The sequence below is a fragment of the Camelimonas sp. ID_303_24 genome, assembly GCF_053543495.1.
In genome coordinates this window covers 1-56,033 of record NZ_JBLLJM010000005.1, presented here as the reverse complement: position 1 = coordinate 56,033, position 56,033 = coordinate 1, and the positions used below count along the sequence as shown (strand labels likewise).

Annotated in this window: 51 protein-coding genes, 3 tRNA genes and 1 CRISPR repeat array (1 of these 55 running past the window's edge); of the genes, 29 read left to right on the top strand and 25 right to left on the bottom strand. The window is 65.1% G+C overall.

What is annotated here, in order from left to right; translation table 11 throughout:
- Positions 1-194, top strand: partial view of a CBS domain-containing protein gene (locus ACERNI_RS06015; RefSeq protein WP_448832373.1) — the final stretch only. The gene continues 238 nt to the left of window position 1, outside the view; the window shows 194 of its 432 coding nt (coding positions 239-432); the start codon falls outside the window, past its left edge; the stop codon is at positions 192-194.
- A 180-nt stretch (positions 195-374) separates the two neighbouring features.
- Here the strand turns inward: ACERNI_RS06015 and ACERNI_RS06010 are convergent, their stop codons facing one another.
- From ACERNI_RS06010 to folE, 3 genes are all read right to left on the bottom strand, one after another.
- On the bottom strand, positions 375-1,496 hold the full coding sequence (locus ACERNI_RS06010) for a patatin-like phospholipase family protein (protein WP_448832372.1): 1,122 nt from the start codon (positions 1,494-1,496) through the stop codon (positions 375-377).
- Positions 1,497-1,881: 385 nt separating this feature from the next.
- Positions 1,882-2,307, bottom strand: a complete 426-nt coding sequence (gene hisI, locus ACERNI_RS06005; protein WP_448832371.1) for a phosphoribosyl-AMP cyclohydrolase — start codon at positions 2,305-2,307, stop codon at positions 1,882-1,884.
- A 167-nt stretch (positions 2,308-2,474) separates the two neighbouring features.
- Positions 2,475-3,125: a GTP cyclohydrolase I FolE gene (gene folE, locus ACERNI_RS06000; RefSeq protein WP_448832370.1), complete on the bottom strand. Its 651-nt coding sequence runs from the start codon at positions 3,123-3,125 to the stop codon at positions 2,475-2,477.
- A 436-nt stretch (positions 3,126-3,561) separates the two neighbouring features.
- On the opposite strand from folE, the gene ACERNI_RS05995 reads away from it, so the two are divergent.
- Positions 3,562-3,993 carry an iron-sulfur cluster assembly scaffold protein gene (locus tag ACERNI_RS05995; RefSeq protein WP_448832369.1) on the top strand — a complete coding sequence of 144 codons (432 nt, stop codon included), beginning with the start codon at positions 3,562-3,564 and terminating at the stop codon, positions 3,991-3,993.
- 211 nt (positions 3,994-4,204) lie between these two features.
- Here the strand turns inward: ACERNI_RS05995 and ACERNI_RS05990 are convergent, their stop codons facing one another.
- Complete coding sequence (locus ACERNI_RS05990; RefSeq protein WP_448832368.1) at positions 4,205-5,068, bottom strand: MipA/OmpV family protein; 864 nt, start codon at positions 5,066-5,068, stop codon at positions 4,205-4,207.
- 372 nt (positions 5,069-5,440) lie between these two features.
- Here ACERNI_RS05990 and yidD point away from each other — a divergent pair, with 372 nt between their 5' ends.
- Positions 5,441-5,815 carry a membrane protein insertion efficiency factor YidD gene (gene yidD / locus ACERNI_RS05985; RefSeq protein WP_448832825.1) on the top strand — a complete coding sequence of 125 codons (375 nt, stop codon included), beginning with the start codon at positions 5,441-5,443 and terminating at the stop codon, positions 5,813-5,815.
- A gap of 288 nt (positions 5,816-6,103) precedes the next feature.
- Positions 6,104-8,131, top strand: a complete 2,028-nt coding sequence (thrS, locus tag ACERNI_RS05980) for a threonine--tRNA ligase (RefSeq protein ID WP_448832367.1) — start codon at positions 6,104-6,106, stop codon at positions 8,129-8,131.
- 90 nt (positions 8,132-8,221) lie between these two features.
- Here thrS and ACERNI_RS05975 read toward each other — a convergent pair whose 3' ends face one another.
- The 3 genes from ACERNI_RS05975 to ACERNI_RS05965 all read right to left on the bottom strand — a co-directional run bounded on the left by ACERNI_RS05975 (position 8,222) and on the right by ACERNI_RS05965 (position 11,726).
- Complete coding sequence (locus tag ACERNI_RS05975) at positions 8,222-10,324, bottom strand: AI-2E family transporter (protein ID WP_448832366.1); 2,103 nt, start codon at positions 10,322-10,324, stop codon at positions 8,222-8,224.
- A gap of 76 nt (positions 10,325-10,400) precedes the next feature.
- Entirely contained in the window at positions 10,401-11,432 is a 1,032-nt protein-coding gene (locus ACERNI_RS05970) for a hypothetical protein (protein WP_448832365.1), read from the bottom strand.
- A gap of 57 nt (positions 11,433-11,489) precedes the next feature.
- The gene (locus ACERNI_RS05965) at positions 11,490-11,726 is read right to left on the bottom strand and encodes a hypothetical protein (protein WP_448832364.1); all 237 of its coding nucleotides are present in this window, start codon (positions 11,724-11,726) and stop codon (positions 11,490-11,492) included.
- A 131-nt stretch (positions 11,727-11,857) separates the two neighbouring features.
- On the opposite strand from ACERNI_RS05965, the gene ACERNI_RS05960 reads away from it, so the two are divergent.
- Entirely contained in the window at positions 11,858-12,421 is a 564-nt protein-coding gene (locus ACERNI_RS05960) for a nitroreductase family protein (RefSeq protein ID WP_448832824.1), read from the top strand.
- A complete protein-coding gene (locus tag ACERNI_RS05955) occupies positions 12,421-13,032 on the top strand; it encodes a flavin reductase family protein (RefSeq protein ID WP_448832363.1) in 612 nt (203 codons plus the stop codon). Before ACERNI_RS05960 ends, ACERNI_RS05955 begins: the two co-directional genes overlap by 1 nt.
- Before the next feature lie 129 nt (positions 13,033-13,161).
- Here the strand turns inward: ACERNI_RS05955 and ACERNI_RS05950 are convergent, their stop codons facing one another.
- The 4 genes from ACERNI_RS05950 to mbfA form a co-directional block, all read right to left on the bottom strand.
- Positions 13,162-14,034, bottom strand: a complete 873-nt coding sequence (locus tag ACERNI_RS05950; RefSeq protein ID WP_448832362.1) for an HpcH/HpaI aldolase/citrate lyase family protein — start codon at positions 14,032-14,034, stop codon at positions 13,162-13,164.
- A 124-nt stretch (positions 14,035-14,158) separates the two neighbouring features.
- Positions 14,159-14,665 carry a MaoC family dehydratase gene (locus ACERNI_RS05945; protein ID WP_448832361.1) on the bottom strand — a complete coding sequence of 169 codons (507 nt, stop codon included), beginning with the start codon at positions 14,663-14,665 and terminating at the stop codon, positions 14,159-14,161.
- Between the two features lie 422 nt (positions 14,666-15,087).
- On the bottom strand, positions 15,088-15,861 hold the full coding sequence (locus ACERNI_RS05940; RefSeq protein ID WP_448832360.1) for an NAD kinase: 774 nt from the start codon (positions 15,859-15,861) through the stop codon (positions 15,088-15,090).
- A gap of 177 nt (positions 15,862-16,038) precedes the next feature.
- Positions 16,039-17,022 carry an iron exporter MbfA gene (gene mbfA, locus ACERNI_RS05935; RefSeq protein ID WP_448832359.1) on the bottom strand — a complete coding sequence of 328 codons (984 nt, stop codon included), beginning with the start codon at positions 17,020-17,022 and terminating at the stop codon, positions 16,039-16,041.
- A 228-nt stretch (positions 17,023-17,250) separates the two neighbouring features.
- On the opposite strand from mbfA, the gene cutA reads away from it, so the two are divergent.
- Together cutA and ACERNI_RS05925 are read left to right on the top strand one after the other, a co-directional pair.
- Positions 17,251-17,565 carry a divalent-cation tolerance protein CutA gene (gene cutA, locus ACERNI_RS05930; RefSeq protein ID WP_448832358.1) on the top strand — a complete coding sequence of 105 codons (315 nt, stop codon included), beginning with the start codon at positions 17,251-17,253 and terminating at the stop codon, positions 17,563-17,565.
- A 432-nt stretch (positions 17,566-17,997) separates the two neighbouring features.
- The gene (locus tag ACERNI_RS05925) at positions 17,998-18,282 is read left to right on the top strand and encodes a putative quinol monooxygenase (protein ID WP_448832357.1); all 285 of its coding nucleotides are present in this window, start codon (positions 17,998-18,000) and stop codon (positions 18,280-18,282) included.
- 130 nt (positions 18,283-18,412) lie between these two features.
- Here the strand turns inward: ACERNI_RS05925 and ACERNI_RS05920 are convergent, their stop codons facing one another.
- A complete protein-coding gene (locus ACERNI_RS05920; protein WP_448832356.1) occupies positions 18,413-19,390 on the bottom strand; it encodes a PaaI family thioesterase in 978 nt (325 codons plus the stop codon).
- 510 nt (positions 19,391-19,900) lie between these two features.
- Here ACERNI_RS05920 and ACERNI_RS05915 point away from each other — a divergent pair.
- The 3 genes from ACERNI_RS05915 (at position 19,901) to cas3 (ending at position 24,295) form a co-directional block, all read left to right on the top strand.
- On the top strand, positions 19,901-20,158 hold the full coding sequence (locus ACERNI_RS05915) for a hypothetical protein (protein WP_448832355.1): 258 nt from the start codon (positions 19,901-19,903) through the stop codon (positions 20,156-20,158).
- A gap of 258 nt (positions 20,159-20,416) precedes the next feature.
- Positions 20,417-21,556 carry an epoxide hydrolase family protein gene (locus ACERNI_RS05910; protein WP_448832354.1) on the top strand — a complete coding sequence of 380 codons (1,140 nt, stop codon included), beginning with the start codon at positions 20,417-20,419 and terminating at the stop codon, positions 21,554-21,556.
- A gap of 207 nt (positions 21,557-21,763) precedes the next feature.
- Positions 21,764-22,131: a CRISPR direct-repeat array (repeat unit 32 nt; unit sequence GTCGCCCCCCGTGCGGGGGCGTGGATCGAAAC).
- A 313-nt stretch (positions 22,132-22,444) separates the two neighbouring features.
- Positions 22,445-24,295 carry a CRISPR-associated helicase Cas3' gene (gene cas3 / locus ACERNI_RS05905; protein ID WP_448832353.1) on the top strand — a complete coding sequence of 617 codons (1,851 nt, stop codon included), beginning with the start codon at positions 22,445-22,447 and terminating at the stop codon, positions 24,293-24,295.
- A 129-nt stretch (positions 24,296-24,424) separates the two neighbouring features.
- Here the strand turns inward: cas3 and ACERNI_RS05900 are convergent, their stop codons facing one another.
- On the bottom strand, positions 24,425-25,075 hold the full coding sequence (locus tag ACERNI_RS05900; RefSeq protein WP_448832352.1) for a hypothetical protein: 651 nt from the start codon (positions 25,073-25,075) through the stop codon (positions 24,425-24,427).
- Positions 25,076-25,083: 8 nt separating this feature from the next.
- Entirely contained in the window at positions 25,084-26,031 is a 948-nt protein-coding gene (locus tag ACERNI_RS05895) for a hypothetical protein (protein WP_448832351.1), read from the bottom strand.
- Between the two features lie 137 nt (positions 26,032-26,168).
- Here ACERNI_RS05895 and cas8c point away from each other — a divergent pair, with 137 nt between their 5' ends.
- The 5 genes from cas8c (at position 26,169) to cas2 (ending at position 30,450) form a co-directional block, all read left to right on the top strand.
- On the top strand, positions 26,169-27,272 hold the full coding sequence (cas8c, locus tag ACERNI_RS05890) for a type I-C CRISPR-associated protein Cas8c/Csd1 (RefSeq protein WP_448832350.1): 1,104 nt from the start codon (positions 26,169-26,171) through the stop codon (positions 27,270-27,272).
- Positions 27,272-28,222 carry a type I-C CRISPR-associated protein Cas7/Csd2 gene (gene cas7c / locus ACERNI_RS05885; protein WP_448832349.1) on the top strand — a complete coding sequence of 317 codons (951 nt, stop codon included), beginning with the start codon at positions 27,272-27,274 and terminating at the stop codon, positions 28,220-28,222. The genes cas8c and cas7c overlap by 1 nt, the downstream gene beginning before the upstream one ends.
- 62 nt (positions 28,223-28,284) lie before the next feature.
- Entirely contained in the window at positions 28,285-28,965 is a 681-nt protein-coding gene (gene cas4, locus ACERNI_RS05880; protein WP_448832348.1) for a CRISPR-associated protein Cas4, read from the top strand.
- 156 nt (positions 28,966-29,121) lie between these two features.
- Positions 29,122-30,156 (top strand): type I-C CRISPR-associated endonuclease Cas1c, encoded by a 1,035-nt coding sequence (gene cas1c, locus ACERNI_RS05875; RefSeq protein WP_448832347.1) that lies wholly within the window; start codon positions 29,122-29,124, stop codon positions 30,154-30,156.
- 3 nt (positions 30,157-30,159) lie between these two features.
- Positions 30,160-30,450 carry a CRISPR-associated endonuclease Cas2 gene (gene cas2, locus ACERNI_RS05870; protein ID WP_448832346.1) on the top strand — a complete coding sequence of 97 codons (291 nt, stop codon included), beginning with the start codon at positions 30,160-30,162 and terminating at the stop codon, positions 30,448-30,450.
- A 226-nt stretch (positions 30,451-30,676) separates the two neighbouring features.
- On the opposite strand, the gene ACERNI_RS05865 is transcribed toward cas2, so the two are convergent.
- A complete protein-coding gene (locus ACERNI_RS05865) occupies positions 30,677-31,915 on the bottom strand; it encodes an ABC transporter substrate-binding protein (protein WP_448832345.1) in 1,239 nt (412 codons plus the stop codon).
- A 362-nt stretch (positions 31,916-32,277) separates the two neighbouring features.
- Between ACERNI_RS05865 and ACERNI_RS05860 the strand changes: the two genes are divergently transcribed.
- On the top strand, positions 32,278-32,778 hold the full coding sequence (locus tag ACERNI_RS05860) for a pyridoxamine 5'-phosphate oxidase family protein (RefSeq protein WP_448832344.1): 501 nt from the start codon (positions 32,278-32,280) through the stop codon (positions 32,776-32,778).
- Positions 32,779-32,887: 109 nt separating this feature from the next.
- Here ACERNI_RS05860 and ACERNI_RS05855 read toward each other — a convergent pair whose 3' ends face one another.
- Entirely contained in the window at positions 32,888-33,067 is a 180-nt protein-coding gene (locus tag ACERNI_RS05855; protein WP_448832343.1) for a cysteine rich repeat-containing protein, read from the bottom strand.
- A 377-nt stretch (positions 33,068-33,444) separates the two neighbouring features.
- Here ACERNI_RS05855 and ACERNI_RS05850 point away from each other — a divergent pair, with 377 nt between their 5' ends.
- Positions 33,445-34,080, top strand: coding sequence for a trimeric intracellular cation channel family protein (locus tag ACERNI_RS05850; RefSeq protein ID WP_448832342.1), 636 nt, complete (start codon positions 33,445-33,447; stop codon positions 34,078-34,080).
- 128 nt (positions 34,081-34,208) lie between these two features.
- Here the strand turns inward: ACERNI_RS05850 and ACERNI_RS05845 are convergent, their stop codons facing one another.
- Positions 34,209-35,162 carry an NAD(P)H-dependent flavin oxidoreductase gene (locus ACERNI_RS05845; protein ID WP_448832341.1) on the bottom strand — a complete coding sequence of 318 codons (954 nt, stop codon included), beginning with the start codon at positions 35,160-35,162 and terminating at the stop codon, positions 34,209-34,211.
- 261 nt (positions 35,163-35,423) lie between these two features.
- Between ACERNI_RS05845 and ACERNI_RS05840 the strand changes: the two genes are divergently transcribed.
- From ACERNI_RS05840 to ACERNI_RS05830, 3 genes are all read left to right on the top strand, one after another.
- Positions 35,424-35,498, top strand: a tRNA-Thr gene (locus ACERNI_RS05840).
- 273 nt (positions 35,499-35,771) lie between these two features.
- Positions 35,772-36,170 (top strand): PaaI family thioesterase, encoded by a 399-nt coding sequence (locus tag ACERNI_RS05835; protein WP_448832340.1) that lies wholly within the window; start codon positions 35,772-35,774, stop codon positions 36,168-36,170.
- 409 nt (positions 36,171-36,579) lie between these two features.
- A complete protein-coding gene (locus tag ACERNI_RS05830) occupies positions 36,580-37,389 on the top strand; it encodes an enoyl-CoA hydratase/isomerase family protein (RefSeq protein ID WP_448832339.1) in 810 nt (269 codons plus the stop codon).
- A 162-nt stretch (positions 37,390-37,551) separates the two neighbouring features.
- Here ACERNI_RS05830 and ACERNI_RS05825 read toward each other — a convergent pair whose 3' ends face one another.
- Positions 37,552-39,207, bottom strand: a complete 1,656-nt coding sequence (locus ACERNI_RS05825; protein ID WP_448832338.1) for an FAD-binding dehydrogenase — start codon at positions 39,205-39,207, stop codon at positions 37,552-37,554.
- Positions 39,208-39,754: 547 nt separating this feature from the next.
- Here ACERNI_RS05825 and ACERNI_RS05820 point away from each other — a divergent pair.
- Positions 39,755-40,081, top strand: coding sequence for a hypothetical protein (locus ACERNI_RS05820; RefSeq protein ID WP_448832337.1), 327 nt, complete (start codon positions 39,755-39,757; stop codon positions 40,079-40,081).
- Between the two features lie 149 nt (positions 40,082-40,230).
- Here ACERNI_RS05820 and ACERNI_RS05815 read toward each other — a convergent pair whose 3' ends face one another.
- From ACERNI_RS05815 to ACERNI_RS05795, 5 genes are all read right to left on the bottom strand, one after another.
- Positions 40,231-41,067 carry an LOG family protein gene (locus tag ACERNI_RS05815; protein ID WP_448832336.1) on the bottom strand — a complete coding sequence of 279 codons (837 nt, stop codon included), beginning with the start codon at positions 41,065-41,067 and terminating at the stop codon, positions 40,231-40,233.
- A 376-nt stretch (positions 41,068-41,443) separates the two neighbouring features.
- Entirely contained in the window at positions 41,444-42,526 is a 1,083-nt protein-coding gene (locus ACERNI_RS05810; protein WP_448832335.1) for a helix-turn-helix transcriptional regulator, read from the bottom strand.
- 44 nt (positions 42,527-42,570) lie between these two features.
- Positions 42,571-43,002 carry a LuxR C-terminal-related transcriptional regulator gene (locus ACERNI_RS05805; RefSeq protein WP_448832334.1) on the bottom strand — a complete coding sequence of 144 codons (432 nt, stop codon included), beginning with the start codon at positions 43,000-43,002 and terminating at the stop codon, positions 42,571-42,573.
- A gap of 863 nt (positions 43,003-43,865) precedes the next feature.
- Entirely contained in the window at positions 43,866-45,107 is a 1,242-nt protein-coding gene (locus tag ACERNI_RS05800; protein WP_448832333.1) for an ABC transporter substrate-binding protein, read from the bottom strand.
- Positions 45,108-45,366: 259 nt separating this feature from the next.
- A complete protein-coding gene (locus ACERNI_RS05795; RefSeq protein ID WP_448832332.1) occupies positions 45,367-46,008 on the bottom strand; it encodes a TetR family transcriptional regulator in 642 nt (213 codons plus the stop codon).
- Positions 46,009-46,289: 281 nt separating this feature from the next.
- On the opposite strand from ACERNI_RS05795, the gene ACERNI_RS05790 reads away from it, so the two are divergent.
- From ACERNI_RS05790 to ACERNI_RS05770, 5 genes are all read left to right on the top strand, one after another.
- Positions 46,290-47,072: an SDR family NAD(P)-dependent oxidoreductase gene (locus ACERNI_RS05790; protein ID WP_448832331.1), complete on the top strand. Its 783-nt coding sequence runs from the start codon at positions 46,290-46,292 to the stop codon at positions 47,070-47,072.
- A 112-nt stretch (positions 47,073-47,184) separates the two neighbouring features.
- Entirely contained in the window at positions 47,185-48,423 is a 1,239-nt protein-coding gene (locus ACERNI_RS05785) for an ABC transporter substrate-binding protein (RefSeq protein ID WP_448832330.1), read from the top strand.
- 337 nt (positions 48,424-48,760) lie between these two features.
- Positions 48,761-50,536 (top strand): SLC13 family permease, encoded by a 1,776-nt coding sequence (locus ACERNI_RS05780; RefSeq protein WP_448832329.1) that lies wholly within the window; start codon positions 48,761-48,763, stop codon positions 50,534-50,536.
- Between the two features lie 360 nt (positions 50,537-50,896).
- Positions 50,897-51,271: a hypothetical protein gene (locus tag ACERNI_RS05775; RefSeq protein ID WP_448832328.1), complete on the top strand. Its 375-nt coding sequence runs from the start codon at positions 50,897-50,899 to the stop codon at positions 51,269-51,271.
- 454 nt (positions 51,272-51,725) lie between these two features.
- Entirely contained in the window at positions 51,726-52,058 is a 333-nt protein-coding gene (locus tag ACERNI_RS05770) for a hypothetical protein (protein WP_448832327.1), read from the top strand.
- 147 nt (positions 52,059-52,205) lie between these two features.
- On the opposite strand, the gene ACERNI_RS05765 is transcribed toward ACERNI_RS05770, so the two are convergent.
- Complete coding sequence (locus tag ACERNI_RS05765) at positions 52,206-53,885, bottom strand: MFS transporter (protein WP_448832326.1); 1,680 nt, start codon at positions 53,883-53,885, stop codon at positions 52,206-52,208.
- 367 nt (positions 53,886-54,252) lie between these two features.
- Positions 54,253-55,098 (bottom strand): 23S rRNA (guanosine(2251)-2'-O)-methyltransferase RlmB, encoded by an 846-nt coding sequence (gene rlmB / locus ACERNI_RS05760; protein WP_448832325.1) that lies wholly within the window; start codon positions 55,096-55,098, stop codon positions 54,253-54,255.
- 322 nt (positions 55,099-55,420) lie between these two features.
- Between rlmB and ACERNI_RS05755 the strand changes: the two genes are divergently transcribed.
- Both ACERNI_RS05755 and ACERNI_RS05750 read left to right on the top strand, forming a co-directional pair.
- Positions 55,421-55,505 (top strand) — tRNA-Tyr (locus tag ACERNI_RS05755).
- Positions 55,506-55,593: 88 nt separating this feature from the next.
- A tRNA-Gly gene (locus tag ACERNI_RS05750) sits at positions 55,594-55,667 on the top strand.
- Positions 55,668-56,033: the final 366 nt, after the last annotated feature.

Genomic DNA, 56,033 nt, shown 5'->3' with positions numbered 1-56,033 from the left:
TTACCAGTTGCACGACGACCGCCGCGGTCAATGAACTGATGGCGCTGATGACGGCCAGCAAGTTTCGCCATGTGCCCGTGGTGGAGAACGGCAAGGTTCTTGGCGTCATTTCAATCGGCGACGTGGTCAAGTTCCGGCTGGCCGAAATCGAAAACGAGCATCAGGCCTTGCGCGAATATATCGCCACCGCGTGAAGACGAGGCGCGCCTGGCGCGTCCCCGGCCCGGGCGTTGATGGGCCATGGGCGTTTTGTGGACGGTAGGGGAGACGATCAGCGCGAGCCATCAAAAGCCTGCCCGATCGCGTTGCCGGGCCGGCTGGCCTTTGCCTTTTGCCTGGCGGGGCCGTTGCTTTCCGCCTGGCGGGGGGCTTGCTCAGCCCGAGATATCCGCCAGCTCCAGCATCTCTTCCAGCTCTGGCAGGCAGCGCTCCGCCGCTTCCGCCCCCAGTTGCATGGCTTCCGTCGCCCGGTGGAAGTCGAACAGGCCGATCTGGCCGAGACGCGGGCTGATCATCAGATTGGGCGGATCGCCGGCCAGCCGCGAGCGTGAGATGCGGTCCTGGGTGATGTTGAAGGCGTCCATCATCACCGTGCCGATGCCAGGGGCGCCGTCCGGACGGCGGGCGAAACGGCCGATGCGCCGGGCGGCGCCGAAAGCGCCGAGGATGCCGCCTGGTTTTTCAGTGGCCTCTTGCGGCGTCGCGCCGGCCACGTCTTCCTCCAGCGGTCCGTGGGAGGGGATGGTGCTGGCCCGGTTGGAGCGCAGGTCGCCATTCAGGTTGATGGCCAGGACAAATTCGGCGCCGAGGGCTCTGGCCACCGTGACGGGGATGGGGTTGACCAGCGCGCCGTCCATCAGCCAGCGCCCGCCGATGCAGACAGGGTCAAAAATGCCAGGCAGGGCGTAGGAGGCGCGCATTGCGTCCACCACCGGGCCGCGCGTCAGCCAGACCTCGTGGCCGCTGCCCAGCTCCGTCGCCACGGTGGCGAAACGGTTTGGCAGGTCCTCCATGCGCAGGCGGCCAATATCCTGCTCCAGCAACTGACGCAGCCGGTTGCCGCTGATCAGGCCGGAGCCGCCCATGGAAAAATCCATGAGGCCCATGACGCGACGGCGGGTGAGCGAGGTCGCGAACTCCTCCAGAATATCGAGGGAGCCGATGGCGAAGCAGCCGCCAACCACCGCGCCAATGGAGGTGCCGACCACGACGTCGGGCGCAAATCCAGCCTTGTCCAGCACGCGCAGGGCGCCGATATGGGCCCAGCCGCGCGCCGCGCCGCCGCCAAGCGCCAGGCCAAGCCTGGCCGGCCGTCGCGGCTGGGGCGGGTTGCGGGGGCGCTGCCGGGGGGGCGGCGTTTGCGAGGTTTCCGGCGGTTCAGCGGATTGCGATGCCTGGGCATGGTTGCCGGTTTCCACAGGAGCCTCATCGGCCGGCGACGCGGCGGCCGTTTCCTCCTGGGCGCCGCCAGAGGCGCCGCTCCGGCGAAAATGCATGAATGTTCTTCCATCAAACATGCTGATACCTGTTCGTGACCACGCGCGGCCCGTCGGAAACACATACGGATGGAAGGGCGCGCGGATCCTGCGCGAACCCTCTTCCGGCTGGCCGGAGCTTCAGATTTCCCGTGCACAGGCGACGACGCCCGCTGATCGTGGGTCATTTGCCGCCGGTATGGAAATCAATATGACTGACAAAATGTTACATGCGTGTGGAATGCGGCTATTTCCAGTGCATGGAGGCCAGGCGCGAGCCCCTGACGGGTCCGGGCAACGAGGTTCTGGCAACGAGGTTCGGGCAACGATGCCCTGGCGCGGGCCGCCAGGGGGATCCGGCGGCGGGCCGCCTCAGGGGTAGGCTGTCGTCATAAGCCGGACGGCGTTATTCCACGAACCGCAGGGTCTGGTCGGCGCGGGCGCCGTCGCCAGTCGCGACAGTCCGGTAGAAGCAACTGGCCCTGCCAGTGTGACAGCAACCGCCGTCGCCGCCGACCCGCACCCGGATCCATACGGCGTCCTGATCGCAGTCGACGCGCATTTCGACGATGCGCAGCACCTGGCCGGAGGTGTCGCCCTTGCGCCACAGGGTCTGGCGCGACCGCGACCAGAACCAGCCTTCGCCAGTTTCGATGGTTTTTTGCAGGGCTTCCGCGTTCATGTGCGCCACCATCAGCACGTCGCCGGTATCCGCATGGGTGGCGACACAGGTGACCAGTCCGCTGGCGTCGAAGGCGGGCGTCAGTTGCGCGCCTTCCTCAACGTCATGGGTGGCGCCGCGCGGCGGGAAGGCGTCGTGGTGGTTGCACAAGGCTCGGCTCCCGATGAGGGCGGCTCTAAAAGCGCATGAAAGCACATGGCGACGCGCCGGCGGCGGGCGCCATCAGTAATGCGGCCGGGCGCCGTTTCGTCAGGGCGGGCGGCGTGCGGGCGAAGGGGGCATGCCGGCGGCAGGGAGGCGCCGCCGGTTTTCGGGAATCAGGCGCCGGCCCGGACCAGGGTCATGAAGCGGGCCTGCTCGGCCGGGTCTTCCCGGAACACGCCGCTAAACCGCGAGGTGATCGTCATGGAGCCCTGTTTCTGGATGCCGCGCATCGACATGCACATGTGGGCCGCCTCAACCATCACCGCCGCGCCGCGCGGACGCAGGCGCGCGTCGATGGTGTCGAGGATCTGCGCCGTCATGGTTTCCTGGGTTTGCAGGCGGTTGGCGAAGATATCGACCACCCGCGCCAGCTTGGACAGGCCGACAACGCCGCCATTGGGATAATAGGCGATGTGGACCCGGCCAGTGAACGGCACCATGTGATGCTCGCAATGCGAGAAAAACTGGATGTCGCGAAGCAGGACCATGTCGTCATAGCCGCCGACTTCCGCGAAAACCCGGTCCAGCTGGGCGGCCGGATCCTGCCGGTAGCCGCCATAGAGCTCTTCATAGGCTTTCACGACCCGGCGGGGCGTGTCCACCAATCCCTCGCGATCGGGATTGTCGCCAGCCCAGGCGATGAGCGTGCGCACGGCCGCCTCGGCTTCTTCCCGCGTCGGGCGCTCCGGGTCTGGCCCGATAACCTGCTTGTCGGCGTTGGCCGGGGCCAACCGCGCGGACAAGGACTTAACCACACCATCCATGTGGGGCCTCCCGCTGTCGATCATTACATTCCACTCTTCAAGACGCCGCTGGCGCGTGAACGCAAACGGCGCGCCAGTCATCATGTGACCGGCAGCAAGCGACGCCGTCTCAACACAAGGCCAGTCGTCATCGCGGTGATCCGGAAGGTCGGCTCCGGCAAGCCAGCAGAGCCATGCCTGGATCAGCCGACCTCTTCTATATAGGAGAGGCGGCGGATGATCCTAGCCCTGAATTCCCGCTCTCCGGCGATTGTTGCATGCAACACTATCTGGCGCCAGCGTCTGACCGGGCCGGCGCAGCGCGGGATGGCCGCCCAGGCCTGGCGGCGGGGGCTTTGCCCATGCCTGCATTGCGCCTATCTAACGGTCTGGGCCCCCCGCGCCCATGAGGACGAACAGGAAATGTTTCCGCAGGTTGTCTTGTTAAGGATGCGTCATGCTCGATGATGTGTACAACCGGCGCATCCTGACGCTGGCCGCCAACATCCCGCGCATCGGCCGGCTGGACGCGCCGGACGGCACGGCCGAGGCGCACGCGCGCCTGTGCGGCTCCCGGGTTACCGTCGATGTTCGTGTGACCGATGGCCGCATCGTCGACTTCGCCCATGACGTCAGGGCCTGTGCGCTGGGGCAGGCGTCCTCGGCGATCATGGCCAGCCACGTCATCGGCGCCGATCTCGCCGAACTCGAAGCAGTGCGTGAGCAGGTGTGGCGCATGCTGGACGCGGAGGGCGCGCCGCCGGACGGCAAATGGGCCGAGTGCGCCCTGCTTGAGCCGATCCGCGCTTACCGGAACCGCCACGCTTCGACCCTGCTGACGTTTGACGCGACGCTCGCTGCTCTGAAGCAGGCGCTGGGGAGGGGCTGATCTTCCCTGAAGATGGGCGCCTGAGTTCCGCCGCCGTTCGCTTGCGGACAAGCCTGGCCCCGCGCGCGCCCGGCTGGAGCGGGGCTGCCTTTCAGGTTTGACGCGCGTTCCTGAACGGCGCGTCCTGTGACTGGGCGTCCCGCAACTGGGCGACAAGAAAAAAGGCAGCCCGTGGGCTGCCTTTGTCATGTTGACCAGCGTGGGCGCCGGCTCACCAGAGCGCGCGCATGTTGAACGAATAGGCGGCGCTGAGGCCAGCCGTATACTGGTTGCGCGAGCCCACGCGCTGGACGATCGGGCTGTCGCCGGCGTCGCCCATCAGACGGTCGTAGCCGCCGAACACGGTGGTGGTCAGTTCGTCGGACCAGGTGTAGGAGGCCGAGGCGACGAAGCCCAGGGAGTTGATGCCGCCCCTGGCCTTGTAAGGCGTGACGAAGCCGGCGGTCATCAGGGCGTCCTCGAAGCGGACGCCGAACACGTTGTCGTTGTAGCGGTCGCTGCCCCACTTCAGGCGCGGACCAACCGCCAGGGTCAGGCGGTCGAAGCTTTTGACGAAGTCGAGGCCGACCGATCCGACGAAGCCGTGCACGTTGCCCACGGCGTAGCGCGCCTCAATGCGGGCGCGCAGGAATTCCGTCGGCCAAAGGTCGAGGAAGACGCCAGGCTGCACCGACCAGCCAGCATCATGAATGCCCCGCAGGTTGCGCTCGGAGCCGGAATAGCGGCCGGCGCCGTAACCGGCGACGACGCCGGCGCGCAGCCAGGAGGTATCGTAGAGTGCCAGGCTGGCGCTGTCGTCAGGCGAGGTGAACTTCGGGCGCTCTCCAACGTGACGGTAGCTGATCGACGGGTAGCCGAAGAACGTCATCCGGTCGGAGCCGGGCCAGGCTGGCGAAACGCCAATGGTGCCCTTGACCGTCACGATCCACTGGTCGGCCGACACCGGCGTGTTGTTGAACATGATGTCCGAGCGTCCGCCATAATTGGCGGACTGGGCCTGAACGCCTCCGGCGAATACGGCCGGGATCACAACAGCGGCGAGGGCGGCGGAGAATTTGGACAGGCGGCTGGGCACGGCTCGGGATGCTTTCGTTGCTGCGTTTGGCGTTCAGTATACGAAAAAGATTCTTAACAGGCCGCAAGCGCCAGTCTGAATCGGCGGTAAGGTTAATGCTCTGCTAACGGAACCGCCAGCCCGGTCTGGGGCGGCAATGTGGCGGCATCGGGGCGAATCCACTGGGGCTGGGGATATGTCGCAGGCTGGACGTCCGTCCGCCGGCGCCTGGTCACGCGGTCGCACCAGACGCCGCGCCTGAAAGGAGCCGGCCGTGCGCGCCGTAGCGCTGGCGTTGCGGCCCTCCAGGCCTCATATCGGTGGGTAATGACGATGGGTCGCTCACATCTCCGCTTCAGTTTCCTGCGCTTGCCGGCATACGCCGGCGTGGTCCTGCGCTTGCCGGCATACGCCGGGATGGCGTTGATCCGCGCCTATCAACTGACGCTGTCGGGGCTGATCGGCCGCCAGTGCCGCCATTTGCCGTCATGCTCGGCCTATACGTCGGAGAGCATCGGCCGGTTCGGCCTGTGGGCCGGCGGCTGGATGGGCCTCGCCCGCATCTGCCGTTGCAACCCATGGGGCACGCACGGCCTCGATTTTCCACCATCGCAACCATCAGCCCGCGCCCGCTGGTGGGCGCCCTGGCGTTATGGCCGCTGGCGCGGCGTGCAAGACGGCGTCGGGCAGCATGGCGCAGACACGGATCGCGCAGACATGGGGCGGAGCGGCGGCGAGGGGAAGCGGTCCGGCTTTCGCTGTGACTGAACAGCCGCGGCCGCGCCCCGCCAACCCGCGGGGCGGCGCTTCAACATTGCCTGTCAGGCGCTTGCGGAGTAAATGCTGCCGCATGTCATGACGCATATGCCATTGGGCATATGCCATGGCGCGCCAGGTCATCGCCGGATGCGGCGGGCCGTCATGACGCAGACGGAGGGACGCGCGCGTCCGCCCTGTCATTCACCTTTCGCAATTCTGGAGATGGCGGCCGCCGCTTTCCCCGTTATTGCGCCAACCGCTTACCTGCCCAGTTCGCAGGAGTGAGCCGAGGACATCATGATCAACGTGACCTTTCCCGATGGCGCCGCGCGCCAGTTTCCCGAGGGCATTTCCGGTTTCGAAATCGCGAAGGGCATTTCCCCTTCGCTGGCGAAGCGCACCGTAGCCATGACGCTGGATGGCGTGCTCGCCGATCTGGCCGATCCAATCACCCGCGACGCCAGGATCGAGTTCGTCAACCGGGATGATCCGCGCGCCCTGGAGCTGATCCGCCACGACGCCGCCCACGTGCTGGCGGAGGCGGTGCAGAGCCTGTGGCCGGAAACCCAGGTCACGATCGGGCCGGTCATCGAGAACGGCTTCTATTACGACTTCGCCCGCGACGAGCCGTTCAGCCTCGAGGATTTTCCCGCCATCGAGAAGAAGATGCGCGAGATCATCGCCCGCGACGCCGCCTTCACCAAGGAAGTGTGGACGCGCGAGCAGGCGAAGGAATTCTTCGCGGCGAAGGGCGAGAACTACAAGGTGGAGCTGATCGACGCCATTCCTGTGGGCGACGACCTGCGCATCTACCGCCAGGGCGACTGGCTCGACCTGTGCCGTGGTCCGCACATGACCTCCACCGGCAAGATCGGCAACGCCTTCAAGCTGATGAAGGTGGCGGGCGCCTACTGGCGCGGCGACAGCAACAATCCGATGCTGACCCGCATCTACGCCACCGCCTTCGCGAAGCAGGAAGACCTCGACCTGTACCTGAAGCAGCTTGAGGAAGCCGAAAAGCGCGACCACCGTCGCCTCGGCCGCGAGATGGACCTGTTCCATTTCCAGGAGGAGGGGCCGGGCACCGTCTTCTGGCATCCGAAGGGCTGGACGCTGTTCCAGGGCATCATCTCTTACATGCGCCGCCGCCTTGCCGGCGACTATGACGAGGTGAACGCGCCGCAGATCCTCGACAAGAGCCTGTGGGAGACCTCCGGTCACTGGGACTGGTACCGCGAGAACATGTTCGCGGCCCAGTCCGCCGGCGACGAGGCCGAGGACAAGCGCTGGTTCGTGCTGAAGCCGATGAACTGTCCAGGCCACGTGCAGATCTTCAAGCACGGCCTGAAGTCGTATCGCGACCTGCCGCTGCGCATGGCCGAGTTTGGCGTCGTGCACCGCTACGAAGCCTCCGGCGCCATGCATGGCCTGATGCGCGTGCGCGGCTTCACCCAGGACGACGCCCATGTGTTCTGCACCGAGGACCAGCTGGCGGAAGAGTGCCTGAAGATCAACGACCTGATCCTCTCGACCTATTCCGACTTTGGCTTCGACAAGATCGTGGTGAAGCTGTCGACCCGCCCGGAAAAGCGCGTCGGCTCGGACGCCCTGTGGGATCACGCCGAAGAGGTGATGGGCCGGGTGCTGAAGCAGATCGAGGCGCAGTCGGGCGGCCGCATCCAGACGGAGGTCAATGAGGGCGAGGGCGCGTTCTACGGGCCGAAGTTCGAATATGTGCTGCGCGACGCCATCGGCCGCGACTGGCAGTGCGGCACCACCCAGGTGGACTTCAACCTGCCGGAACGTTTTGGCGCGTTCTACATCGACGCCGACGGCCAGAAGAAGACCCCGGTGATGGTGCACCGCGCCATCTGCGGCTCGATCGAGCGCTTCACCGGCATCCTGATCGAGCACTTCGCTGGCCACTTCCCGCTCTGGCTGGCGCCGGAGCAGGTGAAGGTGCTGACCATCACCCAGGATGGCGACGCCTATGCCCGCGAGGTCGCGGAAGCGGCGAAGCGGGCCGGCCTGCGCGTCGGCATCGACCTGCGCAACGAGAAGATCACCTACAAGGTGCGCGAGCATTCGCTGGCCAAGGCGCCGGTGCTGCTGGTGGTGGGCAAGAAGGAGGCGGCGGAGCGCACCGTGTCGATCCGCCGGCTGGGCTCGCAGGAGCAGCGCTCCATGGGCCTGGACGAGGCGCTGGCCATGCTGCGGCTGGAAGCCTTGCCGCCGGACGAGAAGCGTCTGCGCGCCCCGGACGTCGTGGCCGACGGGGCGGCGGTGGAACTGGACGGCAAGCGCGTGGTTGCTGGCCAGCTCTGATCCAGACGGTCATGTGAGACGTAACGGCCCCGGAGCTTCTGGCTCCGGGGCCGTTGCTTTTGGTCGACCGGGTGAGGTTGCGGGCGCGCGCTACCCTTCCGCAACGGTGGCCGGCTGGCGGGGAGCGCGCAGCGGACGGGCGACGCGACGGGTGAACAGCCGGCGGTCGAGGCTGGCGTCGGGGGCTGCGTCGGCGAGGGCGAGGCGCACGGCGTCGCGCAGCCGGGTGGCGACGAAGTCGGCGTAAATCGCCGGAGCGTCGAAGGGCAGCGGCGGATCGGCCTCATCCAGCGGCGTGAACACGCCAACCCGCAAGGCTGGTCGCGCCCGCTTCAGCCGGCGCACCGTCTGGCGGGCATGGGCGGCTGAAGCGGCGTTGAGATAGGCGATAATTACCGTATCGGTCTCATCCAGCGGCAGCTCCAGCCGGCCGAAGCCGGCGATATCAGAGAACGCCGCCACGCGGGCTTCGGCGCCCTGCGCCTCAAGCGTCTGGGCCAGCATCGCCGCCGCCACGTCATCCAGTTCGCTGCGGCCGCCGATCAGCAGCAGATGGCGACCTTCGCCGTCTGGCAGCACCAGCGCCGGCGCTTCGGGTTCCGCCGGCTTCGCCGCGTCGGCGGCATCCGCGCCCGCCTCCTTGCCGATGCGCAGCCTGGCCAACACGCCGCGTTGCAACCTGGCGGCCGTCCCGGCGGCGACCTCTCCGGCGTTTTCCGCCCCCTCACGCCCGTTCGCCTCCTCCGCTTCTTCCTCCAGGGCGATGCTGGTCAGGTTGGCGACCAGCGCCTGGGCGGTGGCGGCGAAGCGGGCGCGCTGCGCTTCGTCCAGCACGCCGCGCTGGCGGTCGCTCTCGCCCATGCGCAAGGCGGGGAGGCCGATGTTGCCGTAATAGTCGACCAGGTATCCGGTCTCCAGATAGTCTTCGGCGTTGTCGGTGGCCTCGAGGGGATCCCCGGCCAGCAGCCGCTGGTAGAGCCGCTGGTGTGGCTCCAGCACCGGCTTGTTGCCCAGCAGGACTTCGAGAAAGGCGAACTGGGGCACGTGCCTGCCAAGCACCATCAGGCAGACGGTGATCGGCGTGGAGAGCACGAGGCCGACCGGCCCCCACAGGGATGTCCAGACAATGGCCGCGATGATGATCGCCGTGGCGGAGAGGCCGGTGCGTGAGCCGTAGAGCCATGGCTCGATGACATTGTTGCTGATGAGTTCAACAACGATGAACAGCGCCGCGGTCCACAACAGCAGGGTCCAGCCGGGAGAAACGGCGACCGCGAGAAACAGCGGGATCATCATGCCGATGGCCGGGCCGATATAGGGCGCGAAGCGCAGCGCCAGGGTCAGCAGCCCCCACAGCATGGCGTTGGGAATGCCGAGCAGCCACAGGCCAAGAGCGATGGGAATGGCGTAGAGAGCGTTCACCACCAGTTGCATCAGCAGATAGTGGCCAACGCGGGCGCCGGCGTCCTGCAGCGCCTCGGTGGTGCGGTAAAGGTCGCCAGCGCCGACGAGACGGATGAAGCGGTCGCGCAAATCCTCCCGCTCCAGCAGCATGAAGATCACCACGACGACAATCAGGCCGGCTGTTGCGAGAGGGCTGATGAGCGGGGCGATGACATTGCGGAGGATCTCCACCGGACCTTCGCGGGTGACGATCTCCACCGGCGCTGGCCTGGGTTTCTGCTGCGCCGCCGCCGCGCCGGCCGGAGCGGGCGCGTTTTCCAGGCGCGCCGCAGACGCGGGCTCCTCGATCTCGGCGCTGATGCGGGCGACGGCGCGGCTGATGCGGTCGATGATTCCGCCGCCGGCGCCCATCTCTTTCAGCGACTGCACCTTGTGCACGATATTCGCCTGATAGGTCGGAATGTTTCCGGCGAGACTGGTGAGCTGGGAGGCGACGATGAAGCTGAACAGGCCAATGATGGCGAAGGCCACCGTGACGGTGAAAATCACCGCCGGTACCTTCGGCATGGACCATTTGCGCAGGAAGTGGACGATCGGCGCCAGGGTGAAGGTCAGCAGGATCGCCACCGCCAGCGGCATGAAGACGTCTCGCCCCACATAGAGCACGCCGGCCAGCACGATGAGGGTGAGCAGTGTGGCGGCAGTCGGGCGAACGATGTCGGCGGGGGGCTGGGGCGCGGCGATGACGGGAGGAGCTGGTGGGCTGGCGGGGTCGTGAACTGGCGCCATGGATCGTCTTCTCCGTTCCGCGCCCCGCCATGCGGCGCATCACAGAACGAACGCAACAGCCCGGAAGTCGTTCCGCTTACTGGCTGACCAGCACCTCCACGTCGCGGTTGGCGCCGGATTCAACCTTGAACTCGCGGGTGTGCACCTTGCCGTCATAGCGGGCAATGACGACGTAATCGCCCTCCGCCAGCACCAGGGAGGGGAAGGCGCCGATCTCCTCGCGGATGACGTCGCCGCCAGGGGTGAGCACGCTGAAGGCGGTGCCGGCGAACGCTTCGCCGCCAGGCGTCTGGACCAGCTTCAGGGTCATCGTGGCGGCGCGGTGGTGCAGGGTGGCCTCGGTGATCTTGCCAGGCTCCACCTTCAGGTCAGAGCGCATGACGGCGTTGGAATCGCCGTAGGTGGAGACCACGTGGTAGACGCCTTCCGGCAGCCGGATGACGACGCCGGGCGGGGCGTTCTCAACCACGCGGCGGCCTTCCAGATCCTGTCCCACCGGCACGAAAACCGAGACGCGCATCTGCGATGATGGAATCGGCGTGTCGCCGATGGCGCCCAGCACCTTCAGCCCACCGGCATTGATGGCCAGCCTGACATGGCTGTCCGAGGACAGGTCGATCCGCTGCATGGCGCTGGCGTAGCCATAGGCGGCGTGCACCATGTAGACGCCGGGTTTGAGCTGCAGGGTCGGCGTCGCCTCGGTCAGTTCGGCGACCGGCCGGGCAATTTCACCGGACGGGTCCGGCGCATCGGCGTAAATCCGCCAGACGAGGCCGCTGCGCAGGGGCAGGCCCTGACCCGGCGTGGAGCCCAGGGTGGCGCTGAGCGAAAGGCGCAGCTGTTTTTCCGCCTGCTCCGGCTCGGGCAATGGCGCCGTCAGCGAACCAGCCGCGCCATGGGCGGGCGGCGTCGCCAGCGTTGGGGCAGGGGCTTTGCTGGCAGGCGCCTGGGGAGCCGGCGCTTGCGGGGCGGACTGGACGGGCGCCGTCGGGGCCAGTTCCTGGTTCTTCAGCGCAGCCGGCGCGCCCGTCTGGGCCGGGGCGGGAAGGACCGGAACAAAGAGGCCCGTCGCCAGGGCGGCCAGGGCGGCAACCGTCTGCTTCCTCACGTTTCGCATTCCCGCTACCCTGGAGCGCTTTCCGGTCAGCCGGAAGCGGCTGATCGATCAGAATTCGCTCAAAACAAGAAGAATTAGAGCAGCTTGCGATCCAGATTGATCGAATGCCGTTCTAGCCGCATCAATGAAGCGTTTCCAGCAAGGCTGACGCCGCCTTGTATCAGGAAGCCACATCAAATCAGATGGATAGAGCGAAATGCCGTCTTCGCGTGAACGGCGCCCGCCCTGTCCTGACCAGCCTGTGTGCAGGCCGATCGCGCCGATTTTCAGGCGCCAGGCTGTCATGCCCTGTCTGCCGGTAGCGGCGCAAGCCTTGCGGGCGCTATAAGGCGGGCGATGCGAGGTTCGGTTATGCGGGGATCTGAGTTTCGCCGGACATCGCGCGGCCCCGCCAGAACAGGTGATCCGTGACAGAGATGCTCAAGCTGATGGCCACCCGCCGTTCGGTTCCGCCCGCCGGCCTGAAGGCGCCAGGCCCCTCGCGGCCGCAGATTGAAGAATTGCTGCGGCTGGCCAGCCGCGTGCCCGATCACGGCAAACTGGTTCCGTGGCGATTCATCGTGATTGCCGGCGAGGGGCGGGAACGGATCGGCGAGGTCATCGCCGCCGCCGTGCGCGCCGACCAGCCGGGTGCGCGGCCAGAGCAGGTTGAAGCCGAGCGCGCCCGCATGACCACCGCGCCGGTGATTGTCGCGGTGGTGTCGACAGCGCGTCCCCATTTCAAAATTCCGCTGTGGGAACAGGAGCTGTCCGCGGGCGCCGTGTGCATGGCGCTGACCCAGGCCGCCTGCGCCATGGGTTTCGCCACCTCATGGCTCACCGGCTGGCTGGCGTTCGACCGGCGGGTGTTGGGCGCGCTTGGGGTTCGTCCCGATGAGCGGATCGCCGGCTATATCCATATGGGCTCCGCCGCCGCGCCGCCGCCGGATCGTGAGCGGCCGGACCTGGCCAAAATCGTTTCGTGGTATGGGGAAAGCTGATGTTCTACGAAGCAGAGCGGCGCCGCGAGTTTCTGGCGCATGACCCGTTCAAGGCGCTGGTGGCGCCGCGCCCCATTGGCTGGATCAGCTCGATGAGCGCGGCGGGGGCGATCAATCTGGCGCCCTACAGTTTCTTCAACGGCTTCTCCACCGATCCGGCGATCGTCGGTTTCTCGACAGGCGGCTATAAGGACTCCATCGCCTTTGTCGAGGAGACGAAGGAGTTCACCTGCAGCATCGCGACCTGGGACCAGCGTTTCGCCATGAGCGAAACCTCGGCGCCGCTGGCGCGCGGCGTCAACGAGTTCGACCACGCCAGGCTGGAGATGGAGCCGTCGGTGCTGGTGAAGCCGCCGCGGGTGCGGGGCGCGCCGGCGGCGCTGGAATGCCGCTACCTGCAAACCGTGCGCCTCGACGATCTGGAAGGTCGCGACACTGACTGGAAGCTGGTGCTCGGCCAGGTCGTCGGCGTTTATATCGACGACCGCTTCATTCGCGACGGCATGGTCGATACGGCGGCGATGCGGCCGATCGCCCGCCTCGGCTTCCGGGACTATTCGGTGGTCAACGAGGTGTTTTCCATCAAGCGTCCCGAAGGCGGCGGCGACTGATGCCAGAATGCGAAGATGCTGACGCATCCGCATTCTGAATTGCTCAAACGCCGCACGGGCTTCACCAGGGCCCGGTGAGGCAGGCTCACCGGGCCCTGGTATGAGCGCCGCCGTTACCCGGCAGCCGCCTTATGTCAGGCCAGCGCGCGCCAGGGTGCGTTGGGCGCGCAGCAGGTGCGGCCGGTCGATCATCTGCCCGTCAATATTGACCACGCCCAGCGTGTCATTGGCGGCGAAGGCGTCGACAATGGCGCGGGCTTCGGCGATGGCGGCGGCGGAAGGGGTGAAACGCTCGTGGATCACCGGAATTTGGGCCGGATGAATGGCGAGCTTGCCGGAGAAGCCATCGCGCAGGGCGTTGGCGCACTCCCGGTCCAGCCCGTCCAGATCCTTCAGGCTGGTGAACACGGTGTCGATGGCGGCGACGCCGGCGGCGCTCGCTCCAAACAGCAGCAATGAGCGGGCAAGGCGGAATGGTTCCGTGAACTGGCCGGCGGCGTCCCGGTTGGCCTGGGCGCCGATATCGGCGGAAAGGTCTTCCGCCCCCCATGACAGGGCGATGAGACGCCGGCTGGAGCCGCCATAGCTGCCGAGCCCGAAAATGCTGGCGCCGGTTTCGGTGGCGACCGGCATGATGACCGTGCCGCCGTCGGGCAGGTCGAACTCGGCTTCACGCACCGCGATCTTGGCGGCCAGATGTGAGATGTCAGCGCCGCCGGAGGATTTGGGCAGCACGATGCCATCGGGCCCCGCCGCCATCACCACGTCGAGGTCGGCGTCGGTCAGGCCGGAATCGAGCGCGTTGACCCGGACGAACAGGCGCGGACGCTCCGCTGCGTGTCGCGCCTCGCGGATGAAGTCGCGGGCGGTCACGCGGGCCTGGTCCTTCTGACTGATGGCGACCGAATCCTCCAGGTCGAGGATCAGCGCGTCGGCGCCGGAATCCAGCGCCTTGGTCATTTTTTTCAGGCTGTCGCCAGGTGTGAAGAGGAAGGAGCGCATCGGGGGTGTCCGCTGGAGCATTCCCGGGAAAGGCGGAGCGCCGCGCTTCGCGAGAAAAAGACTTCAAATCAAAATCGTACGGTGAAATCCGCCCGGGGATGGCCGGACGTCGCGCCGGAGCGGGTCAGGCGGGCCGGCGGCGCATGAAGGCCTGGCGACGGCATTCGGCCACCAGGGTTCCATCCTGCTTGTATGCGCGGTGGATGAAATCGACCACGCCGGCGTCCGGGCGGGATTTCGATACGCGCGCCGCGGCCACCTCGGTGGCGACGCGCACCGTGTCGCCCTCGAACAGGGGGGCCGGGAAGCGCACGTCGGTCATGCCGAGATTGCCGATGGTGGTGCCCATGGTGGTGTCGTTCACCGAAATGCCGATCATCAGGCCCAGGGTGAACAGCGAATTGACCAGCGGCCGGCCCCATTCTGTTTCGGTGGCGCAGAAATGCGCGTCGATGTGCAGGGGCTGCGGGTTCAGCGTCATGTTGGAGAACAGCATGTTGTCCGCCTGGGTCACCGTCCGCGTCAGGCGGTGGGCGAAGGTGCGGCCAACGGTGAAATCCTCGAACCACAGGCCGCCGCGCGGATGGCGTCCGTCGGCGTCCAGCCGGGAAATGTCGTTCATGTCCATCATGTTCACTCCCTGATATCCCGCGCCTGCTCCGGACGCTGTGTTCCCGGCGGCGTCCGGGCCGAATTCATTGGCGGCGAAACGGAATTGTTCCCTGTCGCCCGCAATGGCGCGTTTGCCTGATGCGAAAGCGGCGTCTGGCTTCGCCAGAGCGCGCGCCAGGCGCAGTTTCCGATCGATATGGGGCGGAAATTGCGCCTGTTTGATTGCCTTTGAGCGAATTCTTGCCGACCAGGTGAACCCGTCTGGCCAAAAACGCTCCATTGGTTTGCTCCCGACATTCGCATCCCTGATTAAAGGGCGGTTGAGCGAATGCCGGCAACAGAAGAATTCTGTTAGCTTGTTGATTTTATAATGGAATTTATAAACTCAACATTCACGCGCCGCATGGCGTCAAGCTGCATGCAAATGTCAAACCTGTTCCGCTAATAGCCGAACTGTTCGCGCAGGATGCGTTCGTCAAGGCTGTGGCCAGGGTCGTGCAGCAGCACCAGTTGCAGGGAGGGATCCTTGCGCACCTCGACCCGGTGGACGCGGCGAACCTCATGGCCGTCGGCGACGGCGGCGACCGGCCGCTTTTCCGGCTCCAGCACCTCAATGGCGATCCTGGCGTGATTGGGCAGCAGGGCGCCGCGCCAGCGCCGGGGACGGAACGGGGCCAGCGGCGTCAGGGCCAGCAACGGCGCGTTCAGGGGCAGGATCGGGCCGTTCGCCGAAAGATTGTAGGCGGTGGAGCCCGCCGGCGTCGCCACCAGAATGCCGTCGGCGGTGAGCTCTTCCATGCGCACCTTGTCATCGACGGAAATCCGCAGTTTCGCCGCCTGATGGGTCTGGCGCAGCATGCTGACTTCATTGATGGCGTGGGCGGTGGTTTCGGCCCCGTTATGATCGATGGCGCGCATGAGCAGGGGGTGGACGATGGACCGCTGCGCCGCCTCCAGCCGCTCGATCAGATTATCCTCGCAATAATCGTTCATGAGGAAGCCGACGGAGCCGCGATGCATGCCGTAGATCGGCTTGTCGCGCCCCATGAAGCGGTGCAGCGTCTGCAGCATCAACCCGTCGCCGCCCAGGGCGACAACGACCGAGGCCTGTTTGGGATCAACGCCGCCGTAACGCTCCTCCAGCCTGACCCTGGAATCCTGCGCTTCCGGGTTGTCGCTGGCGACAAAGCCGATCGACGAATAACTGCGTGGCATGTTCCGCCTGAATGTTCCGCTCAAGATACGACGCTGGCGCCCGCTTTGCCGAACGTGGTCCGGGAGCATGGCGCCGGGATATGAATGCCACGTCCGGCGGACCAAGGGAACCGGGCCGGGCCCCGGCGGCGGGGAGCCAGGCCAGAAGACGGACCTGTTATTGCCCTGGCCCGGATGTCAGGCGTTGCCGATCAGGATGCCGGCCGCGAGCACAAGGGCGCCGCCCAGCACCACCTGGAGGGCGGCGCGAAAGAAAGGCGTCTCCATGAACCGGTTCTGGATCCAGGCGATGGCCCACAGTTCGCAGAACACCAGAACGACGGCGACGGCGGTCGCGGTCCAGAAATCGCGGATGAGGTAGGGCAGGGCGTGGCCAAGGCCGCCAAGCGTGGTCATCAGGCCGCAGGCGAGGCCGCGTTTGATGGGCGAGCCCCGGCCCGAGAGCTTGCCGTCGTCATGCACCGCCTCGGTGAAGCCCATGGAGATGCCGGCGCCGACCGAGGCGGAGAGGCCCACGAGAAAGGTCTGCCAGGTGTCCTGGGTGGCGAAGGCCGCGGCGAAGATCGGAGCCAGCGTCGACACCGAGCCATCCATCAGGCCGGCGAGACCTGGCTGGATATAGGTGAGGATCATTTGCCGGCGTTCGGCGGCGCGCTCGTCGTCCTGGACTTCCTTTGGCGTCAGCCGCTGCTCCAGCGTGGCGGCCAGCGCCTCGTGCTGCTTCTCCTGCAAGGCGAGATCGCCAAGCAGCTTGCGGGTTGCGGCGTCGGTGACCCGCTCCGCCGCCGTGGCGTAGAACCGCCAGGCCTGCTCCTCCATTGCCGCCGCGGCGGCGCGAACCTTGTCGATGCCGAGCGGGCGCACCAGCCAGTCTGGCCGGCGGGTGAAATAACCGCTGACGTGCTCGCGACGGATGAGGGGAATGACATCGCCAAAGCGGGCCTGGTGCAGGGCGATCAGGGCGTCGCGATGGGCGTGCTCCTCGGCCGCCATCCGCGTGAATATCTGCGCGGTATCGGGAAAACTGTCGCGCAGGCCGTCGGCATAGGCCAGGTAGATTCGCGCGTCGTCCTCCTCGGAAGAAATGGCGAGGGCGAGAATTTCCTGCTCGGACAGGGAATCAAATGGCCTGCGGCCGCCGTTGAAGATGCGCGTGAGCATGGATGGCACACTATCTGGAATGATTATAAATTAGAATTATTCCAGATTTGTGCGGACGGCAAGGCGCACCGCGCTTCACGCGTCGCTGCCCCGCGCCCATGATGCGGGGGCGGGCATCGCAAGGCGCGGGAGCGGTCTTGGGGCCAAGACCTTGGGGCCAAAACCTTGGAGCAACGACCATTGGGGGAGAGGTCTTTCGGGGAGACCTGGAGGAAACTGGAGGCGGATGTGAGCGCGTTTATCTTCCTGTACACGACCTTTCCCGATGAGGCGGCGGCCGCGCGGGTGGCCCGGGAACTGGTGGAGGCCCGCCTGGCGGCGTGCGCCAACATCATTCCTGGCATGCGGTCGATCTACCGATATGGGGCCGCCGTCGACGAGAGCCAGGAGGTCGTGGCGATCTTCAAACTGCCGGAGGAACTGGGCGAGCAGGCCGCCGCGCGGCTGCGGGAGCGCCATCCGTATGAAACGCCAGTCGTGGCGACCTTCGCCGTCGCGCCAGACGCCGCGACCGCCGCATGGCTGCGCGAGGTCACCGGCTGAACGGGCCCGGGCGCGGGGCGTTCTGGCTGCGCAAAGATTCAGCTTTTACAGGGCGGCGATTTGTGTTAAGTATTTGTTAATTACCGGCATATGCGGGGTTGACCGCGCCGGAACTCACTCCTTGAGACCAGCCCCCTCTGACCCCCTCGGAGGGGGCTTTTTTATGCTCGGGGCGTGGTGCTCTGATCGCGGGCTGGCCTGGTCTGCTCCCCCGCCGCGTTCTCCACACGCAAGGGGCCCCCGCGATCAGCCGTTTCCATATCGGCCCAACTTGTTCTATGCCTGAACAACCCGATTGATGGTGACGCCGCCTGGCAACCATGCTGGCGACGTTTTTCTGTCCGACGGCCAAAACGGAAAAAGACGCCCCCGTCATCCGCAAGATCTGCATCCGCACGATCGGCCGGCGGGCCGTCGACTGGAGGAAAACGCATGGTTTCGATCGTCGCGAGGATCAAGGTCAAGGAAGGCGAGGGCGCTTCTTTCGAGAGGGTCGCGAAGGAATTGCAGGCGAAGGTAGCCGCCAACGAGCCGGGCTGCGAGTATTACGCGCTGCACAAGACGGATGATCCGACCCTGTATGTGTTCATTGAGCGCTACAAGGATCAGGCCGCTATCGAAGCGCACCGCAAGTCCGATCACTTCCGCGCGCTCGGCAAGGAAATGGGTCAGTTCATGGCCGGCCCGCCGTCGGTGGAAGTGCTGCAGGAAGCCTGAGAGCCCGCAGCATCAGCGCATAATGCGAGGGCCGCCCTTTTGGGGCGGCCCTTTTGTCTTGCGTCGCGGGGCTTCCGGATGAGCGCCCCGCATGCCGCGCCAGCTATGCCTGGCGCGGCAGGAGTTCCGGTTAGTCCTGGCGCAGCAGGAAATGGCCGTAGGCGGTGGCGATCGGCTTGTCCTGGGATTCCTGCCAGGCCTCGACCATCACCGCGACGACGCGGCGACCTTCCTTGGTGATGCGGCAGCGGGCGTAGGTGTCGACCGGCCGGCCAGAGCGCAGGTAATTGATCGTGAGGCCAATCGGCTTCGGCGGCCGCTCCTGGCCAAACTGGGCGCTGAGTTGCAGCAGCGCTGCGCTTTCCAGAAAGGCGCCGATGGAGCCGCCGTGCAGGGCCGGCAGCGAAGGATTGCCAATCAGCTTGGGCTCAAAGCGCATGATGGCGGTGACCTCGTCGCCGCGCTGCTCGCACTCCACCCCAAGGAACTTGGAGTAGCTCATCCGCTCCAGCATCTTCTGGGCCGGGCTGTCCGGGCTCCTCGGCGGCGACGGCGGCCGCACCGGCAACTCCGCCAGTTTCTCCCGGTCCGGGCGCACGCCCAGGCTGGTCTTGTTGGCGGCGAGCATGAAGGTGGCCACGGCGTTGGCGATGAGGTCGCTTTCGCCCTGATAGGCCTCGGCGCGGACGAAGGCGATATTCTTCGTCATCTTGTAGCAATGGGCGCGGCAGTGGACGGTTTCGCCGCTGGCCGCCGGCTTCATGTAGTCAATGCGCAGGTCGAGGGTGGCGATGGCCTGGCGCATGGCCTTCTTGAGCTGCACCGAGGCGCCGGCGGTGTGATCGATCAGGGTCGTGATGACGCCGCCATGCAGAACGCCGGTTTCGGAATCGCCGGCGAACTGCTTCTGGTAGGGCAGGGCGAGGGTCGCCTGGCCCACCCGCGCGGCTTCAAAGCGCAGCCCCAGGGCGTGGGCATGCGGCGTGCCGCCCGCCATGCGCGCTTCAATGAACCTCAGCAGATCGGGATCAATTTCGGAGCCGTCGGCCAGGTCCCCTGCGGCAAGGGCTTTGGCGACGAGGGCCTCGGCGGCTTCATTTGTGGTCATTGCCTGGTTCGTCTCCGTGGGGTCGCCGTCTCGGGAGCGTGTTCCGGCGAGGCAGCCAGGCTGCGCCTGATGAAGCCTTCCGCGTGACGGAAGCCGGCGTTGCGGCCTGCCCGTCAGCGCTGCGTCTCCCGCATGTCGCCCGTATCAAAACATTGGCCGCGCCCGCAGGGGGCATGGCTTCTCCAGGCTTTAGTGGCTCATTTTTCCGTTGGCGGCAACATGAGACATCGGGCGGCCTGGCCGCCATGCGTCATGGGCCGGATCGCTCGCCGAAACGCTGCGCCGTCGCCGGCATCATTGCCGCCTGCTGCAATTGTGATTGGGGTCAGGCGGCTGAATCGCACACACAGGGTCTGGCGCGGCTCTTCGGTCTGGGTGGCTTTTGCTCTGGCCGCGCCGCCGCGCCGGAGGTCGCCACATTGCATGGGGCTTCCGCCATATTAACCGAAAGGATGCCCTGCCGCTGGCGGTTTTGGCCGCACCAGCGGGGCGCACTGGAGGACAGATAAAGTGAAAATGCTGAGGATTTTCGTCGTCGTCGCGGCTCTCGCGCCGGTTTCCGCCTTTGCCTGCACGACGGAGGACATCACCGCCAAGGCGACTGAACTGTCGACGTCATTGCAGGCGCTGGCGGCGAAGGACCAGAAAAAGGCGATGGAAGTCACACAACGCATGCAGCAAATTCAGGCCAAACAGCAGGCCCCCGGTTCGATGGCCGATGCCTGCAAGATGTATGACGAACTGATCGCTGAAGCTAAAGGCAAATAATACGCCATAACAGGTAACGCGCGGAAACAGATCCGTTCATGCCGGATTGCAAAAGCACTTTGGCATGGACAGTTAAATCGCCTCCAGCCGTTGCGCGGGGTGGCGCGCGGTTTGCGCCAGCGCGCCACCCCGCCTGCCTTCGCGCCCGTCAAGGGCTCGCGCGCGCCAGCGCAGCATCAGACTTCCCCGGGCGGCTGTGAATGCTATCTGTTGTCTGCCAACAAGATCAGACATGCGGACATGTCGGGGGGGGGAATCATGGCGGAAGCTGTCAGGCCGTTTCAACTGACCGTGCCAGAGGCGGCGCTGGATGATTTGCGCCAGCGCCTGGCCCGCACGCGCTGGCCCGAAAAGGAAACCGTTGACGATTTGCGCCAGGGCGCGCCGTTGGCCGCCGTGCAGGATCTTTGCGACTACTGGCTGCAGGCCTACGACTGGCGCCGCTGCGAAGCGATGCTCAATGGCTTTGGCCAGCACATGACGCGGATCGATGGCGTCGACATCCATTTCATTCACCGGCGCTCGCCCAATCCGCACGCCCTGCCGCTGGTCATCACCCACGGCTGGCCGGGTTCCGTCATCGAATTTCACAAAATCATTGGACCGTTGACCGACCCCGCCGCCCATGGCGGCGATCCCGCCGACGCCTTCCACGTGGTGGCGCCCTCCATTCCCGGCTACGGGTTCTCCGGCAAACCCGCGGAGACAGGCTGGACGACGCAGCGCATCGCCGCGGCCTGGGCCGAACTGATGCGGCGGCTGGGCTACCAGCATTATGTGGCGCAGGGCGGCGACTGGGGTTCGGCCATCAGCATCGCCATGGGCGAGGCCGCGCCGCCTGGTCTCGCGGCCATCCACCTGAACATGGTGACGGCTCCACCAGCGCGCGACCAGCGCGATGACATGGACGATCGTGAAAAGGCCCTGCTGGCCAGGGCGCGCTACTACCGCGACCAGGGCAATGGCTATGCGGTGCAGCAAAGCACCCGCCCACAGACCCTGGCCTATGGCCTGACGGATTCACCCGCCGGCCAGGCGGCGTGGATTTTCGAGAAGTTCTTTGAGTGGATGGATTGCAACGGCGATCCGCTCAGCGTGCTGACCCGCGATGAACTTCTCGACAACATCATGCTGTACTGGCTGCCGGCAACAGCCGGCTCGTCGGGCCGGCTGTACTGGGAGAGCTTCAGGCAGTTCTCTGGCGGCGAGGTGCGGGTTCCGGTGGCGGCGAGCATTTTTCCAAAGGACATTTCTCCACCAGCGCGCCGCTGGGCCGACCGGCGTTTCAGCAATATCGTCTACTGGAACGAGCTTGATCGCGGCGGCCATTTCGCCGCCTTCGAGCAGCCGGAGCTGTTCGTCAGTGAATTGCGCGCCGCGCTGCGCCCGTTCCGCTGAAGCCGCGACCTGAGCGAAAAAAGCCCGCGCGCGAACCCCAGGCTGGCCCGGAAAACCCGGCCGGTTCGCGCCTGGCGCAAATCCTTGCCAAACCCGCGCTTCCCGCCACCGCCAACCACCGCCCAGGCCCTCCAAGCCCCACCCGGCCCACACTTCGCGCTGCCCGCCGATTTCACGCCGCAGAATCTACAGGTTAAAGAATAGGGCGTCGCCCCCCGTGCGGGGGCGTGGATCGAAACTGGAAAACAGACTGGGAGCATATGGCGCAGATTGCCTGGTCGCCCCCCGTGCGGGGGCGTGGATCGAAACGTGGCGGAGAGTCAATGCGACGGCGTGGCCCCGCGTCGCCCCCCGTGCGGGGGCGTGGATCGAAACCCACGCCGGGGAACCACCCTCAAGTGTGACCGTAAGTCGCCCCCCGTGCGGGGGCGTGGATCGAAACCCCTGCGCCGTTGATTTAGTTATATACGGTTTCAGGTCGCCCCCCGTGCGGGGGCGTGGATCGAAACGATATGGCAGCGGGTTAGGAACGCTGACCGTATTGTCGCCCCCCGTGCGGGGGCGTGGATCGAAACAGGTGGACATGTCGGCTTCAGACGTTTGCCTGGGCGTCCCCGCACGCGGGGGCGCGCAACGAACCCGCGCGGCCTATTGCGCAGCACCCTGTTCACGCGCCCCGACATGCGCGCACCCGCATGCTCCGGGCCCAAAGACGCGCCAGAAAGTAGTGGATATTGTCGGGTGAGCGCTTTTGACGGGTGAGGTAATCGTCCAGTCTTGGTTCCGGATGATCCACGTACGTTGGGGGGCGGCATGGATCTGGAGGCGTATTTCGCGCATTCGTCGCCAAATCCGGACATGACGGATTGGGAGACGTGTCCGGTTCATATGCGCGCGGTTGGCGACAGGGCCGGCGCGTTTGCTGGCAAGTTTGGCGTCAGCCGTCTGGCGATGCTGACCGGGCAGATGCACGATCTTGGAAAATACACCAGCGAATTCCAGCAATACATCCGGGGGCAGCGGGCGAAGGGGCCGGATCACTCTACGGCTGGCGCGCGCGAGATTATCGGTCTTGCCGCCACGCGTGAGGACAGGCTGTTCGCGCATGTCGCGGCCTATGGCATCGCGGGTCATCACGCGGGCTTGCCGGATCATGGCCTTGAGGATGGTTGCCTGGAGGGCCGGCTGGCGCGCACGGACCTGCCGGCGCTGTTTTCCGGCTGGCGCGGAGCGCTGACGGCCGGGACGGCGCAGCTGGCGCCGGAGGGGTTCAATCTCTACCGGGGGCCGGACAAGACGCGGCCGGCGTTTCAGCTGGCGTTTCTCGGGCGCATGCTGTTTTCCTGCCTGGTCGACGCGGATCGTCTGTGCACCGAGGCCTATTGCGCCAGCGTGGACGGGCGGGGGGCGGTTGACCGGGCGTGGCCGCGCCTGCCGGAGATCGCTGGCGATCTGGTCGCGGCTTTCGACGGCTATATGGATGAAAAGGCGGCCGCGATGCCGGAGGCGGCGCGCGCTTCGCCGCTGAACATGCTGCGCAATGACATTCTGGCCCAGGTGCGGGGCAAGGCGAGTTTGCCGAAAGGCGTTTTTACGCTCGATGTGCCCACCGGCGGCGGCAAGACCCTGTCATCGCTGGCCTTTGCGCTGGAACACGCGCGTCATCATGGCATGGATCGCATCGTTTACGGTATCCCGTTTACCTCCATCGTCGAGCAGACGGCCGGCATCATGCGAGAGGTGTTTGGCGATGACGACAACCGGCTGGTGGTGCTGGAGCACCATTCCGGGTTTGATGCGGCCTCGGCTCCCGAGGAAGGCGTCCAGGCGGTTGGCTTCGAGGGCATCCAGAAGCTGCGCCTAGCCATGGAAAACTGGGCGGCGCCTCTGGTCGTGACCACCAATGTGCAATTGTTCGAGAGTCTGTTCTCGGCCCGGCCGGCGCGGTGCCGCAAGCTGCACAATCTGTGCAATGCGGTGATCGTGCTGGATGAGGCGCAAAGTATTCCGCTCAACCTGCTGCGCCCCTGCGTGGCGGCGCTGGACGAACTGGTGCGCAACTATGGCTGCACGGTGGTGCTGTGCACCGCGACGCAGCCGGCGTTGCTGGCGCCGGATTTTCTGGGCGGCTTTGAACAGGTGACGGAACTGGCGCCCGAGCCAGACGCGCTTCACAGGGAGCTCCGGCGGGTGACGCCGCGGTTGCGTGGCGTGCTGACGGACGCGGAACTGGTTCAGGAACTGGGCGAGAGCCAGCAGGGGCTGGTCATCGTCAACAACCGGGTGCATGCGCGGGCGCTGTACCTGGCGGCAAAAGAGGCCGGGTTTGAGGGCGTGGTGCATCTCACCACGCGGCAGACGGCGGCGGACCGGCGGGCGATCCTGGCCGACGTGCGCCGGCGGCTGAAAGCTGGCGAGCCGTGCCGGGTGATCGCCACCAGCCTGATAGAGGCCGGCGTCGACGTGTCGTTTCCGCGCGTCTGGCGGGCGGAAACCGGCCTGGACAGCATTGTTCAGGCGGCGGGGCGCTGCAATCGCGAGGGCGAGCGCCCGGCCAGTGAGAGCTTCGTCGATGTGTTCACGCCGGCTGAGGTGAAATCGCCGCCGGCGATCCAGCAACTGGCGGCGGCCTTCGGGCGCACTTATAGCGCGCCGGAGCCTTTGGCACCGATCGCCGCGCCCTTTGGCACCGGCGCGCCGCGTAACCATGGGTTAAAAGCCCCCTGTGTCGGGGCGTGATAGCCTGCTTTCATGGCATTATAAATGATACGGAAACGCTCCTTTACCGGCGTGTGCAGCGCAGGTGTGCTCAAGCACGAGTGTGACGACGCTATTGGCGAAACGACCAGGACTCAGGTTGGCGTGAGTTCAATTTCTCGGTGGGGATCTTTTTGATACCAGCGTTGGCTTCTTCGCATAAAGGCGGTCGATTAGGTAATAAAGCCCATGACATGTGGTCACCAATAAGTGCGCAAGCATGAGATTGAAGGCGACTATTGTGGCTATGCGCAGTGAGCACAAAACCCAAGGGGGAGGCTGACCAGTGAACCAAGATGCGGCAATGTCAATGACGGTTCTTGCCGAGGCTGCTCCGACGACTAACAGGATTGCGCCCACCGAGAGTAAAAGCGACACGAATGCGAGATAGCCGAACATTGAGCAGACATACTGTCGTCTGGTGAGGTCTTCGGAGGAAGCTTGCCCGTGATCTCGATCGAATGTAACCCGGCTGATCTTTCCTACCTCGATTTCCTCATCAAGGTCGCCGACCGACGAGGAAAAACTTGCGACGCCAACTAGGGCAGCGATGTAGAAGCCGGTAAGAACGGCTGCAAAGCTTCCAAATCGATCAAGAAAACCTTTATCGCCAAAATAATTTGCACCAAAAAGAACAAAAGGTGCACTCATCACAGCTACGACGATCAGGACGGATATCCAATTTCGTCTAAAGAGCTTCCTCCCTCCCTCATCTTTGAGGGACAGATAGCCAAGTGGGTATGTCAGGACGCTGTTGCGCACATTGCACCTCATCCTGTACGTATCAATTTCAGCGCCTTCGCCGTGACCTCATCTACAAAGGATGCCGAGCACACGGCTAGCTCAGTCTCGAAAGTCAACTCGTCAGACCGGATGAACAACACCTCCTTGGCTTCATCCTGCCTATCAAGCTTGACCGTTCTGCGGCGTTTGTCGGCTAGTGCAAGATCAACGCTGAAATCTGTCCAGCCAGCCGCCTTCGCTCTCTTGAACATTCTAGGCAGGTGGTCGCGCCAATTCCCGCTATTGACCTCGCCTTCAACCCGGATCTTCATAGTTTCACTTTGAGGGTGAAATAGCCCATCCGAGTCCACAAAATCAGCTTTTGCCGGGCGGGTCAAAGTAACGTAGCTCAGTGTTCCGCTCTTTAATGCTCCGGTCAATGTTTCTGATGGGACGCCGACCGGTTTGAAAGTGCTATACGTAGTGATTTGTTTCTTGTTTTTTTCGGAATCATACTCGTACGCTCGGAGTGAGCTGCCTATTATACGGCGGACAACAGCCATGCTTATGCCCGGAATTTCTTCCAGTGCTGCACCGTAGGTACCTTTCCGAATCTGCACGTCTGAGATGATCAAATGAGCCGAGACAGATTGTTCCTCTCCGGCGTGTTTTTCGGCCTTCCGGACAGTTACTGTCGTGCCCGCTTCCTTTCTCGCCTTCATGCGATAGGTTGGTTCGGCGGCGTCCGGCGAGGCGCGATGGAACAACATTATTAGCCCTTTGGCCTTCACATCATAGCGAACCGCCATCAGCTCTACGATGTCGCCATTAGACTGAACTTCCAGAGCTTTTTCTGCTTTTACCTGTTGTTCCAACGCGTCGAAAATGCACGCCAGTTGGGAATCAAAAATTGGAAGATAGGCACCGGATGAGTTCCTTGGCGCGAAGGTGAAGTGGAACCGCCGAAAGAACCGAGAGTGCTTTTCCAGAAACAATGCGAATCCCCCCAAGAAATTCGCTTATGTGAACGAATCCTTGTGTCGGAGTCGAGTGGTGCCTCCAGTTTGGTTGGTTCGATATTCGCTGCCGGCCTCAGGCCGGCCACGGCCAGTCGTCGACTTGCTGGATTGTGGTGATCGAGCCGGTGGCGATGGCGGCCACCACGTCGCCCTCCGCTCCGAAGCACGCCTGCACATGGGCGGCCGCAGCCGCCTACACTGGCATGCTCAACCAGTTTCTTGACCGGGACAGCTGCCATCGCCTGCAAATCGGAGACGCCTCGACGGTGTTCTGGGCCGACGGCGACGACGAGGCCGCCAATGAGGCGGCGGCGGGGATTTTCGCTTCTTTCTTCGATGTCGACGACGAGGTTGAGGCGCAGCGGGTTGGCGAAGCCCTGAAACGGGTGCGGGATGGTCTGACGGTTCCCGACTGGTCTGGGGCGCTGGCGTCTGGCGTGCGGTTTTATGTGGTTGGCCTCGCGCCGAACGCCGCGCGCATCTCCGTGCGCTTTTATATCGAAAACGAATTTCGTGAACTGGCCGGGCGGGTGGCGGCGCACCAGGAAAATCTGCGCATCGAGCCGCCGCCGCGCAACACCCTGTCGTTGTGGCGGATGCTGCTGGAGACGGCGACGCTGCGCAAGCGCGAGAACATTCCGCCCAATCTCGCCGGCGACTGGCTGCGCGCCATTCTCAGCGGCGCGCCCTATCCGCTGACGCTGCTCAACACCGTGCTGATGCGCATCCGCGCCGATCACAACATCAACGCCACCCGCGTGGCGATGCTCAAATCCATCCTGATCCGGAACTTTGATGTGGGGGCTCCCGTGGCGCTCGACCCAACCTGTAAGGACCCGGGCTATGTGCTCGGCCGGCTGTTCGCCGTCTACCAGCAGATCCAGTATGCGGCGCTGGGCGACGTCAATGCCTCGGTGACTGACAAATATTACGGCGCCGCCGCCGCGCATCCGCGCAAGGTGTTCACCACGCTCGCCAGCCTGTCGCAGAACCACCTGTCGCGGCTCGGCAAGCAGCAGCGGGGGCGGATGGTCAATCTGGAGCGGGACATCGCCGGCATCATGGAGATGATGGAGCCGTCGGCTGATCCGTTCCCGGCCAACCTTTCCGATAAAAGCCAGGCGCTGTTCGCCCTCGGCTATTACCACCAGCGCAACAAATACTTCGCCAGATCTGACAAGGCCGCAGAAGCCGGCGCCGAGGGGGATGACGCCTGATGACGACGCTCGCCAACCGCTATGACATTGTCTTCCTGTTCGAGGTCACCAACGGCAATCCCAATGGCGACCCTGACGCCGGCAACCTGCCGCGCATCGACCCGGAGACCAACCACGGCCTCGTCACCGACGTGTCGCTGAAGCGCAAGATCCGCAATTATGTGGAGCTGGCGAAGGGCGCGGAGCCCGGACACCGGATTTACGTCCAGGAGGGGAGCATCCTCAACGAGCGCCACCGCGAGGCCTACAAAGCGGTGCGCGCCGGCGACGCGAAGGTGGACAAGGAGAAGAAGCTCAATCCGCAAAGCGATGATGAGGCCAGGGCCGTCACCGGCTTCATGTGCGAGAACTTCTTCGACGTGCGCACCTTCGGCGCGGTGATGAGCACCGGCATCAACGCCGGCCAGGTGCGCGGGCCGGTGCAACTGGCCTTCGCCTCGTCCGTCGAGCCGATCATGCCGCTGGAGATCACCATCACCCGCATGGCCGCCACCACCGAGAAGGAGAAGGCGGACCGGGACAAGGACGATGGCGAGGGGCGCACCGAAAACCGCACCATGGGCCGCAAATATATTGTGCCTTATGGGCTGTATCGCGCCCACATCTTCGTCAACGCCAGCCTCGCCGGGCGCACCGGCTTCTCCGAAGCCGACATGCAATTGCTGTTCGAGGCCCTGGCCAACATGTTCGAGCATGACCGCTCGGCCTCGCGCGGCGAGATGACGGCGCGCAAGATCATCGCTTTCCGGCATGGCTCGGCGTTGGGCAACGCGCCGGCGCACAGGCTGTTCGACGCGGTGCGGGTGCTGCGCAACGTTGATGGCGAAAGCTACGATCCGGCCAGCCGGCGGCTGGACAATCTGCCGCCGCCGCGCCGCTTCGCCGACTACGAGGTCGCTATCGATCGCGCCGCCATCCCCGATCAGGTGGAGGTGCTGGAAATCCTCTGATCGGGGCGGGCCCGGGCAAGGTATTGCTGCGGGATCGCCCCTGAGCCCATGAGGTCGCCGCCATGGAGCAGCCCACAGAAACCCTCGCAGAAGCTCCCATAGCAACGCCCGCCGAGCCGATCGCCATTTCGGCGCTGCAGCACGCGGTGTTTTGCCTGCGCCAGGCGGCGCTGATCCATGTGGAGCAATTGTGGGCGGAAAACCGCTTCACGGCGGAGGGGCAGGTGCTGCACGCGGCGGCCGACCGGCCGGGCGTTCGCACCCGCGGCGCCATCCGGCATGTGCGCGCCATGGCGCTGGCCTGCCGGCGGCTTAATCTGGCGGGCGTCGCCGACATGGTGGAGTTTCACGCCGGGCCTGACGGCGAAACGCCGTTTCCGGTGGAGTACAAACGCGGCAAGCCCAAGACCCACCGGGCTGACGAGGTGCAATTGTGCGCCCAGGCCCTGTGTCTGGAGGAAATGACCGGCGAGGCCGTGCCGGAGGGCGCGCTGTTCTACGGCGAGACGCGCCGCCGGGTCGTCGTGCCGTTCGACGCCGGCCTGCGGGCGTTGACGGAAAGCACGGCGCTGGCCTTTGGGGCGGTGATCGCCTCCGGGCGCACGCCGCCGGCGCAATACAAGGCGTCGCGCTGCCGGTCGTGCTCGCTGATCGACCTGTGCCGGCCGACGCTCGCCGGCAAGTCCGCCCTGGCGTTCCGCGCGGCGGCGGTGGGCGGCGCGCTGGGGGAGGGGCCTGGGTGACAGCGCGTTTTCCGCCGGGAGCGCGGCCGCTTCACGCGCCGGGAGCCTGACAGCCAGGATCCACCGGATGAAATCCTGTTCCGCAGGAGCGGATTTTGCCCTGGCGGCGCTACCGGCCTGACCGGGCGACCTGCCAGCAGGTTGAGAGGCGACCTGATGAAGAAGCTGCTCAACACGGTCTATATCACCACTGAAGGCGCCGCCTTGCGCAAGGATGGCGAGAATCTGGTGGCCGAGATCGACGGCGTCGAACGAGGCCGCGTACCGTTTCACATGCTGGGTTCGGTGGTGGCGTTCGGCGCGGTGCTGGTGACGCCGCCGTTGATCCAGGCCCTGGCCGCTGGCGGCGTCAGCATCGTGCTTCTTGACCGTACCGGCCGGTTCCAGGCGCGGATCGAGGGGCCGGTGTCCGGCAATGTGCTGTTGCGCCGGGCGCAGTATCGGGCGAGCGACGCTCCGGATGAGATCGTGCGCAGCATCGTTTGCGGCAAGATCGCCAACCAGCGCGTGGTGCTGCAACGGGCGTTGCGCGATTACGGCGAGACCATGTCGCCGGAAGCCCGAACCGCCATTGCCGCCGCCGTGGACCGGCTGGCGCGCATCCTGCGCCGGGCGGCGTTGGCCGGGGAGGGCGTCGACGTGTTGCGCGGCCATGAGGGTGAAGCCGCCCAGCTGTATTTTGCGGTGTTCGACCATCTGGTGCGGTCGCCGGATGCGCAGGTGCGTTTCCTCGGGCGCAGCCGCCGACCGCCGCTCGATCCGGTCAATGCGCTGCTGTCGTTTCTCTACACCCTGCTGGCGCATGACTGCCGCAGCGCCCTGGAGGGCGTGGGGCTCGATCCCGCCGTCGGCTTCCTGCATCGCGAGCGCCCGGGCCGGCCGTCGCTGGCGCTGGATCTGATGGAAGAAATGCGGCCAGTGATGGCTGACCGGCTGGCGCTGTCGCTGCTCAACCGCCGCCAGTTGCGGGCGCGGGATTTCGAATGGCGCGACGGCGGCGCGGTGACGCTGACGGAGGATGGCCGGCGCACGGTGCTGACCGCCTGGCAGGAGCGCAAGAAGGAGGAGCGGCGCCACCCGTTCCTGGAGGAAAGCGCGCCGCTGGGCCTGGTTCCGCATTTGCAGGCGCTGCTGCTGGCCCGGCATCTGCGCGGCGATCTCGATGGCTATCCGCCCTGGATATGGAAGTAAGCCATGCTTGTGCTTGTGACCTATGACGTCCGGACCAGCGAACCTGGCGGCGCCGGCCGGCTGCGGCGGGTGGCGAAAGCTTGCCGGGACTTTGGCCAGCGGGTGCAGTATTCGGTGTTCGAAATCGAGGTCGATCCGGCGCAATGGACCCTGTTGCGGGCCAGGCTGGAGGGCCTGATCGACCCGGCCCAGGACAGCCTGCGCTATTACTTCCTCGGCGCCAACTGGAGCCGGCGCGTCGAGCACGTGGGCGCCAAGCCGGCGACCGATCTGAATGGGCCGCTGATTATCTGACAAACCGCATGAGCTGGCGCGCTGCCGGGAAAGCGACGTCGACTTTTCGCGAAGGGAAGCCCCATGCCGGTGAGCCGCAGCATTGTTCGCGCGACGGATTTTCCGGGAGCGGCCCGGGGTCCGCACCATGGAAAAACCCGGCGACATGCGCCGGGTTTTCCTGTCCGCCGCGGGCTGGATCCCCTGCCCGGAGCCTCCGCCGCTTTCTGGCGGCGGCGTGGGGCTGTCAGCCCAGCATCCTGATCGCCGTCCAGTCGTCGTTTTCGAAACGCGCCAGCTCAAAGTTCTTCAGGGGCGAATAGTCTTGTGGCGTCGTGGCGAAATTGACGCCGGGCAGGTTGATCGGCGCGGTCATGTCGGTGAGATTGGTGGCGACTTTCAGCAGGTTCGCGCGCGTGAGGTCATTGCCGCAGCGGGTCAGCAGCTGATGCAGGACATTGGCCATGGAATAGCCCATGAAGCCGACGTTATCGCGTTTGTCCAGATTGGGCAGATGCGCGTCCAGCAGGGCCAGATAGTCCTTCACCGCCGGATCGTCCTTCCAGCGCGGGCTCGACACATTGCGGGCCGTGCGCAGGCCCATCACGCCGGTCGCGGCCTCCGTTCCCGCCGGCTTCAGCAGCGAATTGGTGGAGGAGATGCTCATCAGGTACTGGTCCGGACGCCAGGCGCCTTCACGCACCTTGCGCAGGGACTGCGAGACGAACTTGCCCATGGTGAGGTTGACGAACACGTCGGCGTTGGAGCTGGCCAGCTTCACCACCTGGGAGTCGACGGTGGGATCGCCGGTTTCATATGTCGTCTCGGCGACGATCATGGTTTTGGCGCGATCGCCCAATTCGCTTTTGAACGCGGCCACATAATCGCGGCCCATCTCGTCCATCTGGTGCAGAATGGCGATTTTGGCGTCGGGCGAGGCCTGCAGGAGGTGGCGCGCCAGCGCCCTGGCCTCGGTGGCGTAGAGCGCGGAACCAGGCGTGGTCCAGGGGAACTCCTTCGGATTGTTGAAGCGCGCCGCGCCCGTGCTGATCATCAGTTGCGGGACCTTGCGACCGTTCAGATATTTATGCACGGCTGTCTGGCAGGCGGTGCCGGACGAATTGAACATGGCGAGCACCTGGTCGCTCTCCACCAGCCGGCGCGTCGCCTCGACGGTTTTCGGCGGGCTGTAGGCGTCATCGACGGCGATCAGTTTCACCTGCCGGCCATTGACGCCGCCCTGTTTGTTGAGGCGCTCGAAATAGGCCATCTGCACGCGGCTCGATACGCCGACGTAAGAAGCCGGCCCGCTGAACGGCGCCGTCTGGCCAATGCGGATTTCGTGATCGTCCGCGCCAACGTCATAGGCGCCCTTCGCGAAGGCCGGCAAGGCGACGCCGCCAGCCCCGGCGACGGTCGCAAGGCCAGCAAGGCGAAGGAGGTCGCGGCGGGACAGGCGTGCGACGCGGGCTGTGGTGTCTGACATGATATCCCCTCGGAAACGATTTTTTTTTATCCGTAAGACCGGACCTGACGCCGAACCTGATCGGGAGCCGGGCGGGGACAGATAGGCGTTGATTGCGTATTGGCGCAACCTGTTGACATTTTTCGGATGGCGTTTCCTCTGGACGCAGCGCCTGTCTCCAGCTGGTGGTGGGAAAGGCTGCCTGGCTATGACCGGTGACGGCCAGCCTCGCCTCGCGTATCCAGGGCATGCCGGCCGGAGCTTCTGCGCTGAAGTGCAATGACGCCTCGCGGGCCGGAGCGGTGCGTTTGGGGGAACAAGATGACGCGCCAGGCGTTATCAAATGCTTGGCGAGGGGGCTTGCGAAACAGGGGGCTACGCCAATGACCCTGTACGGCAATCTCTCCCAGGAAGAAGCTGTCGACAAGGTCTGGGAGCTTGTCGACTCGATTGGCGTTTGCATGCTGGTGACGTGGGATGGGGAGCGTCAGCGCTCCCGGCCGGTCTCAGCCCGGCCAAACCGCGAGCGCCACGCCATTTACTTCCTCACCGACGAGGCGAGCGCCAAAAAAGACCAGGTGCACCGCTTCCCGCTGGTTTCGCTCAACTTCGCCGATCATCATGGCAAGAACTATCTGGCCCTGTCGGGCCGGGCCGACGTTTCCGACGACCGGGTGATGATCGGGGAAATCTTCAGCGTCACCGATCGCGCCTGGTGGACGTCGCCTGATGATCCCGCCATACGGCTCATCACGTTTCAGCCCGAAGAGGCCGAGATCTGGGGTGGCCTGGGGCGCCTGCGCGCTGCGGTGGCGCTGCTGAAGGCAGCGATCTCAGGCGCCAATCCACGTCTGGGCGATAGCCGGAAGGTCAGCGGGCTGTAAGCGGAACAGCAGCGCCCCGCCTGGCAAACGCTCCCTCCCGTCCGCTCCCGGCATGCCCACGCGTTGCGGTCATCCGCGACGCGGGAGCCGCCGGAGGAGGCAGGGCGCCTTATCCCTTCATTTTCTGCAACGCCTGGGCGCAGCCAACCGAGATTTCTTTGGAATGCTGCTTGAGGCACTTCATGATGCGGCCGCCGCCCGGCTGCACATTGGCGCACAGCCGTTTGATGTCGGATGGGCAGTATTTGGCCAGATCACCTTCCTGGGCCGAGGCAGATGAAACTGTCATGATGCTTGCGAGAATCGCGAGGCCAGCAAGTAAAGAGCGCATTAGTTAATCCTCCCGCCTCTTTCGTAGCACGCATACTGTCAGGCGCAATGGCGGCGGACGATTTTACAGCCATGCAGCCCGCCAACCCGTGGCCCCTCAGGACCCGCCCGCTGGCCCGCTGATGGCCATATGGACCAGCCACGGCTGCCGTTTTGCCTGTTCGGAGCGGCTTGCCGGGCGATCGAACGATTCTGCCCGGGGGGAACGCGCTCCAGTGTGATATTGGCCTATCTTTTTGAATTGACGCACTTTAATCACGCGAGGCGCGGCTGTTGCGCAGGACACATGGTCCGGTTGGCGGCAGGGCGCGGTTTCCACTTTTCCGGGCGAGATCCATGAGTTTGGACGCTGCGTACTATCTTCAGGTGCTTTATCTTATTGCCATTATCGCTGAAGCGGTGACGGCGGCGCTGGTGGCGGGGCGACGCTCCATGGACTGGATGGGGGTGGCCATGCTGGGGCCGATCACCGCCCTGGGCGGCGGCTCCGTGCGCGACGTGCTGCTGGGCCGACACCCGTTGTCATGGGTCGAGCATCCCTCCTATCTGCTGATTACAGCCGGCGCTGCGCTGGCCACCATCGCCGTGGCCCGTTACATGCACCACCTGCGCAAGCTGTTTCTGTTCCTGGACGCCATTGGCCTGGTGGTGTTCACCGTTATCGGCTGCAATATTGCCATCGCCATGCACATGCCGTTTGTCATCGTCATTGCTTCCGGCATGATCACGGGCTGCGTTGGCGGCGTGTTGCGGGACATGCTGTGCGCCGACATTCCGCTGCTGTTCCGCACCGAGCTTTACGCCACGGTCTCGATTGTCACGGGCGTGCTGTACGTGGGCGGGCAGATCGTCGGCATGCCCCATGACGCTGCGACCGGCATCGCCATGGTCGTCGGCCTGAGCCTGCGCATGCTCGCGTTGCGCTATGGCTGGAGCATGCCCAAGTTCGTTTACACCCACACATTGCACTGACGCGGCGGGGACGCGACGCCTGCGCGGCGGCGGAGCCGGGTGGGACGGGGGCTGACGCGCAATGCGCCAGCCCGGAGGACGCGGCTTCCTCAGGCAGCTTCCTCAGGCGGCTTCCTCAGGCGGTTTCCTCAGGCGCGCGCGCGCAGGGCGGCGAGCCTGTCGATCTGGCTCCAGAAGCTGCTGATCGTGTCGTCAATGATCTGCTGCGCGGTTTTGATCTCCCGGATCAACCCGGAGCTTTCGCCCGCGGCGCCCGAGGTGCCGTCGACATCGCCGTTCACATACAGCCTGTCGATAATGTCCTTGTAGGGAAGCTGCGCGCGCTCGCCGTTCAGCACCGCTTCCGCGTAAGGGGTTTTCAGGCCGCGCATGCGGGCGCCGGGCGGGTTGTCGATCAGGGCGGTGCCGGCGCTGGGGGCGGCGACGATGGCGCGTTTGTAGTTCTCATGCACCGGGCTTTCGGCTGACGCGACAAAACGCGTGCCCATGGTGACGCCCTCGGCGCCAAGGGCGAAGGCCGCCGCCATGCCGCGCCCGTCCACCACGCCGCCAGCGGCCACCAGCGGCACGTCCACCGCCTCGCGCACCGCCTGCAGCAGCGCGAAACTGTGCACTTCCTCGGGATTGCGCACGCCGGCGCTTTCAGCGCCTTCAACAATCAGGCCATCGACGCCCGCGTCCACCGCCTTTTTCGCGCCATAGAGCGTGGCGGTGGCGTGATAGACCACGACGCCGGCATCTTTCAGGATGCGCACGTACCGGCCAGGGTCGCCCGCCGAAGTGGTGACGAAATGGATCTTTTGCTGCAGCAGCCAGTCGATGATGGCCCGTTCTTCCGCCGGATCTTCTTTCAGGTAGCGCACCGGAAGATTGACGCCGAAGGGGGCGTTGGTGGCGGCGCGAATGGCCGTGAATTCACGCGTGGTCATGGCAAGATCGCGCGAAGTGCTCTCCAGCAGCCCGAAGCCGCCCGCTGCCGATACGGCCGACACAAGCGGCGCGCGGGCGATCCACGTCATCGGCGACTGGAAAATCGGAAAACGGGCGCGCGTATGCGCAACCACGCGGTTACCCTCGAACATGAACGTCTCTCCCTGATGCAGCCCGCTTTTGGGGCGATTATTTGGGGTGATCTGGTGGTTTGTATCCGGGCGCGATGATGGCCGCCGATACGCCGCCTGAAAAGCCCCGGCGGCCGCATGCGGCCAGATGGACACGCGCCCTGCGAATCCACCGCTGGAACGGCGGGCAACCTTGCCTCAGACGCCAAATGTTGATACCCGACGGTCAGCGCGCGGAAATTCCGCGCCTGACGGCCAGCGCACCTGCTGGTTGTCTGATGGGCCGGCGTAGCACAGCGGTAGTGCAGCGGTTTTGTAAACCGAAGGTCGGGAGTTCAATCCTCTCCGCCGGCACCATTTTTGTTTGCCAGACCATGTTTCCCTTGTTTCTGCTTCGCGCCGGATCTGTTGCGCGGCCTTCTTGCGTGGTCGGTCGGGCGTTTGGGCGGTGTGCCCGTTCGCGCTGGCGTGGCCCCGGAGCCGCGTGCGGCGGCCGCCGGCTGGAAGCGCTGGCGATGCATTCGCCAATCGAATGGCCCCTGCGCCATATCGAAATGGCGCGCAGTGCTTTTATGTATTTAAATCCGCTTGCCAGAAAAAGAATCAGTCAATGCAGGGAGGTCGCTCACCGTGCCGAATGTTCCGGATACATTGCATATCCATCCCTTTGCCAGCACGATTGGCCTCCGTATCGATGAGCGCAGCCCCGAGCGCAGCGTCTGTTCGATCGAAGTGACGCCGGACATCCACCATAACCCGCATCAGGTTACGCACGGCGCGGTGCTTTACGCGCTTGCCGACACGGGCATGGGGATGGTGCTGTATCCAACGCTCAACAAGGGAGAGTCGTGCGTTACCATCGAGATCAAGATCAATTACTTCCGTCCGGCGGCCGCCGGAATTGTCCGCTGCGAAACGGTTATCCTCAATCGCGGGCGCACGATCGCCAATCTCGAATCGCGTCTTTACCTTGCGGACCGGCTGATTGCACAGGCCAACGGCAATTTTGCCATCCTGCAACCAAGATAAACCTTCCCGCAGGCGCGGCCAGAGCTGGACTGCGTCCTCATCGCGCAACCTGTTGGGGCGGATGCCGGTCAACAAGGATTGGGGGCGTGTTTCCCATGTGTTGAGCGCATCCTGATCCGGCGGATGCTTCCGTCCGGCCGCAAGGCGCTGGCGGCGCTGCCGCTCCGGGGTTGCATGGCGGCGCTCACATGAAGGCGCTTGTTTGGCGGAGCTCAGTTGGCGGCGTTTACTTGGCGGCGTTCACCTGGCTGCGCTCAGTTGGCGGCGGCCAGACTGGTCGTGCGTCGGCAATGCGGCTCAAACGTTTCAGCGCGGCGGCGCTCCGGGCTTTCCAGCTTCCGGCCGGGCTGCCATGATCCCGTCAACAAAATGGGGGCGCCCGCCGGATTGGGCGATATGGGAGGAAGCAGTGACGCAGCAATACGTCACGACGGAACGCGGGCTTGGGCCGGAAGGCCGGATCGCGGTCGTTACTTTTGATCGCCACGACGGCGTTAATGCGCTCTCGCCCGATGCGCTCCGGCAGCTCACGGATGCGGCGCGCAGTTTCGAGGATGACCCCGTGACCTCGGTGGTGGTGCTGAGGGGAGGGGCGAAGGCGTTTTCCGCCGGGTTTGATCTGAAGGACCCGGAAGGGCGCTCGCGCGCGGACATGAACCTGGGCGATCTGCGCCGGCATCTGCGGCTGGGGCCGCGCCTGACCCGCGCCTGGCATGACATGGACCAGATCACCATCGTGGCGATCGAGGGGTTTTGCATTGGCGGCGGCGCCGCTTTGGCCGTCGCGCTTGATTTCCGCGTGATGGCGCGCGACGCCCATATCCGCGTTCCGGAAATTGGCCTTGGCATGAACATGAGCTGGCAGAGCGTGCCGCGCATGCTGCATCTGATCGGGCCGGCGCGCACCAAGCAGGCGGTCATTCTGGCGGACCAGCGCATCCCCGCCGCTGAGGCGCGGGAGTGGGGCCTCGTGGAGGAGCTGGCGGAGCCTGGCCACGCCTTCGACGTGGCCATGGCGCTCGCTGAAAAGGTCGCCGCGCAGCCGCCGATCCCCACCGCCATGACCAAGCAGACGGTGAACCGGCTGACGCACGCCCTCGACGATCTGGCCAGCCACATGGACGTGGACCAGTTCGCCCTGGCCAGTCTCACCGACGATCACCGGGAGGGCGTTGATGCGTTCCTCCAGCGGCGCAAGCCGCGCTTTCAGGGCAAATAGGCTGCCCAACCGGCCGCTGGGGCGGCTTGCGGCGCGGCGGACGCCGTCCTGGCGAAAATCAGCTCGCTGGATGCCGGGGCGCCGGCATTTTTCTGGCGCCGGCGCGATGCGGATTTGCGACGCTGGCCGGGGCCCCCTGGCGCCCTGGGGCTGTCGTGAGCGTCAGCCGGCCGCCCGCGCTGCGGCGCGACCGCATTGCCGGCCGGAATACAGGCAGCCGCCGAGAAATGTCCCTTCCAGCGCCCGGTAGCCGTGCATGCCGCCGCCGCCAAAGCCTGCGGCTTCGCCCGCCGCATACAGGCCCGGGACAATCTGGCCGTCCTCGCCGAAGACGCGGCCGTCCAGGTCGGTTTCCAGGCCCCCCAGCGTCTTGCGGGTCAGGATGTTGAGCCGCACGGCGATCAGCGGGCCATGTTTGGGGTCGAGCAGGCGGTGCGGGGCGGCGGTGCGAACCAACTTGTCGCCCAGATAACGACGGGCGTTGTGGATGCCCATGACCTGGCTGTCCTTGACGTAAGGGTTGGCCATTTGCAGATCGCGCGCCTCCACCTCCGCGCGGGCTTTTCCAGCGTCAAGCAACCCGTCCCCAGCCAGCCGCTGCATGCCGGCGAGCAGGTCGTCGAGGTTGTCGGCGACGACGAAATCGGCGCCATGCTGCTTGAACGCCTCGACCGGCCCCGTCGCCCGCCTGCCGACAGCCCGCCGCGCCACCAGTCGCCAGTCGCGTCCGGTCAGATCCGGATTCTGCTCCGAGCCGGAGAGGGCGAACTCCTTGCGAATGATCGACTGGGTGAGAATGAACCAGGAATAATCGGCCCCGGTCTGGCGCAGGAAGGCCAGCGTGCCCAGCGTGTCGTAGCCTGGATAGCAGGGCGCGGGCAGGCGCGCGCCGCGCGCATCCAGCCACAGGGAGGAGGGGCCGGGCAGGATGCGGATGCCGTGATCCGGCCAGATTGGATCCCAGTTTTGCAGGCCTTCCACGTAGTGCCACATGCGGTCGCCATTGATCAGCCGGGCGCCGGCCGTCCGGGCGATGCCCAGCATGCGGCCGTCCACATGCGCCGGAACGCCGACGACCATGCGCGCTGGCGGCGTCCCCAGCCGGGCTGGCCACGCCTTGCGCACCAGTTCGGGATTGCCGCCGATGCCGCCACTGGCAACGATGACCGATGGAGCGGTAAAGGCGAAATCGCCAGCGACCTCACGATTGCTGCTGACGCCCCGGGGGGCGTCGTCCCCGGCCAGCACCGCGCCGCTCACGCCTGTGACGGCGCCGCCGGAGCGCGTCAGTTCGTCCACCCGGTGGCGGAAGCAGAACCGGATCAGGCCGTCAGACTCCGCGGCCAGCGCCCGGCGCGTGAACAACTCCACCACGCCGGGGCCCGTTCCCCAGGTGACATGAAAACGGGGAACGGAGTTGCCGTGACCGAGGGCGCTGGCGCCGCCGCGTTCGGCCCAGCCAACGATGGGGAAAATGCGATGCCCCATGGCGCGCAGCCAGGCGCGTTTCTCGCCGGCAGCCCAGGCCACATAGCTCTCGGCCCAGCGGCGGGGCCAATGGTCCTCGTCGCGATCGAAACCGGCGGCGCCAAGCCAGTCCCCCCAGGCGAGTTCCACGCTGTCGCGGACGCCCAGCCGGCGCTGCTCCGGCGTGTCGACCAGAAACAGGCCGCCGAGTGACCAGAAGGCCTGGCCGCCGAGATTCTGGCGCGATTCCTGATCAAGCACGATCACCCGTTTGCCGGCGTCGGCCAGTTCAGTGGCGGCGACGAGGCCAGCAAGACCCGCGCCTATGACAATTGCGTCCGCATCAGCCATGGCGCTTGTTTCCCCCAAAAAGGTGCGTGAACCGCGAGGGAGTGTGGCGCGCGGCCAACGCCCCCGCAACCTGTGCTTTGGCAGGGGATGCGGCGATAAGCGCCGCTGGAAGGAATCACGGATCTTGCCGTCTCCTGGCGTGAATAAGCCGGTCTGCATGTGTTCTGGCGCACGCGTGGGTTCGCGGCCGCGTCATAGTTTGACACGGTCGCCGACGCGTTTTTGATGCATGTCTGCTGACGCCTTGAGGCTTCTGTGCGATCCCTGTCCTGGCCGCATTGCCCTGTCTGGCAGTCCTGCCTGGCAATTTCGCCTGGCAGTCTTGCCTGGCCGCCCTGTTGGGCGGCTGCTTTTTTTCTGGAGGCTTTGTGAGCCTCATATTCCGGGGGCCGCTACAGCCATGCCAACCAGTCCGTACAGCGCGCGCGTCTCCAGTCAGCTTGCCGCTGAAAGGGCAAGGGATGATGCGCGCAGCACCCGGGCCGAGACCGCCAGGCTGGTGAGGCGGCAGGCATTTCAAATGGCAGCGGACTGGCTGGAAAGCGTGGTGATCACAGCGATTGACCAGTGCGTCGCGGCGTCGGGCGGCGCTGTCCAGATTGATTATCGCAGCAATTTTTCGTCAGATGGGCAAGACGCCTACAAGAACGCGCATGTGGTGTTTTCCATCAGGGGACCCGCCGGCGCGCCGGTGACGGAATACGAGGTGTTCGTGGCGCACAGCCTCGTGTCGGTTCACCGGATCCGCAACCACATGCGCCAGCCCGTGACTGTTCCGGGTTTCGCCGGGCCGCAGCTGGTTGGCGCGGCGTCCGGCGATTTTGGCGCGGCGATCGTGCGCCAGGCGCTGGAGCAGGCGCAACGCGGCGCGTGAATTGTGCCTGCGCCGCAGGCGCCTGGGACAGGTCGTTGTCAGCAGGCTATCGCCGGCCGGCGCCCGCGGGCGGACTGTCCGGCGAAAAGATGATCCGGCGAAGCGTCGCCGCTGCGCCGGATGCTGCCTTTATTCCGCGCCGGGCTGGATCAGCCGGGCGGCATGGCGGTGATGCCCCGGCGAACCAGCGATTCCCACCCCTCTTCGGCCGTATCGGCATATTCGAACAGCTTCAGATCCTCGGCCGAGATCGCGCCTTCTTCCACCAGGGCGTCGAAGTTGATGATCCGCTGCCAGTAGGATTTGCCGAACAGTACGATCGGGATGCGCGGCGCCTTGCCGGTCTGCTGCAGGGTCAGCACCTCGAACAGTTCGTCAAGCGTGCCATAGCCGCCGGGGAAAATGGCCAGGGCGTTGGCGCGCATGGCCAGGTGCATCTTGCGCATGGCGAAATAGTGGAAGCGCAGGGTCAGCTCGGGCGTGGAATAGGGATTGGGATGCTGCTCATGCGGCAAGGTGATGTTGAAGCCGATGCTGGGGGCGCGCACATCCGCCGCGCCCCGGTTGGCCGCCTCCATGATTCCCGGGCCGCCGCCGGTGGCGATGACATTGTCGCGCCAGCGGTTTCTCGGCGCGAAGGCGCCGCCGCGCTCCGAGGCGATGCGGGCGAACTCGCGGGCGGTGTCGTAGTAGCGCATCTGGCCGCGCATCCATTGCACGTGCTGCAGTTCTTCAGGCGCGCGCGCGGCGGCCTGCGCCGCCTCAACCTGCTCCGGCGATGGAATGCGGGCGCTGCCGAACACAATAATGGTGGAGCGGATGCCCCAATCCCGCAAGGTCAGCTCCGCCTTGGCGAACTCCAGCCCAAAGCGGAACGCGCGCATCTCGTCGCGCAGCAGGAAATCCGTATCCTCCACGGCAAGCATGTAGCTTTTTGACAGGCCATTGCCGCCCGCCGCCTCACCATTCTCCACGTCGTTCACCATAAGCCGTTCAGCATCCCTGATGTTCTGGTTGGACTGGCAGGCTGTACGCCTGGCCGTCGTCCACGCCCCGTCGCCCGGGCGGGTTTCTCCTGCGGGCCGCTTCCGGCGCGATCGCCTGGTGTGATCTCCTGACGAGCCCCCTGACGCGATCTTCTGGCAGACCTTCTGGAGGCCGCCATTCGCGGACCAGCCTGGCGGCACTCTGGAGCGTGGCAGGGGGAGCGTCAATCAGCCGGCCGCCGGCCAGGGGCTGGTTGTGACATATGCTGCCCCCGCCATTGGCGGGGCCACAGCCCGGCCAGGGCTTCGCGTGGCTCCGGCTATGCCAGGCGCATGGGCTCCGGCGTCAGGGGGGCTGAAAACCCGGCGCAATGATTCAGAATGGGAACAGGTTATTGATGATGGCGATCAGGTCGGCCTGACGCCGGACATCCGCTTTTGCCAGGGCCGATTTGACATGATTGCGCACAGTGCCAACCGAAATGGCGTGGCGGCCGGCAATCTCCGGAATCGACATGCTGGAGGCAAGTTCACATGCCGTCCGCGCCTCGGTGGGGGTGAGGCCATAGAGCTTTTCGAGGAGTTCCGCGGCCTGGGAGAGATTGCGGGCGCCCGGCGTCACCAGCAGCAGGGCGGTCGCCCGCGTGAAAATATCGCGCAGGTTTTCCGTCACGGGCAGCACGGTGAGCACAATCGTCCTGCTGGCGGCGGAGCATTTGACCGGAAACGGACGCGGGGCGGCGCCAGGGATGCTGCTGTCCCGCAGCGCCTGGTAAATCTGCTTCTGGGCCGCGGCGTCAATCAGCGTCAGCCTGTCGAATGCGCCGGTGGAGACGCAGGGGTCCAGCCCGGCGAACGCGTTGTTGGCGGCGAGAACGGAGCCGTCCGCGGCCAGCGTGCAGGCTGGCAGCCCGAGTTGCCCAATGGTCGTCACCAGCGTCGTGGCGCGGGCCAGCCCGACGCGGGATGACAGGCGCGAGGCCCGTTCAAGATGGGGAGCAAGCTGGTTCAGCCTGTCGAGGGAGGCCTGGTTCAGCGGGCCCATGTCGAGACGGTTCTCGAAGCTGATGAGGACCTCGCGCTGGTCGGGAAGGATGAGTTGCGCGCCGGCGTTTGGTCCCCATCCCTCATGATGGAGAAATTCCGCATAAAGCGGCGCGGTCTTTATTTCACCCGGGCCAATCACGTCCAGATCCCTGAAAAAACAGATGTTCTGACGCTGTTTTGGAAAGCGCGCCCGCCGGATATTGCGGCTTGTTTGCAGCCATCCCCCGTTGTGCGCCCGGTCCAGCGTTCCGGCGATCGCATCGGTGCAATAAAACTGCTGTTCGTTCTTGTGTTCCACGATCAGGAGCGCGGCTGAAGCCCGGACATGTAGCGCGGCGGCATGGAGCGCCTCAGGCCAGCGATCAGGAAACAGCGACGCCTCATACAGCAGATCAATCGTACGGTCAGGCATTCTGTCGTCCATGGCGCGTATTCATGACAGGGTCGTTCTTTTGTTCACCCCATGCCTTGCATGATGTATGCTGCCTGAGTTCGATTTTTTGCCGCCAGTTTTTTCATGATGGCGCGGATATGAACTTTGACGGTGCTCTCACACATGTCGAGTTCATAAGCGATGACCTTGTTTGATGCGCCCCGGCTCAGGGCTTTGGCGACGGCAAGCTGTCTGGGTGAAAACAGCGCGACGGCGCTGGATTTTGTCGCGCCCAAAGGATGGACTGCGCCGGCCTGTTCGATAAGCGAAGCCGGGACATAGGTTCCTCCATCGCGCACGAGATCAAATATGCGCGCGATGGAGCGCAGGCCTGTGTCCACCGACGCCAGCGCCGACGCGCCCTGGCGCATGATGCGAACCACGTCGGGGATGCGGGGCAGATCGGCGACAATGACCACCGGCGCGTCTGGCGCCGTTTCGCGCGCGATCTGCAAATGGCCAGAGACATCCGCATGGGCGACAGGCCCATCTTCGGCAAGCCATATGGCGATGAGGCCGGTGTGCGCGGCCTGCGGGCTGTCGCGCCACGCCTCCAGCGAGCCGAAGCCGGCGTAACGCCCGAGGGGAGCCAGCAACTGAAGCGACGTCAGGATGCAGTCCTGAAGCAGTTGCTCTGGCTGGATGACGGCAGTCAGATTTTCATACGCCTGAACCCGATTAGTCCCGGAGGCAAAAAGCTCTGGCTGCCTGCTGAAGTGCGATTGGGTCCACCTTGCGTGAATGGCGTAGTCAGTCGTTGCCGTCATCAATCCCATACCCTGTCTTCCCTCCTGGCCTCTGTCCGGCGCTGCGGACAGGCGCCGGGGTGCTGGCGGCGGGCTTGTCGCCGGGCTTGGGGCTGGATCAGCCTTGCCTCTTCCTGCTTTCGTGGAAAATCCGCCCCGCAGAAATGTCCTGACCCCGAAAGGTCCCCCCCACGGGGCTAATCAGCATGCGGTCGGGCATCATGCATGTGCCAAATGGCATGGCTTATCACGGAAATGTGATTAATAGTTGCCGGCTTCGCGGGGCCTGAATTGCACGGCGTTGTCTTGCCGGACTGTCCTGACGTCAAATCCCGGCATGACGTCACGGGAAACGACCAGTATTTGTTGTGCAATAGTCAAATTCGGATGATGTTTATGCAAAATTGGCTTAGGTCCATTGCCGGGGCCGCCTGATCCGGCGATGTCCCTTTCTTGTCCGGGCCAGCTCCGGTCGACCAGCCGTTTTCATCTGGCCAGAAGCGGCTCCAGATAAAAACGGCCCGCGCCAGGGTGCGCGAGCCGTTGCGTCATCAGTCAGGATGGCTGGCTGATTACTTTTTCTTCGATTCGGTCACAGCGGAGATCACGCCGCCTTCAGCCACCCAGCGGTCGCCCTTGAACACCATGATCTGCAGCTCTTCGAGCGGGAAGTGATCGGTTTCCGAAGTCTTCATTGTCAGGCCGTTGTAGACCATGCGCGGGGCGAAGCCATTGAGGCTCAGGGCCTTTTTCATGACGTTCTCACGGGTGAGGTCGTCGCCGGCCTCGCGCAGCACATGGGTCATGGCGTCGGCCATGGAATAGCCGATGGCGTACAGGCTGTTATTGATGTCGCCATCCGGCATGTACTTTGCCATGAACGCCCTGAACTGCTTGACCTCGGCGTCGTTGGCGAGGGCCGGATCGCTCGGGTCCTTGATGAAGGTGGCGGTGATCGCCCCCTGTGCGTTTTCAAGGCCAGCCGGAACCAGCACGGCTCCGACCTGGGATGCGACGTTGTTGAGGATGTGAACAGGGCGCCAGTTCAGTTCGCCGAGCTTGCGGGTGGACTGGGCCGCGAACTTCGGCGTCGCCAGGTTCAGGAACAGGTCGGCGCCCGAGGCCTTCAGCTTCACCATCTGTGAATCGACGGTGGCGTCAGAGAGATCGTAGGGAGCCTCGGCGACGATCATCGAGACCTTGTCGCCCAGGCCATCCTTGACGCCCTTGTAAATGTCCTTGCCGTAGTCGTCGTTCTGCACAAGCACCGCGACCTTGGCGTTCGGATACTTTTCCTTGATCAGGTTGGCGTAGACGCGGCCTTCCGACTCGTAGGACGGGTTGAACGGCAAGGTCCACGGATGGGCCTTGGGATCTGAACCGAAACGCGTGCCGCCCGATGACAGGAACAGGTGCGGGACCTTTTTCGCGTTCACGTATTTCATGATGGCGGTGTTGGAGGGCGTGCCAAGGGTGCCGAACAGGGCGAGCACTTCATCGCTCTCGATCAGCTTGCGGGCCTGTTCCACCGCTTTGGGCGGGCTGTAGGCGTCGTCGTAGCTGATGAACCTGATCTTGCGACCGTTAACGCCCCCCTGATCGTTGATCATCCTGAAATAGGCGTCCATGGTCTTGCCGACCACGCCGTAGGCGGACACCGGGCCGCTATAGGGCACGAAGTTGCCGATCTTGATTTCCGTATCGGAAGCGCCTGGACCATACTTTTTGTCGGCATGAGCGGGGCCGGCCATGATGAAGGCGGCGGTCGTGGTGGCCATCAGGCTGGCGATGAACGTACGTTTGGTCAGGCGCATCAAGCACTCCCTGGATGTTCTGGTTTGGCCGGAGGCGGGAAACGCCCGGCGTTTGGAGCCACGCGCGGTCACACGAGAGCGGCGCAAGCTTCGTGCGGGACGTCCCATCGGCGCGGCAGGAGGCGTCTAGAGCAAAATCAGGCGGGCCTGAATTGGAATCTTGCCGTCCGCGCCTGCGCCGCCGCGCGGGCCAGTGGCGAAATCGCCGGGAACCGTTGACGCTGCGCCCTTTGTCCGGCTGCCTTTTGTCGCAGGGGGCTTATGGCTCCGCTTCCAGCATGGCGGCAAGGCTGCGGGCGATGTGATCGAGCGTGGCGCCGTCATTCCAGACCGGGTGCGGGCGCGAGCGGTCAGCCAGCGTCCGCTCGCGGGCGACCAGCATGCCGCCCAGCGACGCTTCCATGAAAATCAGGCGCTGGCTCAGCACCACCGGCGGCAACCAGGCGAGCAGCCGGCGCAAGTGGCCAATGGCGCGCAAATAGCCGGAGTTCCAGCGTCCATCGAGCGCTTCCATCATCAGGGCGCGATTGGACAGGGAGACGGACGACAGGAAGCGGTTGAAGCAATCGCTCCAGGGCGCCGTCGCCGGGGGCAGGGCCGAGTGAACCAGCGCCCGGGTGACGGCCAGCGCTCGGTCAGGACCGCCGGCGGCCTCCAGATCGTCAAAAGCCTGATTGCGCAATTCATCAATCATGCGCGCGCCATAGACGATCAGGTCGCGCACCAGGTCATCCTTGGAGCCGAAATAATAGCCGACGATGGCGTGGTTCTTCTGGCCGGCGGCTCCGGCGATCTGGCGCACGGTGACGGCGTTGACGCCCCGCTCCGCGAACATCCGCAAGGCAACGGCCCTGAGGCGCTCCGCAGCGTCGGCGCCATTGTCTGTGAGCTTTCTGGACATGTTCCCGCATACGCTTGACAGCAGACGGCGTCAAAAGCATTCTCCAAGTGGATAAAATATATGGGAGGAAACAGTTGTGAGGGCGCGCGGCCGCCTTGCGCGGGCCTTGCGACCCGGTGAGCGCCGCCCCAGCCACGTTTTCCCATGCAAATCATCGTCCCCGAGCCGGATCCGCCCCAGCGGGCGCCGGCTCGCGCCCAGTCGCGCCTGCCGCTGGCGGCCATGACATTCATGGCGGTCCGCTGGCGGGCGCGTTGCGATCAACCGGAAGGATTTCGTCTGTGACGCCGCCCTACAAGAAGCTCGACCGCTCGTTGCGGAATCGCGTTGTTTTCGTCACTGGCGCGGCCAGCGGCATGGGCGCCGCGACGGCCCGCGCCTTCGCGGATGAAGGCGCGCGGGTGGCGGTGGTCGATATTCGCGCCGACGGCGCCGAGGCGGTGGCGGCCGCAATTCGCGCCGATGGCGGCGACGCACGCGCCTTTGCCCTCGACGTGGCTGATGCGGAGGCCGTGAAGCGGGTGGTGGATGAGGCGGCGACGCATTTCGGCGGGCTGGACTGCCTGATCGCCAACGCCGGCATCTCTGTCTACGCGCCGATCGATGCGCCGGACTATGACGCGCGTTGGGCGCAGGGACTGGCGGTGCTGCTCACCGCCCAGCAGCGTCTGGTGCGGGCGGCCTTGCCCTGGCTGCGCAAATCCAGTGCGGCGCGGATCGTCACCATCGCCTCCACCGAGGCGCTGGGCGCCACGGCCGGCCACAGCGCCTATTCCGCCGCCAAGGCTGGCGTCACCGGGCTGACCCGTTCGCTGGCGGTGGAACTGGGGCGCGAGGGCATCACGGTCAACTGCATCTGCCCGGGGCCGATCGAAACCGGCATGACCGCCGACATCCCGGATGAGAGCAAGCAGAAGTATGCCCGCGTCCGCACCGCCATGCGCCGTTACGGGCGCCCGGAGGAGGTGGCGCATGTGACGCTGAGCCTCTGTCTGCCAGCAGCCTCCTATCTCACCGGCGTGGTGATCCCGGTGGACGGCGGCCTGATGGCGCGCAACGCCTGAGCGCGATCGCGCCCGATTTTCCAGATTCACCGGAGCGCGCGCCAGCGGATCGTCAGGCCTGCGCTCTGGTCAATGTCAACGACAATGAACACTCCGGAGTAAATGTTACATCATGTCGACCCATTATCTTTCCCGCCGCGCGTTGATGGCCGCGGTGGCCGTGTCTGTAGTTGCGTCCGTTCCCGCCCTTGCGTCAGAGAAAAAATATGACGCCGGCGCCAGCGATACTGAAATCAGGATTGGCAATACCTATCCATACAGCGGCCCCGCCTCGTCCTATGGCATCATGGGCGCCACCGAGGCCGCCTATTTCAAGATGGTCAACGAGCAGGGCGGCATTAACGGCCGCAAGGTGAAGTTCATCAGCTACGATGACGCCTACAGCCCGCCCAAGGCCGTGGAGCAGACCCGCAAGCTGGTCGAGAACGACGAGGTTCTGGCGATCTTCAACACTTTTGGCAGCCCGGCCAACAGCGCCATCCAGCGCTATCTGAACGCCAAAAAGGTTCCGCAGCTGTTCCTGGCCACGGGCGCGTCGAAGTTCAACGACCCGAAGAACTACCCCTGGACCATGGGCTTCCAGCCCAATACGCGTGACGAGGCCCACGTTTACGTGGACTTCATCCGCAAGGAGCGTCCCAACGCCAAGGTGGCGATCCTTTACCAGAATGATGACTTCGGCAAGGACTACCTGGAAGGCGTGAAGGAAGCGCTGGGTCCCGATTACAAGAAATTCGTCGTCGCCGAAGTGCCGTACGACATTTCCGAGCCGACGGTGGATTCGCAAATCCTGCGCATGCAGGCTTCAGGCGCCGATACGGTGCTGAGTTTCTCCACGCCGAAATTCGCGGCCCAGAGCATCCGCAAGATGGCGGCGCTGAACTGGAAGCCCCTGCACATTGTCGCAACCGCCAGCGCCTCGGCGGCCATGGTGATGCGCCCGGCCGGCCTCGAAAACTCCCAGGGCGTGATCACCTCGTCCTACATGATGTCGCCGGACGATCCGAGCTGGAATGACAACCCGGACATGAAGGCGTGGCGGGCGTTCATGGAGAAGTACATGCCAGGCGCCGACATGGGCAACAGCGGCCACATGTACGGCTATGTCGTCTCCCAGGCCATGCACAAGGTGCTGGAAGCGGCGGGCGACAACCTGACCCGCGAGAACATCATGAAGCAGGCCAGCAACCTGAAGGACGTGAGCATCAAGGGCTTCCTGCCAGGCATCGTTATCAACACGGCGCCGGGCGACCACGCGCCGGTCAAGCAGATGCAGATGGTCCGCTTCAAGGGCGAGGGCTGGGAGCGCTTTGGCGGCGTGCTGGGCGCCGCCAGCAAGCCGGCTCACTGAGAACGCTCTCTGGCGGGGTTGCGCCCCGCCAGAGGCGCCAAGGGCAAAATCCCGCCGTCCGGCCGGGGGCTTGCCCAACCCGCCTGATCACGCGCGCTGCCGCCTGAAAGCCGGGTCAGCGCTTCCAGAGAAGCGCCAGAATGATGAGGCCGGGCGATTGCCCGGCCTTTTTCGTCGCCTGCATGGGGCAGGGCGCGCCTGCTTTCCGAGCGATGAGGGTTTCCCGCATCACGGGGAATTTGGTCGCCGGTGACTTCCATGAAGCCGGCGGCCATTCCACTGTATCGAGACAGAAACGCGGTCGCTTCCAGGCCGCGCGCCTGATCGGGATGCCCATGTGACTGCGCCGCAAATCCTTTCCGTCGTAACGTTGATCGCGATGATGGCGATGTTCGTCTGGGGGCGGTTCCGTTACGACGTCACTGCGTGCATCGCGTTGATCGCGGCCGTCGCCCTGGGCATTGTTGCGCCGGCGGATGCGTTCAAGGGGTTCTCCGACGATATCGTCATCATTGTCGCCTCGGCGCTGGTGATATCCGCCGGCGTGCAACGCTCGGGGATCATTGAACTGGCTTTGTCGCTGACCGCCTCGCGGCTCACGCGGGTGCGCACGCAATCGCTGGCGCTGACAGTGACCGTCGGGATTGCTTCCGGCCTGGTGAAAAACGTCGGCGCCCTGGCCATGATGATGCCGGCGGCTTTCCAGATGGCGCGCAAGAGCAAGGTCAGTCCGTCGGTGTTCCTGATGCCGATGGCTTTTGCCTCGTTGCTTGGCGGCCTGACAACGCTGGTTGGCACATCGCCCAATATCATCGTCAGCCGCGTGCGCGAGGAGATGACCGGCAAGCCGTTCAGCATGTTCGATTACTTTCCGACCGGCTTTGGCCTGCTCCTCGCGGGGCTGGCGTTCCTGGCGTTTGGCTACCGGCTGCTGCCCCCGGACCGGCGGGCGCCGCCGGATTTGAGCGACGCACTCGATGTCCGGGGGTATTGCACCGAGGCGTCGATCGGCGAGGGATCGCCGGCGATTGACGGGATGGCGCAGGATTTCGCCGCCCGTCATCAGGGCGAGGTCACCATCGTGTCGGTGGTGCGCGGCCGGCTGCGCAGCTCCGCCTCGCCGTTCACGGTGTTGCGCAAGGGCGATACGCTGATCCTGACCGGCGAGCCTGATGCCCTGGAGCGCGCCATCGCCCTCGACCGGCTCACCCTGGCGGGCCAGGACCGCGAGGCGCCGAAGGGAGCGGAAAGCGATGAGGTGGCGGTGGTGGAGGTGGTGGTCAACGCCAGTTCCTCCCTCATCGGCCAGACGGCGGAGCGGCTGCGTCTGCAACAGCGGCACGGGGTCAATATCATCGCCATTTCCCGTTCGGGCGAGCGGCTGCCGCGTCAGCTTGGGGCCACGACGCTGCAAGCGGGCGACGTGATCGTGTTGCAGGGCCCTCGCAGCATCCTGCCGGAAAAGCTGCGCCATCTCGGGCTGCTGCCCCTGGCGGATCGCGCCCTGCGCCTGGGCAGCGCCCGCGCTGGCTGGATGCCCCTGGTCATCCTGGCCGCGGCAATGATCGCCACCGCGACGGGGGCCGTTCCGGTCGCCATCGCCTTTTTCGCCGCCGCCGGCCTGATTGTTATCAGCGGCGCCCTGACCCTGCGCGATGCATACGATTCCGTTGAGTGGCCAATACTGGTCATGCTGGCGGCGCTGATCCCTGTCAGCGATTCCCTGCGCGCCACGGGCGCCTCGCAGATCATCGCCACGCATCTGGCCGCTGTGGCCGCCGCCTTGCCGGGGTGGGGCGCGGTGGTGCTGATCATGGTGGTGGCCATGGCGGTGACGCCGTTCCTTAACAACGCGGCCACGGTCATGGTGATGGCGCCGATTGCGGCGGTATTCGCGAAGGATCTCGGTTACCGGCCAGAAGCGTTCCTGATCGCCACGGCCATAGGCGCCGGTTGCGATTTTCTCACGCCGATCGGCCACCAGTGCAATACGCTGGTGTTTGGGCCAGGTGGTTACAAATTCACGGACTATGCCCGGCTTGGCGCGCCGTTGTCCCTGCTGGTCGTGCTGGTGGGCGCGCCGCTCATCCTCTGGGTCTGGCCGTTGCATTAGCGCGGGCTCCCCAGGGCCAACCAGGAAGCCGGGGCAAATCATAAGGTTATGCTTCAGGCAGGCCGGCGGGCCCATGCCGTGGCTGCTGGCGGCGTCCACAGGCTGGGTTCACGGGAATGTGTGCGGCCGCAGGGTGCGCCTGTCGCCTGGGGCGCCGCGCCCCAGAGGAACTGCTCCACCGGAAAAGTGGCTGTCAGCATGGGGTCCGCCCCATGATTGCGGGCTCCCGGCAAGGGTGTTGTCCGGGGGGCGTGAGCGGGCCTCCGGGAGAGGCGGCGTTTGCAACGCCATGGTATCTCCAGAATTCGGGTGCTGAATCGCGCAAAGCCCAGAGAGGGGCGCCGGGTAAGGAGTTTCTGGATGGTGGAGCAATGCAAGGGCCGGTCGACGCCGGCAAGGCAGGCGAGGACAAGGCTGGCGGGCGCCTCCAGGGCTGCTGTCCTGGCGGCGGTGGCGATGTTCGGCGCGGGCGGCGCCCTGATGGCGATGACCTCTGGAGCATCCGCCTGGTGCAGCGGCCCTGGTTGCTATGGCCCGCCGCCGGCGGCTGGCGTGGTTGGCGGGCTGGCGATCGGCGCGCTGGCGGGCGCAGCCGCTGCGGGTGCATTTGCCGCGCCGCCGCCTCCACCTCCGCCGGTCGTCTATGATGAGGGCCCGGAATGTTACATGACCTCGCGCCGCGTTTGGGTTGAGGGACTCGGCTGGCGTCGTCGTCCGGTCGAGGTTTGCGACTGATTGGCTGTCGCAGGGCTGGCTCCCTGCTGTTGCGCTGGCGCTGACCCTGGCGGGTATGTTGTATCCCCGATCCAGATAATTGTTGTGCATATTGAAGATCCCGGCGCGATTTCGCCGGGATTTTTTATTGACTATTTTTTGACATAGTCGTGCTGAAGTATTCGTTATGGATCAGGATGGTTTGATCGTTATCTCTGCTTTGGGAGGTTTGACGATGTCTACGCCTGCTTTGACGTCGATGCGTCCGTGGTTGTCGATGCGTCCATGGTTTTTGCCCGCGACCGTGTTGGCTGGCCTTCTGACCTGCATGCCGGTTCAGGTTGAGGCCCAGGGATTTCGCCATGGCGGCGGGCCGCATTTCGGAGGTCCGCATTTCGGTGGGCCACGCTTCGGTCCAGGGCCACGCTTCGCACCAGGGCCGCGTTTTGGCGGGGGCGGCTTTGGACCAGCCGGCATGAGGCCGGGGTGGGGCGGCCCGAGGCCGTACTTCCACCCAGGGCCAGCCTATCGCCCTGGTTGGGGTTATCGTCCGGGCTGGGGCTACCGTCCGGCTTACCTTCACCCGTACGCTTACCGGCCGGCGTACTGGGGCGGCGGGCCGTACTACTGGAGCGGCGGCGGCTACGGCTATCCGCTGGCGGCGGGCCTGGCTCTGGGCGCCGCGGCGACCGCTTACCCGGCCTACACAACCACATACGACGATGGAGGCTGCTATCGCGCCCCGCGTCGCGTTATCGAACGTGGACGCTGGGTAAGGCGCATCGTGACGATCTGTTACGACAGGTAGCGTCCGCGAAGGCCGGGAGCGGGCTTCTGATCCGCCGCCGGAATCGACAGAGGCGGAGATTGCTCCCCGCCTCTTTTTTCTGGTCATGCGCGTTTCGGGTCCGTGGTTCCGGCCGGAACCCTCCGGCCGGAACCATGGGGACTGCGCCTATTTTATCTCGAAGGTTTCGATGTCGCGGTCCTTTGTTTCGGGCACGCACAGCAGGCCGATGATGAAGGTGGCGACCGCAATGACGATTGGATACCAGAGGCCGTAGTAGATATCGCCGGTCTGCGCCACCATGGCGAAGGCGGTTGCCGGGAGCAGGCCGCCGAACCAGCCGTTGCCGATATGGTATGGCAGGGACATCGAGGTGTAGCGGATGCGGGTGGGGAACAGCTCCACCAGCGCGGCGGCAATCGGTCCGTAAACCATCGTCACCAGCAGGACCAGGATGAACAGCAGTCCGATCACCCCAGCCACCTGCGGGCGGAAGATGTCAAACGGGTGCGCCATCTTGACCACGCCGGCCTGGGCGGCAGCCAGCGGATAGCCGGCGTTCTGGAGCGCCGTTGACATGGCGGTCTTGAAGTTCTGGTCCCATGGCACGCTGACGTTATTCACCTGCACCGAAACCGGCGTTCCGGCCGGCGCCGGCTGGGTGGAGTAACGCACCGACGATTTGGCGAGGAAGTCGCGGGCCAGATCGCATGGCGCCGTGAAGATGCGGGTTCCGACCGGGTTGAACAGGTTTCCGCACTGGGCCGGATCGGCCGTCACGGTCACCTTGACATTCTCGATGGCCCGCTCCAGCGCCGGGTTGGCCAGGGTGGTGATCTGCTTGAACACCGGGAAGTAGACAATGGCGGCGATCAGACAGCCGGCGAGGATGACGGGCTTGCGGCCGATCTTGTCCGACAGCCAGCCGAAGAAGACGAAGAAGCCTGTTCCCAGCACCAGCGACCATGCGATCAGCAGGTTCGAGGTATAACCGTCCACCTTGACGATCGATTGCAGGAAGAACAGCGCGTAGAACTGGCCCGTGTACCAGACCACGCCCTGACCGGCGACGAGGCCGAACAGGGCGATCAGGACGAACTTCAGGTTCTTCCACTGGCCGAAGGCTTCGGAAAGCGGCGCCTTGGAGCGGGTGCCTTCTTCCTTCATGCGCTTGAACGCCGGCGACTCGTCCAGCTGGGTGCGGATCCAGACCGAGACGCCGAGCAGGACGATCGACACCAGGAACGGAACGCGCCAGCCCCAGTCCGCGAAAGCCTGTTCGCCGACGATGGTGCGGGTGAACAGGATGACCACCAGCGACAGGAACAGCCCGAGGGTCGCCGTTGTCTGGATCCAGGACGTGTAGAAGCCGCGCCGGCCCTGGGGCGCATGCTCGGCCACATAGGTGGCGGCGCCTCCATACTCGCCGCCAAGGGCAAGCCCCTGCAGCAGGCGCAGGGTGATGAGGATGATGGGAGCCAGGATGCCGATGGTGGCCGCGTTGGGCAGGATGCCGACGATGAAGGTCGACAGGCCCATGATCAAAATGGTGATGAGGAAGGTATATTTGCGGCCAACCAGGTCGCCGATGCGACCAAACACAAGGGCGCCGAAAGGTCTCACAAGAAAGCCTGCCGCGAAGGCGAGCAGGGCGAAAATATCACGGGTGGCGGGTGGGTAGGCGCTGAAGAACTGCGCGCCAATGATCGCTGCGAGCGATCCGTACAGATAAAAATCGTACCATTCGAAAACTGTGCCAAGCGAGGAGGCGAAGACAACCTTCTTCTCCTCCCGGGTCATGGGGCGCGGCGCGGCCACGCCCCCGGATACGCCTGCCTGCATTGTCATTCCAGCCTCCCTGAACGTCGTCGCTGATGCTGACGCGCCTGCCCCCCGGGGGCAGGTCTCGGGCTGGCTCCGCCTGGTTCAGGTCATGTCTGGCACCATGATTCCAGGGGCAGCCAGTCGTGGTCGCTGGGGAAAGGCTAGATTCCGTGTGACGCGGTGTCGCTCAGTAATAAGTATATAGATACTAAGTCTAATAATGATTGTCCGCGTCCGGGATGTTGTTTGCGCCAACCCAAAGCAAGCGCCGCGCTTTCAGCGCCGGACATCCCGCGTCATATGGGTGAGGTAACCACGGCGACATGTCGTAAAGACAATCGTCGCCATCTGCCGGACAGCAGTTTGTTCCGATCCGCTGATTTAAGCTGCGTCATTCCGTGGCGGGAGGGCAGGCCCGGGCCACGGCGTACAGCGAGATGGCCGCTGCGTTCGAGACATTCAGGCTCTTGATGCGCCCCGGCATGTCGAGGCGCGCCAGCACCTGGCAACGCTGGCGCGTCAGCTGGCGCAGGCCTTTGCCTTCCGCGCCAAGCACGAGGGCGAGCGGGCGGCGCATGGGCGCGTCTTCAAGAACCGTTTCGCCCTCTGAATCGAGACCGATGCACATCACGCCGCGCTCGCCCATGGTTTGCAGGGCGCCCGCCAGGTTGCGCACGGTGACGATCGGCACGTATTCCAGCCCCCCGGAGGCCGATTTGGCCAGCACGCCCGTGGCGGCGGGGCTGTGACGCGCCGTGGTGATGATGGCGCTGACGCCAAACGCCGCCGCGGTCCGGACAATGGCGCCGACGTTATGCGGGTCGGTGATCTGGTCCAGCACGAGAAAAACGCCATCCTGCGGCATCGATTCGAGCGTGGGCCCGTCGAGCGGCTCGACTTCCGCGTAAAGGCCCTGGTGCACCGCGTCTGGCCCCACCAGCCGGTCGATCTGCTCCGGGCGGACGATCTCGGCGGTTATGGCCGGCGTCAGGCCGGCTTCCTGAAGGCGGCGCTGCGCGTTCTCCGTGACCAGCAGGCGCAGAAACGAACGGCCGCTGTTGGCGATGGCCTCCGCCACCGGCCGCCAGCCATACAGCACCACCGTGTCCTCCGCGTGCTCGGGCCGGTTCGCCTTCCATTCGGCCCGCGCCGCCTCGCGCTGGGCGTGACCGGGCCTGCGTCCAGGGCCCTTGGAGCCCGGGTTGCGACGATGGGGAGGCGGCCTGTTGGAGGGCATGGTCGTTTTCCAGAGCGCGTCTTTCAGCGCGCCTTGCACAGTGCGATGGCGCTGGCCGCCGCATGACGGGTGTGCAGGACGGCTGAAAGAATGGTTTGCGCGGCTGTTCTGCACGCTTCGCCGCCGGTTGTCGACCGGCGCGGCGCATGAATGCGGGCCAGGCGCCGTGAGGTAATCCACATGTCCTGACAATTTGCTGGGCGGGGGGCGTTGACAGCGTCGGCTGCTCTCCGCATAAGAGCGCCACGTTGCCACGGCGGTTCGCCAGATGGCGGCGCACCCGGGGCGCTGGCAAGCGCCCTGCGGACATTCCGGACGATGAGGAGGGATGCCCGAGTGGTTAAAGGGGACGGACTGTAAATCCGTTGGCTATGCCTACGTTGGTTCAAATCCAACTCCCTCCACCATCGGCTCCGGAATAGTTTCTTGCGCCAGCAGATATTCAGGGCATAATCCCGGCAGGCCGGGGTTGATGCACGTATATTCGGCGCCGGCGCGGGTGTAGCTCAATGGTAGAGCAGCAGCCTTCCAAGCTGAATACGAGGGTTCGATTCCCTTCACCCGCTCCAGCTTCCTGGCATTCTTTCCCGATACCTTGCCATAACTTTGCCATAACTTTGCTCGCGCGCGCCGGTCCCGTGGCGCCAGTTCCGCGACCTGACGCAATCTGAATGGAAGCGTCTTTTCCGCGAACGCCGCGCCTCCTGGGGGCGTTCCTGTGAAGATTCATGGCTGTCGGATCTTGAAAAGAAAGCGCATCGGCTGCATGTGCGCGCAAGTTTGATTTTGCAAACCACACCCGGAATTTGCTAGGGAAGCGCGCGTCGCAGCCCCCGGCCGGAAAACCATGTCGGGGACGGGCGCGGCGATGCTCCCGGGGCACAGTTGTCGGGAATGTTTCCCGTAACAGGAAAGCAAGATGGCCAAAGAGAAAT

What these genes read in the sequence shown, in the direction of transcription:
- ACERNI_RS05860 (WP_448832344.1), top strand. Translation starts at nt 32,278, where the DNA reads ATGACCCTGTACGGCAATCTCTCCCAGGAAGAAGCTGTCGACAAGGTC.
- cas4 (WP_448832348.1), top strand. Translation starts at nt 28,285, where the DNA reads ATGGAGCAGCCCACAGAAACCCTCGCAGAAGCTCCCATAGCAACGCCC.
- mbfA (WP_448832359.1), bottom strand. Translation starts at nt 17,022, where the DNA reads ATGCTCACGCGCATCTTCAACGGCGGCCGCAGGCCATTTGATTCCCTG.
- ACERNI_RS05975 (WP_448832366.1), bottom strand. Translation starts at nt 10,324, where the DNA reads ATGGCGCCAGTTCACGACCCCGCCAGCCCACCAGCTCCTCCCGTCATC.
- ACERNI_RS05845 (WP_448832341.1), bottom strand. Translation starts at nt 35,162, where the DNA reads ATGTTCGAGGGTAACCGCGTGGTTGCGCATACGCGCGCCCGTTTTCCG.
- ACERNI_RS05965 (WP_448832364.1), bottom strand. Translation starts at nt 11,726, where the DNA reads ATGACAGCCTGGCGCCTGAAAATCGGCGCGATCGGCCTGCACACAGGC.
- ACERNI_RS05775 (WP_448832328.1), top strand. Translation starts at nt 50,897, where the DNA reads ATGGTGGAGCAATGCAAGGGCCGGTCGACGCCGGCAAGGCAGGCGAGG.
- ACERNI_RS05855 (WP_448832343.1), bottom strand. Translation starts at nt 33,067, where the DNA reads ATGACAGTTTCATCTGCCTCGGCCCAGGAAGGTGATCTGGCCAAATAC.
- ACERNI_RS05770 (WP_448832327.1), top strand. Translation starts at nt 51,726, where the DNA reads ATGAGGCCGGGGTGGGGCGGCCCGAGGCCGTACTTCCACCCAGGGCCA.
- ACERNI_RS05945 (WP_448832361.1), bottom strand. Translation starts at nt 14,665, where the DNA reads ATGATGGACATGAACGACATTTCCCGGCTGGACGCCGACGGACGCCAT.
- folE (WP_448832370.1), bottom strand. Translation starts at nt 3,125, where the DNA reads ATGGATGGTGTGGTTAAGTCCTTGTCCGCGCGGTTGGCCCCGGCCAAC.
- ACERNI_RS05815 (WP_448832336.1), bottom strand. Translation starts at nt 41,067, where the DNA reads ATGGTGAACGACGTGGAGAATGGTGAGGCGGCGGGCGGCAATGGCCTG.
- ACERNI_RS05950 (WP_448832362.1), bottom strand. Translation starts at nt 14,034, where the DNA reads ATGCGCTCCTTCCTCTTCACACCTGGCGACAGCCTGAAAAAAATGACC.
- ACERNI_RS06010 (WP_448832372.1), bottom strand. Translation starts at nt 1,496, where the DNA reads ATGCATTTTCGCCGGAGCGGCGCCTCTGGCGGCGCCCAGGAGGAAACG.
- ACERNI_RS05865 (WP_448832345.1), bottom strand. Translation starts at nt 31,915, where the DNA reads ATGTCAGACACCACAGCCCGCGTCGCACGCCTGTCCCGCCGCGACCTC.
- ACERNI_RS05960 (WP_448832824.1), top strand. Translation starts at nt 11,858, where the DNA reads ATGCTCAAGCTGATGGCCACCCGCCGTTCGGTTCCGCCCGCCGGCCTG.
- ACERNI_RS05925 (WP_448832357.1), top strand. Translation starts at nt 17,998, where the DNA reads ATGGTTTCGATCGTCGCGAGGATCAAGGTCAAGGAAGGCGAGGGCGCT.
- cas7c (WP_448832349.1), top strand. Translation starts at nt 27,272, where the DNA reads ATGACGACGCTCGCCAACCGCTATGACATTGTCTTCCTGTTCGAGGTC.
- ACERNI_RS05800 (WP_448832333.1), bottom strand. Translation starts at nt 45,107, where the DNA reads ATGCGCCTGACCAAACGTACGTTCATCGCCAGCCTGATGGCCACCACG.
- ACERNI_RS05850 (WP_448832342.1), top strand. Translation starts at nt 33,445, where the DNA reads ATGAGTTTGGACGCTGCGTACTATCTTCAGGTGCTTTATCTTATTGCC.
- cas2 (WP_448832346.1), top strand. Translation starts at nt 30,160, where the DNA reads ATGCTTGTGCTTGTGACCTATGACGTCCGGACCAGCGAACCTGGCGGC.
- ACERNI_RS05995 (WP_448832369.1), top strand. Translation starts at nt 3,562, where the DNA reads ATGCTCGATGATGTGTACAACCGGCGCATCCTGACGCTGGCCGCCAAC.
- ACERNI_RS05810 (WP_448832335.1), bottom strand. Translation starts at nt 42,526, where the DNA reads ATGCCTGACCGTACGATTGATCTGCTGTATGAGGCGTCGCTGTTTCCT.
- cas1c (WP_448832347.1), top strand. Translation starts at nt 29,122, where the DNA reads ATGAAGAAGCTGCTCAACACGGTCTATATCACCACTGAAGGCGCCGCC.
- ACERNI_RS05795 (WP_448832332.1), bottom strand. Translation starts at nt 46,008, where the DNA reads ATGTCCAGAAAGCTCACAGACAATGGCGCCGACGCTGCGGAGCGCCTC.
- rlmB (WP_448832325.1), bottom strand. Translation starts at nt 55,098, where the DNA reads ATGCCCTCCAACAGGCCGCCTCCCCATCGTCGCAACCCGGGCTCCAAG.
- thrS (WP_448832367.1), top strand. Translation starts at nt 6,104, where the DNA reads ATGATCAACGTGACCTTTCCCGATGGCGCCGCGCGCCAGTTTCCCGAG.
- ACERNI_RS05920 (WP_448832356.1), bottom strand. Translation starts at nt 19,390, where the DNA reads ATGACCACAAATGAAGCCGCCGAGGCCCTCGTCGCCAAAGCCCTTGCC.
- cas3 (WP_448832353.1), top strand. Translation starts at nt 22,445, where the DNA reads ATGCGCGCGGTTGGCGACAGGGCCGGCGCGTTTGCTGGCAAGTTTGGC.
- ACERNI_RS05765 (WP_448832326.1), bottom strand. Translation starts at nt 53,885, where the DNA reads ATGACAATGCAGGCAGGCGTATCCGGGGGCGTGGCCGCGCCGCGCCCC.
- ACERNI_RS05825 (WP_448832338.1), bottom strand. Translation starts at nt 39,207, where the DNA reads ATGGCTGATGCGGACGCAATTGTCATAGGCGCGGGTCTTGCTGGCCTC.
- ACERNI_RS05955 (WP_448832363.1), top strand. Translation starts at nt 12,421, where the DNA reads ATGTTCTACGAAGCAGAGCGGCGCCGCGAGTTTCTGGCGCATGACCCG.
- ACERNI_RS05785 (WP_448832330.1), top strand. Translation starts at nt 47,185, where the DNA reads ATGTCGACCCATTATCTTTCCCGCCGCGCGTTGATGGCCGCGGTGGCC.
- ACERNI_RS05910 (WP_448832354.1), top strand. Translation starts at nt 20,417, where the DNA reads ATGGCGGAAGCTGTCAGGCCGTTTCAACTGACCGTGCCAGAGGCGGCG.
- ACERNI_RS05940 (WP_448832360.1), bottom strand. Translation starts at nt 15,861, where the DNA reads ATGCCACGCAGTTATTCGTCGATCGGCTTTGTCGCCAGCGACAACCCG.